The following is a 57,671-nucleotide window of genomic DNA, read 5'->3' on the forward strand; positions in this document are numbered from 1 at the left end:
CGAGAAACTGGCGCCGGGAAATTCCGGATCTATTGCTGGAGCTTGATGATGAGGGAATTGACGTGGAGTTGTTCTTTCAGCTTGAACGTACGGTAACGTTCAAGCTCACTACTTTGCTGAGCGACGCCAATGAACTTCACAAGGTCATCGTCGATCCCAATGTAGATGTGTCACCTTTTATTGCGCGACTGGGGCATGCGTTTTTGCCCGGCGCCGTTTATCAGCTAGAAGAGTACGGGCTACCAAGAATGATTTCGCGAAAAATTCATCGGAGCGGCGCCATGAATTTCAACGACCCCAGCCTTGATCTGCCCACCGCGATAAAAGCTTTTCAGTCGATAGGCTTGGAAACTATCAGCAAAATACCTAGCCTTTCCCGTTTTGACGTATATGTACTGAAGTTCTTTTATGAAGGGATCACTCAGGATCCAATCAAGAGTTAGCCTTCGACTATAATGATCAATTAGACAGCGTCGCTGACACGCATTTCAACATTCAACCCAGCAGCAGCAGCCATATTGATCAACGTGTCCAAGCCGAAAACGCCTACCTCGTGCCGGAGCAGATCTGACACACGAGGCTGAGTTACGCCAAGTAGCCGGGCAGCTTCCGCCTGCGTCCAACCCTTTGCTTTCACACGGCTCCCAATCGCCGTGATTAAAATCACACGCAATTTCATGTTTTGGGCACATGCGGAGTCTCCATCCGCTGGATTGGTCGCATTGGCTATGCTTTTTTCGCCCCCCGAAACCACACGCTTGGAGGTGGTCTCATGGTAGGGTCTAGGCGCCATATGGGGTGCGTTTTTTTTTGCTCTTTTGCTCTAGCTCGCTGTCGTTGACATCGAGAGTGAATTGCTTTTGCGATATGTCCGCAATTTTCGAGGATAGGCCGATCTTTTCCTCTGCTTTGGTACGAGCGTGGTCGGACATAAACGTAAGCAGGTAGTTCAACCCCTCTTCGTCAGCGACAGTGACGAAATCCTTATTTTTATTTACGAACACAACGGACTTTTTGTCTTCTTTTATTAGCTGAATGACATTGCTCAGTGTGCCTGTGCTCTTGCAATCCCAAACCATTAGGCCGTAATTGCTGGCGTGGGCCATCTCGATGTCTTTAGCAGTGTAAAAGGCTCGACTACCGGGCGGCGCTTTCGGGTGAATATGAGTGACCGGCCATTCAGCCAAGTTATTGCGCGGCCGATCACCGCTGCAAAAGACGGTCACTCTCTTAGCGCCATACTCAACAAGGCACTGTTGGATCGATGTATCCGCGCCGTCTGCGTCTCCGACGACAATATCGAGGTCGGACGCGACGATCTTCTCAATCCTACTTTTAACTTTCTCATGCAGGCGGCTGATTGATATGGAACCTGCGATAAAAACGGTGTTCATTGGCTCACTTCCAAGTCACGGCAACAGCGTAGACCCGTGCGATCTTCGGGTAGGTCTTAAGTGTTTTACACACCGCGTCCATCGTTGCGCCAGTATCATATAGGTCATCTAACAGTAAGGCGTTCCAACTACCATCGCCAGAAATCTGATCGTTAATCGAAAAACGCCCAGCGAGCGCGGCATCCTTTTCTGCCTTTGTGTTTAAATTCTTGAGCGGCGTGCCGCCCTCAGGAGCCGGAGCCTTTACGATGATGTTGTTGAACACGCTGGCGTCAATGACCTTGGCCAGTTCGTTGGCGATCTCATCGACAGGTTGTCTGGCACGCAGGGTGGACGCAGGCATGGGTACTATCAACCCTATCGTTTCAAATAGTGGTAGAATTGACGTCTTAATTTGGGCGGCTATCGGTCCAGCCTGCGACCAGTCATTGCGATATTTGAGCTGATAAAGTGCTTCTCCGGGCTCTGACCTGGTGGTGTCATAAGTAGGGTGGCCAAATTCATTGTGCCCGGTGAAGGTGCTGTGGAGAGAATGCTTGTGTAATGCGTATCCCAAATCCCAGGATCCTGTGATTTGCTTTATCTGAACTTGCATAAATTTGAACCCCCATGACGCCACCTCTGGTTGAGGACTATGTAATATATTGCTTAGAATGCAAGGCGAATGCGGGTTGCGGCATAATGTTAAAGTTGAACTTCTCTACGCCGGGGGGTAGCCGGAGAGCCGACAGGCAAGGGCTGGCTGCAAAGCTCGGAATTGCGGCGCCGCTCGGCCGAATCGCCTTAAGCGTGTATGTCTATATGGAGATTTGTAAGGGGAGTGCGTCGATCCATCTTGACCGGTCACTGTGCATCCGTATTGCGGCGCCCGCAGGAACGATGCTAGCCAGCCCAAGACGTTGCACAGGAGCGTTCAAGCAGCACCCCAAACCTCCAAATCTGAGCCAACCGCGTTCGCCGATAGTCTTGCTGCAAGGAGTAACGTGTTGAGTTGTTTCATCTTCAGGGTTCTTCTTTGGGAAGCTTGGCCATTCGCACATTCGTCATGTTCGGTCTCCGTTAATTGAGGCTGAAGAATCACTACTCGCTTTTTGTAGCCGATGGGAAGCGCCTGAACTCGGGCGATAAGTCCAGTTCTGTCTGGTTGTCGAATACCGTTGTGCCAAACGGCGCCCGCGATAAGATGATGGCGTCCAGCGTCTAGCGTGTCTGTCAAGGATTGTCGTTCCAGATGACGAAGGTTCTTGACGGCTTGACCCGTAACGACCTCGTACTTCGACGCGGAGACTTCCCTTGTGACAGCCGAAGAGCCAGCCCCTTTTGCGTGGATCAGAGTGACAAGGTTTGTGGCATCATCAATGTGAACGAAATCAGCAAGTTCCATCGAACCGTCATCGCTAGCCAACCAGCCGGTGTTAAAAATGTCGTGGCAATAGCCAAATAGCGAGTCGTCGTGCTGACCCGGCGCCTTCGGCGTCCCGATAGACAAACCGAGGGTCTGCCCTACCAGTATAACTGGCTTTTCCTGTGTCACATTGTAATTGGCTAAGTTCTTGAACTGCCAATTGGGAAACCACTGGTCAGTGTAAGCGCTTCTGAAACATTTTCCTCCGGAAATAGTATGGCCACTGCCATAGTAGATTTTGAGCCAATCATATTCCGCTATCAGGGCATCGAAAGCCGCCCGGCCGGCCGCTCCTGTCACGGGTCGAGTCGTCCAGTCAAAACCGAGTGTGATCTTGTCGCCAGCTAGAGTCGGAGTGATAGATAGGTCTCCTAGTAGCGTCGTTTCGAAGGTCACTGTTGCGACGAGATTCGGTCCTGCGCCAGGAACCACGGAGAATTCGGCCCCGTAGGCCCATTGTGCGGCGCGTTCCTTCAGGGTCTGATCGGTGTCCTCAGCCAAAAGTTCCGGTGGAACCACGGCGATCGCGTCGCCGTCGCTGACGGTTGCCAGATCGTTAACCGCCTGCGCAAGAGCAGGGAAGCGCACGGTTGGTGGAGTCGCCCCGACCGAAGCCGCCACGTCGAGCAAGATCTCCGTGTCCGCTAAGAAGTCAGCCCAAGTCTTGGGGCGGTTGAGCCAGAGGCGAGCGTCATCTGGGGAGGCACCGACCACTTGACTCACTGCGCCACTCGACAGGACCAGCGGCACTTTGCTGCGGACCGCCTTAAAGGCGTAGGTCTGATCGCCGAGAGGATCAATGGCGAACTCCAATGCACGTCCCATCAAGGTCTTCGCGTCAGGCTTGGCGTCAGAGCGGGCGTGAATACCGTCTAACCACAGCGCTTTGGTCTCACTGCCGACGAAGCCGGATTCGATCTCGGTTCGGGAGATGGGGCGTGCCGCTGTGAGTTTGCGATCAATCTGCGGACGAACGGCAGACTCGGATGCAGAGATTGCGGCTAAGCTTCCTTTCACTGAAATGGTCAGGAGGTGGTGGGCCAGATCAGTATATGTTCCCGATGGCGCCCAGGCCGGTTCCGACCGGTGTTGATATTCAATGGTTACCGTGCGCAACGCACCGCTTACGATGGGTGGGGATGTTCTGAGGAGGGTTCTCGGGCCAACAGCCACGCCTATCAAAGCTTCGAGCTCAGCTGTGAGAGCCCGGAGAAGGCGGGCGTTGGCGATTTTGCCTACACCCCGCAAGAGCATGGGTGCAAGATAGGGGCGGAGCGGTATCGTAGCGTGCGAGCGAGCCATGCCCACAACTAATCAGTTTGGGACGATGTGTCGAGATTGATGATTGCGGGGTTCATCCTCATTCTCTGTGATTCAGCGGCGGTAAATGTTCGTCTGCTTGTGCGGGACAGGTATTCTATGTAGCTGTTGTAAAATTGAAGTATTCGGCAGCGAGGCTTCACGACACGAAAGTGGCGAATCTGTCCGACTTTTAAGAACGTATCCGGAACTCAGGTTGGTTTGACCGTGGATGTCGTTGCTTTTTCGGCCTTGAGAGCTTCGTAGAGGGCGGTTTTCCCGATTTTCACGCGGGCCGCGGCTTCCCGGACGTTCAAACCGGCCGCCAGATGCTGGCGGGCTTTGGCAAGTTTGTCCGGGGTTACGACGACTTGTCGGCCACCGCGTCGGCCGCGTTCCTCTGCGGCTTGCAGACCGGCACGTGTTCGTTCCCGGATCAGATCGCGCTCGAACTGTGCCAGCGCGCCGAACAGGTGGAAGACCAGGCGACCGCCGGATGTCGTGGTGTCGATGTTTTCGGTGATGGATCGGAAGCCGACGCCTTTGGCCTCCAGTTCGGTGATGATCTCGATGAGGTGCTTCATCAACCGGCCGAGGCGGTCGAGCTTCCAGACTGTGAGCGTGTCGCCGTCGCGAACGTAGCGGATCGCCTCCGCCAATCCGAGTCGGTCAGTCTTCGTGCCGGATGCCTTATCCTCGAACAGCCTTTCACAACCTGCTTTGCGCAAAGCGTCGAGTTGCAGGGCGGTGTCCTGGTCGCCGGTGGAGACCCTTGCATAGCCGATAGCGGTCATGAGACGTGGTTTGTCCGATTTGCCGTTTCATGACAAGGTTTGCGGACAAGAACTGTGGATGCCGCGAAACGTTCGTTTGTCGGACACGCATTTTCCGTTTCGCTGCACTCTCCGCGGCGAAACGGGAAGATCAGAGAATGGTGCGAAGAGCATTACTGAGCGAGGCATGGTGGCAACAGGCGACGATCATCCCGGATAACGAAAGGGAGATCGCCAAACATTACACGCTGGATCGATCGGATCTCGACCTGATCATGCGACAGAACAAGGCCTCGAACAGACTGGGCCTCGCCTGTGTTCTGGCCACGCTACGATACCCTGGCCGACCGCTTGCGGATGGCGAGGTCCTGCCGGCTGGCGTCTTACGATTTCTGGCGCGGCAGATCGGCGTCGATCACCATGAGATCGAACGTTATTTCGAGCGCCCACAGACGCGGCGCGAGCATCTGGCCCTGCTTTTCGACAGAATGCAGATGCGTCCGTTTGTGCCTTCGGACGTGCGGGCACTCACAGGCTGGCTGACACCTGCCGCACAAACCCTGCGCCACGCCGATGTATTGGCGGATATGGTCGTGGAAGAACTGCGACGCAGGAGAATTCTCTTGCCAGCGCGGCCAGCGCTCGAAGCCATCATTCATGTGGCGATCAGGCGCGGCATTCGTATTGCTCATCGGGCCTTGGCCGGCGGGATCTCAGAAGGCCAAAAGCTCGATCTGGACAAGCTTCTCGATCCGCGTGAGGGGACAAGCGTGACTATTCTTGCCTGGGCGAGAACGCCAGCATTGTCGCCAGCCGCCGTCAACCTCGACAGAATTGCCGAGCGCATTCGCTTTCTCCGGTCTCTGAACCTGCCGACGACGTTGATGGATCGCATTCCGGCCAAGGTCTTTGACGAATTTGCTGCAGAGGGGACGCGAATGAGCGCGCAGCATCTGCGCGACCTTAACACCGAACGCCGACATGCTGTCCTGGCTGCAACAGTGCTCCACCTTTCCCGCCATCTCACCGATTGCGCGATCGACATGTTCAAGAAACTCATGGGCATCCTGACGCGGCGAGCCAATAACCAGGCGGCTGCTCGCGTCACCCGATCCGTTCGGGAAGTGCAGACGCCGTTGAAGGACGTTTCAAAAGTCTGCCATGCGATCATCAAGGCCAGAGAGAAGGGTGAGGACATGGCCAAAGCGCTTGATCTGGTCATCCAATGGCCAGCTTTTACAACCAGTGTCCAGGCGGTCGATACGCTGATCGCGCCGGATGTTATCGACGGTAAAATCGAAATGCTCCAGCGCTATCCGACGATCAGGAAACTGGCGCCACAGTTTCTCTCCACTCTCGTGTTCCGCGGTCACGCAGTGGCGGCGAACCTCTTGCGGGCGCTATCCGTGGTCGCGGGTCTATATCGTACGGGCAAAAGGACCATACCCGACAAGGCACCGATCTCCTTTGCGCCGAAGGGCTGGATGCCTCTCATACTCAAAGATGGAAAGATTGATCGCAGGGCTTATGAGCTTTGCCTGTTCAGCGAATTGAAGCGCCGGCTCGATGCGGGCGATGTCTGGGTGGAAGGAGCCAAACGCTTCCAGTCTTTCGAAAGCTTTCTCATTCCCACGCCGACATTCGAGCTGATGCGTGAGGAAGGACCGCTTCCAATCGCCGTTGATACCGATGTCGAGACGTATCTTCGCCAACAGCGCCAGCTGCTGAACGATGGACTGGCTGACCTCTCGCGTCTGGCCGCAGCCGGCGAGCTCGACGATGTAGAACTGACCGGGGCGGGGTTTAGCGTCACGCCGCACAAGGCTATGTTTCCGGACATCGCCAAGTCGCTGAAGCTAAAGGTGGAAAGCCGTCTGCCTGCGATCCGCATCACTGACCTTTTGCTCGAGGTTGACGCCCGAACGGAATTTTCGAACGCCTTTACCCATTTGCGCAGCGGTCGGACGGCCGACAACAAGCTTGCGCTCCTCACCGCCATCCTGGCGGACGGGATCAATCTCGGTCTCACGAGAATGGCGGACGTTTCCCCCGGCATTACGATGCGCCAACTCGCCTGGGCGCACGACTGGCATATTCGCGAGGAAGGTTACACGGCCGCGCACGCCATTCTCGTCAACGCCCAGAGGCAATTGCCTCTGGCAAGCTTGTGGGGCGATGGAACAACGTCATCCTCCGATGGCCAGTATTTTCCGGCGGGCGGACACGCCGAGGCGATCGGCGACCTCAACGGCCGCTATGGTCCCAACCCCGGCGCCAAATTCTACCGGTTCACCTCTGACCAGTACGGCGCTTTCTACATCATCGCCATGAATGCCAATGCGAGCGAAGCCATCTATGTCCTCGATGGACTGCTCTATCATGGCAGCGATCTCGCCATCGGAACCCACTATGTCGATACCGGCGGGGTAAGCGATATGAGCTTCGCCCTTTGCCATCTCGTTGGTTTCCAGATTGTGCCTCGGCTGCGCGGTCTCAAGGATCGCAAGCTCTATCTTTTCCCGCGCGACGCGCCTCCCGAAAACCTGGCGCCGCTCGTTGGCGAGCACATCAACGTCGAGCGGATCAAGGCAAACTGGAACGACATCCTGCGGCTGGTCACGACGATCCGTTCCGGGCAGGTTCGGCCTTCGACCCTGTTGGCAAAGCTGTCCGCATTCCCACGCCAGAACGGACTGGCGTTGGCGCTACGCGATCTCGGTCGCATCAATCGGTCCATCTTTCTGCCCCAGTGGTGGCAGAACCCCGAAATGCGCAGGAACGCGACGGCCGGCCTCAACAAGAGCGAATCCCAGAACACCTTGGCCCGCGCACTGTTCTTCAATCGCCTCGGAGAATTGCGCGACCGGACTTTCGAGAGCCAGTTCTACCGAGCATCTGGACTGAACCTGCTAATCAACGCCATCGTCTACTGGAACACACTCTATCTTGAACCGGCGTTCGCCGAGCTCAACCGAGATGGCATTCCCACGCCGCTTGACATCATCAAACACATTACCCCACTCGGCTGGCAGCACATCAGTCTCACCGGCGATTACATCTGGACCCCAACAGACGGCGTTGATCTCAGGCCATTGCGGCGCGAAACATCTATCCTCGCAGCGTGATCACCATACGTTCTCAAAAGTCGGACAGATCCAACACTTTCGTGTCGTGACGCCTGAAAGTCGGCGACCCCGGTTATCCAGGCAATCTTGAGGAGATTTTGCGGGCGGGCGAGATCGTCGAAGCTGGCAAGGTGCTTCTGCAAGGACGCTCGGTTGATCTTGCCGAGATCGAATTTTTGCCGCCGGTTTCGAATGCATCGAAAGTCATCTGCGTTGGTCTGAACTACGCGGACCATGCTGCCGAGGGTGGTTCGAAAGTGCCGGACTATCCGACTGTCTTCGCCCGCTTCAACTCCAGCCTGATTGGCCATGGTGCGCCTCTTGTGTGCCCGAAGGTGTCCGAACAGTTCGATTACGAAGCTGAGATGGTCGCCATCATCGGAAAGGGCGGCCGTGCGATATCGGAAGCCGAGGCCCTCTCGCACGTTGCCGGTTACTCCGTCTTCAACGACGGTTCGGTACGCGATTATCAGCTTCGCACACCGCAATGGACGATCGGTAAGAATTTCGACGGAACCGGAGCATTCGGACCGGCCTTCGTGACTGCTGACGAACTCGAGCCCGGCGCGACCGGTCTGCGCATCCAGACCAGGCTGAACGGCCGTGTCCTACAGGATGCCTCGACGAGCGACCTCGTTTTCAGCGTGGCGCGTCTTGTCTCCCTCATCAGCGCGGCCATGACCCTTGAACCGGGCGATGTCATCGTCACCGGCACTCCTGCGGGCGTCGGCCTTGGCCACAACCCCCCGATCTTCATGAAGGAAGGCGATGTCTGCGAGATCGAAATCGAAAAGATCGGTCTTCTGAGCAATCCGGTCGTCAAGGAAAAGTGAGGCGGACGGTTCGGGCATCGCAAGCGGAGGAATAAGATGACTTACATGATACGACAGATGGGCCACGTGGCCTTCTACTCACCCGATCCGGAGAATGCCGCCCAGGATCTCGTCGAAATCGTCGGGATGAGGATTACCGAGCGCGACGGCGACACGGTCTATCTGTCCAGCAATGACCGTCACCATGAGATCAGCTTCACCAAGGGTGGATCGGGCACCGCGATCGCGATCGGCCTCGAAGCCGTCTCAGTCGAGGCCGTCGATGAAGTGAAGCGACGTGCCCAATCCGACGGTCTGGAGATCATCGACGACAAGCCCCTCGGAAAACATTACGACAAGGCCGTCCGGCTGGTCGCTCCGGGTGGCGCTGTCCTGGAAATACATACTCCGATCGCTCGCAACCAGCCCCGGCGTTATAATGGTGTCGGCGCCAATCCCAAGCGTATCGAACATGCCAATGCATTCGCGCCCAACGTTGCGGCATTCGGAGACTTCGTCGAAAAGGTCCTGGGCATGAAGTTGTCGGATCGCACCGCCGATGACAAGTTGCGATGGTACCGCGCCGAGGACGGCTTCCATCATGCGATCGCGATGGGGACGGGAGACAGCGTCCTGCATCATTACGCGTTTGACCACTTTGCAGTGGAAGACCTCGTCAAGATCGCCGACACGCTCTCGCTCAAGGGCAGAGCTATGGCCTGGGGGCCAGGACGTCATGGGGCCGGCGAAAACATCTTCACTTACTACGCCGATCCGCACGGCTGCATCGTCGAGAATTCGGTGCAGATGGCACATATCGATAACGATGCTGTGTACCTGGCCGTTGTAAAAGCCTGCCTCGGCCACCGGAAGCTGACGATTTTCGGCGTCTGCGTTTTCCTCGGCCTCTCAGTTTCGGCCATCCCTCTTCTCAAATCAGGATTCCTGCCGGCGTCGGACGACGCACAGACGAAAGTCACGCTCACACTGCAGCCGGGAAGCACTATAGAGCAGACAGACGCCGTGACGCGCCAGGCCGCGGGCATCATCGCGAAGCTGTCGGACGTGACCCGTGTGTTCTCCTCGGTCGGCACCGCCTCCTCGGGAGGCGGCCTGGAGTCCTCAACAACAAATGACGTCACTTCAGCAACACTCGTCGTTGATCTGACACCGATCGGAGATCGTGATCGCAAGCAGTCAGAGATCGAAAACGCCATCCGGCAGGCGCTTGCCGTGCTGCCGGGCGTGAGGGTCGAAGTCGGTTCGGGAGGCAACGGAACCACGCTCGAGATCACGCTTGCCAGTGACGACTCCAATGTGCTCGATCAAGCCGGCAGCGCGCTTGAGGAGCAGTTGCGCACTCTCAAGGGCATTGGCGCCGTTACCTCCAGTGCCTCACTCCAGGCCCCGGAGATCCAGATCGTCCCCGATTTTACGCGCGCCGCAGCACTTGGCGTGACGTCGGAGTCGATTTCCGAGGCGGTGCGCGTCGCGACCAATGGCGACTACTCTTCTTCGATGGCAAAGCTCAATCTGCCGCAACGCCAGGTATCGATCCGCGTGCGGCTCGATCCCGGGAACCGCACGACCCTGGACGACATCGCCAATCTCCGCGTCAGCGGGACCAACGGCAGCGTCGATCTCGGTTCCATCGCCGAAATTGGCATCGGCGGCAGCCCGTCGGAAATCAACCGCATCGACCGCTCCCGCAACATCACCCTTTCCGTCGAGCTGAACGGCCGGATTCTTGGCGACGTTAACCGAGAAGCCCAGGAACTACTCGCACTGAAGAACCTTCCGCAGGGCGTCCACCTTGTCGAACAGGGAGAACTGCAGCGCAGCTCTGAATTGTTTGAAAGCTTCGGCATTGCCATGGCCATTGGCGTGTTCTGCATTTACGCCGTGCTGGTTCTTCTCTTCCACGATTTCCTGCAACCACTCACAATCCTCATGGCGTTGCCGCTGTCGCTCGGCGGAGCACTTCTGCCGCTCATTGTCACCGGTACAAGCTTCTCGATGCCAGCGGTGATTGGACTGCTCATGCTGATGGGCGTCGTAACGAAGAATTCCATCTTGCTTGTTGAGTATGCCATCATGTCGAGACGCGGTGGCATGTCGCGATTTGATGCTCTGGTGGATGCGTGCCACAAGCGAGCGCGGCCGATCATCATGACCACGATCGCCATGGGATGCGGCATGCTGCCCGTGGCACTGAGCCTCACCGGCGGCGATGGAAGTTTCAGGCAGCCTATGGCAATCGTCGTGATCGGCGGGCTACTAACCTCGACGTTCCTCAGCCTCCTCGTTATCCCGGTCATCTTCACCTTCATCGATGACTTTCTCGAGCTGCTCAAGCGGCCGTTTCGTGGGAGGCAGGCGAAAGAGACGCAGCCAATGCCGGCGGAGGCTGGCTGACGCCTCCGCGGTGGGAGCATGAAATGTGCGAGGACACGTCAACATGGACGATCATCGGATGCGAAGCCGGTTGGCGCAACATCTTGCAGCCCATCTGATGGCGCTGGTGCGGCTCATACTCGCACAGGCGATTCAGACGATCGCAGTTCTCCTGCTTCGGAGCCTGAGCGCCACTGTGCTCAATGGGAGCATTCTCGCCGGAAGTTCATGGGAGCGGATCATTGAGTGGGGTAGCAGGTTTCTCAGTAAGGATGCCGAATGGATCGACGTTTCGCCTTCGCGTGGTTTGCATTTAAGCGTTCGACGCCAGCAGCTTTGGCTGAACCGGCGCGCGTTGATAGCTCACTTTCACGCTCAGGTACGCGAAGGATGCGCAAGCCAGGGAACAGTGTGCTTTCATTCATCCTTGTCGTTGTGCTCTGCATCCCTGTGTACGGCTGCGTGACGACAACCCGGGCAGTCTATTCGGCCAGCGAAGCGGCAGTTGCCGAAGTCGATGGCTTCGACAACATCCGTGCTTATGCCGATGCCCCGGATAGCAGCATTAGAGACCAGACACAGTGGTTGCCCCGCACGACCGGCAGGAACCTCAACGTTCTCTGCGTCTCGGGGGGAGGTTCGGGAGGGGCATTTACGGTTGGCTCCTGTCCGCCTGGAGCGATCAACATACACGGCCAGTATTCGATGTTGTCACAGGTGTCAGCACAGGTGCGCTGATAGCACCTTACGCATTTCTCGGCTCCGCATACGACAAGTCGCTCGCCGGCCTTTACACCGGTGGTCAGGCGAGAGAGCTCGTGGACATGAGGTGGATGGGAACCGGTCTTTTTGGAACAAGCCTTCTCAAGGGGGAGCGCTTGCGGCAGATGGTTTCCAACTACATAACAAATGATATCCTGCAAAAGGTTGCAGCTGAGCACCGCCGCGGAAGACGGCTGTTCGTTCTGACGACCAATCTCGATTCCCAGCGGGGCGTGCTCTGGAACATGGGCGCTATTGCAAACAGCGGCCGGCCCGATGCGCTGGCGCTTTTTCGGGATGTCCTGATCGCCTCCGCCAGCATACCGGGCGTCTTTCCAGCGGTGACAATCAAGGCGAAATCCGGGGCCAGGCAGATCGAGGAGCTGCATTCCGATGGCGGCTCATCCATGCAATTCTTTGGATTGCCTGACGCGGTGCTCGCCTCGCCAGGCAAACCACCACCTCTCAACAATCGCCATCCCGAAATGTACGTGATCGTGAACAACGCCCTCATGCCGGAGTTCGCCGAGACGAAGAATTCGACGATCTCGGTGGCCGGACGGTCCTACGCAACGATGGTTAAATCTCAGACCAAACAGGCTTTGCTTGCCCTCTATAACCATAGTCAAAGAACCGGCAGTCGATTGAGGATCGCATGGATCGACAAACAGATTCCCTATTCGATGCTCGATCCCTTCAATACCGACTATATGCGAGCTGTCTATGCGGACGGATACAATCAGACCAAGGTCGGTATGATATGGAAGAACGCGCCAGTCTTTTGAGCCAGGCGTTGCAGCAAGCGGCGGGGGTCTGTTTCAGGAAGGCAGAAGAGAAATCAACTTCGCCAACGCCGCAACCAAATCGCGCCGTTCGGAGAATTCAAGAGCACGAATGCCCTGGAGCAGATGAGACGACTTCGCAACTTCTTCCCTCGTCCTGTTCAAAAGTTCCCGACCTGCCTCCGTAATTTCAACGTAGATCGTTCGCTTATCTGAAGGATGCGGTACCCGTTTAAGGCACTTTCGCTGCTCCAGTTTGGTTAGCCGCCCCGTGATGGCGCCAGTCGTCACCATGCAGAGTTCCGCAAGATCGCTCGGTCGAACAGGGCGGTCCTCCGGACGCTGAGCGAGATGGGTCAGAACATCGATATCACCCACTCCAAGACCAAAAGGCGTGAGAATTGCCTGGAGAGATTCCTGATCCAGCTGATAAAGGTGCCGTATCCTCATAGCAATCGCAATCGGAGAGCTGTCTTCGCCGGGGAAATCAATTTCCCACTGTCGAACAAGTTCCTCGAACACCTTTTGGGTTTGAGATACAACGCGATCGCTACTATCTAACATGTCTAAATCCGATTCATGCGGCCTAGCCTTTACTTACCAAAGCCGGGCATGATGCGCAAAGGGTCCACGCGTAGCCGCGTCCATCACTAATCGCATATGACGCTTGACAGACGATATCTTAGATCTAAGATACCTCTAAACGATATGGGAGGTATCGATGAAAATAAATGCTGCTGCTGCGCCGCCGCTTCCTTATTCGCCACAGGTACAAGCTTACCCCAGCCGGAACGAGTTGAAGGACGTCTTTGGTCGTCTCCCGTCCGGAGTGGTAATCGTCACAAGTATCGCCGAAGATCAACTCACGGGCGCGACTGTCAGCTCCTTCAGTTCGCTATCATTTGACCCACCTTTGGTCGTCTTCGGCCTCGCACAAAAGTCAAAGACGCTCCAGGCGATTTTGCACTCGAGGAAGTTTGCTGCTCACATCGTTTCCGAGCCCAACCGCGAGCTCGCCCTCCGGTTTTCATCGGACGGGCATGACAAATTCGAAGGGTTGGTCTGCACGCTATCTCGCTACGGAGTTCCGGTCCTTCCCGGGTTCGATGCGTCCATCGAGTGCTCCTTGGACGGTACGCATATCATCGGAGATCACCAACTCCTGATCGGCGGGGTTCTTGCCACCTCGACCAATGATGAAGTCAGCGCGCCGGTGGCGTGGTTTCGCAGAGACTTTCATTCATGTGTACCCTTTGCCGCCCCGTGAACACAGGGCACCATCAGCACCAAAAAACAAGGAATTATAGCGTGGACATGAACTTGAAGCTGTTTAAGGAGTCGGCCACGAACGTGCTTGAATCGCCTTACTCCAGTGAGATCGGACGCGGCGTTCGGGAAAAAGCCGCTAAACTCGTTCCCCTGTTGCGCAAGAATGCGTTGGAGGGCGAAAAGCTCGGCGCCTTGAGCCGCGAAAGCCTTCAAGCGCTTAACGATATCGGCGCGTTTCGGCTTACGCTTCCGACCGATTTCGGAGGTTATGCGCTCGGAGCGCGTGACGTGGTCGAGATTGTCAGCGAAATCGGTCGCGGCGACGGTGCCGCGGGGTGGATGGTGTTCGTCGCGGGGGGCTTGCGCAATATCATCTCCTTTCCGGACGACGCGGTCCGGGAAATCTTCGACGGGGGACAGAATTGGGTCGGACCGCTTGCCGCCGGAGCCTCAATCTTCGCGACCAAGGTTGGTTCTGCTCGCCGCGTCGAAGGGGGCTGGATGCTCAGTGGATCGTGGCACTTCGGCAGCGGCTGCAAGCATGCAAAATGGATCGCCGTTGGCGTCGATTACGAGCGTGCCCCGGGAGAGATGAGCCGTGCAATGGCCATCCTTCAAGCTGACCAGGTAGAGATCGTCGACAATTGGCACGTGATGGGATTGAAGGCGACATCATCGAACAGTCTCACAGTAAAGGAAGAGCAATTCGTTCCCGATCGACGCTTCATGGACATGCGTGATTTCCCGATAAGGATGGACGAAACGCGCCGGCGTTACAGCGGCCTCGCCAGCAAATTCGATGCGCGTGGCCTGATGCTTCTCACCAACCTTACTCACATGGCGATTGTCCTTGGGATGGCTCGAGGCGCATTCGAATGCTACGTCGAGATGGCCAAGAAGCAGCAACCCTTCAATCTGCCTTATGCAAAAGTTGCTGAAATGGCCTCGACGCAGGTCTGCGCGGCGAAGGCCTATGCCATGATCAAGATGGCGGAGGCGGTTGCCGATCGCAGCGCCGACATTCTCGATCGCCATGCACTCGAAGGCATCGAGATCACTCGCGACCAGGAACAGGCAATGATGATGGAGTCCGTCTACGCGACAAACTCCCTCGATGCCGTCCTCAGCATGCTTCAACTCAGTATCGGGTCGGCGACCGCGAGCGAAAACAATCCAGTGCAGCGCTTTGCCCGCGATGTACGCGTCGCTCTGCTGCATGGTGCGGTTCGTCTCGACCCGACGGCAGAAATTTTCGGGAGGCACCTTATGGGAATTGAACCATTCCCGATGTTCGCGGGTGGTCTTCCAGACCGGTCGCCACCCGCATCGGCCGCATGAATCAGGGGCTTGTGCGGTAGGAGGCCGCGCAAGAAGCAACTCGGGAGGAGAGAGTTTTGGAACAGGGAGTAAGAGCGCACGCGGTCGGCAGGCCAGTGGCGGTGCGTGGATTTGAATACAGCGCGGAGGCTTGGAGGGTTCTCGGGGCGCTTTGGCTGGTAGTGCTCCTGGTTGTGGCGGTGCCTAGCGCCGGCATCTCCGTAATCAACGCTCAGATGATAGAAGATCTCAATCTCGATCGTTCAGTCTTCGGTTTGGGCTTCGGCGTGTTCGTCTTGATGATGGGCCTCCAGGGTCCTGTCGTGGCGATACTGATGAGGAAATTCGGATATCAGCGCACAGTCACGTTTGGCTGTTTCGTTCTGCTTGTCGGATCTGTTTCCATGGCGTCCGTCGTGAACACCGGCTGGCAGTATGTCATCGCCTTCGGGTTAGTCGTCGGGACCGGTGTATGCGTCGCTGGCATGTTGCCTGCGCAAGCGGCTATTGCGCGGTGGTTTCACGTCCGCCGCGCCTTGGCAGTCTCGGTCGTGCTTTCGGCCATCGAGTTTGGTGGGTTCCTGTCGCCACCGGCCCTTGACCGCTTGCTGGCGGTTTCGGGCAACAACTGGCGCCTCGGCTGGTGGGTGATCGCAGGCCTCGCCTCCGTCGCCTTGCTTACCGTCCGGTTCGCCCTGAACGAACGCGATATTGAGCGGCTCGTAGTTGAAAACCCTACGATTTCTCAAGCGGAGGGGAGACTGCTGTTTTCAAGAGCCAGATCTACTGGACTCTGAAGGAGGCGGTAAAAAGCAGATCCTATTGGCTCATCCTCGCTTATATGAGCGTTGCTGGAGTGGCGTGGGTATTTCTGATGGCGCACGGGGTCGTCCACCTGCAGGACGTTGGCTACACGTCAGCGGACGCGGCTATGGCCATGGCGATCACGATCGTCGCCTCCTTCGTCGGCAATATGACGGCAGGATTTTTGGGTGATCGCATATCGCCGGCAATCATTGCCGCAGCCAGTATGGTGCTCGTCACCCTTGGCTTCTATCTGCTGAGGCAACCGCAGGGCTTTGCGGGGATACTGCTTTACGCCGTGCCTGCGAGGATCGGTTACGGTGCTTCGCAAGTCTGCATTATGGCGCTTTTGGGAAACTACTTCGGGCGAGAAGCCTTCCCGTCGATGTTCGGTTCGATGATGCCGGTATCCACGTTCTGCGCAGCATCGGGAGCGGCCGGCGCCGGAGCGATTTTCGACCAGACCGGATCTTACGCGCTGATGTTCAACATCATTATCGGCCTCTGCATCATTGGCGCACTCGCCGTGCTGCTCGCCTCGCCGCCCAGACTGAACAGAATTGAAGAATATCCTGCCGGGGGAGCAGGCCGATGAAAGCATCAACTTACATATGGGAGGGGAAAATGCGCGTCCGACTTGGCTATGCCGCCTCGATTGTTCTTGTGACTGCAGCTACTGCTTGTGCAGATGATAACGGCCTTGCCATCGCGGTGCCGCCAGTTAATCCGGTCGGCAGCGTCCAGGAACCCGTATTCGTTGGACCATTGTCGGAAACCGGCAAATGGCTTCACGACAACGGAGTCGATATTCAACTTGATTATGTGAACATCTATCAGAATGCACCGTCCTTTGGATTCGAAGGAGGCTCCTCCGCAAATTACGGAATGTTCGTCTTCGGAGCCACGGGCAACCTGACGCCTGACCTGAGGATCAAATGGGTCGAGACAATCAACTACCCATCGTACAACACTGACAATTATCTCTTCGATCTGTCGAACGCATTTTTTCCGGTGCCTGTTGTGGATTCACGGACTGATCTGACGCGCCTGACGATCGAAGCCGATTTCCTTGATGACAGGCTTCAGATCGAGGCGGGCAGAATGGGACTCGGAAAAGACTTCATGACGCGGGGCTTTTGCGGGGGGCTCGGATGTCTGAACTCGACGCTGGCGACAACTCTCAATATGCCGGGGGAATCGCTTTCAGTTTGGGGTGCGCGCGCAGGCTATCATTTCACGCCCAATACCGCGATCGGTTTCGGGGTCGTTGAGGACAATCCAGACAACTGGCAGGAGGGAAATGGCTGGGACTGGGGCAAGGGTGATGCCGAGGGCGTAATTGCGATCGCGAACCTCACGCACCAGGAGTCGTTTTTCGATAATCCGAATCCGTTGAAATTTGAGGTTGGCGCCTACTATCGCTCCACGCGTTATGAGGATGCTCTCTACAATTCCGGTTGGGGTAACCCGACCTTTGGGCCGGCACCCACGATCGTCGAGCACGAAGGCACGACCGGCGTTTACGGGCAGGTCCGCAAAGTCGTCTGGAGCGCGCCAGGTGCTGGGCCCGTTCCAGAGAACATCGCGCTCTATGGCGGATTGTTTCACACCTTCGGCGACGGTCAGGCCTATCCGTGGGAGGCCTATGCGGGGATCGAATATTCGGGCTTCTGGGCGGAAAATCCCGTCGCCACGATTGGCGCTTCGGTGCATTACATCGGGCTCAGCGAGAAGCGTGCGCAATACGAGAGAAACGCGCGACTATTCTTTTCCGGCATCGACGAGAAGCAGCCGCGGGATACGTTCATGTTCGACGTCCATGGAAGCGTTGGACTTTTCGAGCGCGGTGTTCTCGATCTCGGCGCCGCCTATATCGTCAACCCCAACACGTCTGTGCTCGCAGATTATTCCTCCGGCCGGCAGAAGGACGGCTTTGTCTTCTATGCCACCCTTGCCTTCGACATCAGCGGCGGCCTCGGACTCTCCCCGTTGCGCCGGCCGTGAGGACGTCGTTGCGGACCACAAAGGACAATGTCATGGAACATGAAAACAAAGAACAGCTGGAACGCAACAAGCATCTGGTTCGGGAATTCTATCGTCGGGTCTTCGATGGTCAGAACCCTGATGCCGCGAAGGACTTCGTGACTGAGGACTACCGCCAGCACTGCGACCATATACCCAGCGGTCTGTCTGGGCTCGAAGGTTTCGTGAGGACGATTTTCCCGAATGGGCCGGTGCCAGAACCCGCCGAGATGCTTATTCCTCCGGCATTCATCGTCGCCGAAGGAGACATGGTTGTTGTCGCTGCCTGTTTACCTCAACCTGAACCGGACGGCAGCGGCAAAACCTACGATTATTTCATTTTCGATGCCTTCCGCGTTCGTGGCGATAGGCTTTCCGAGCACTGGAGCAGTGTGAACAAGATCGCACCCCCCAAGCATTGATACCATGCACAACAGCCTCGATTGGGAGTAGCAACATATGAAGCTTTACCAAGTCCCCGGAACCTGCTCGACCGCATCACGGATCGTTCTGGAGGAGGTAGCCATTCCGGTCGATCTCGTGGACGTCGATCTGCAGACCAAGAACCTGCGGGACGGAACGAGCTATCTCGACGTCAATCCCATAGGACAGGTTCCGGCGCTCCTTCTCGACAGCGGCGAGGTCCTTACCGAAGGCGCGGTGATCATGCAGTATGTCGCCGACCAGGCACCGGCTTCCGGGCTTTTGCCGCCACCGGGCGATTTCAACCGCTATCGTGTGCTCGAATGGACGAACTACATCGCAACCGAGTTGCACAAGACCTTCTCGCCGCTCAATCGGCCCAACACGCCGGTGGAATATCGCGACTTGACCAAAACGACCTTCCTGCCCCGGGTTTTCGGTGTCATCGACACTCGTCTCGCCAGTAGCCCTTATCTGGCCGGGGAAGCGTTCACGATCGCCGACGCCTACGCGTTTGTGGTGCTGGGCTGGGCGAAGAGAGCCGAACTCGATCTCTCGGCCTGGCCGGCAATCGTCGCTTATTTGAAGCGCATCGGCGAGCGTCCCTCCGTCAGAAAGGTACTGAACGCGGCGACCTGAGGCCCGACAAAATTCCGGGCGGCGAGCCGCGTGGCTCGCGACCCGCCTACATGCAGACCGAACCTGCGTGTCCGAACATCTCCGGCAAGGTTGTGGTCTCCGCATAGCAGGGTGGGGGAGGGGTGTCTTGCGGACTCGAACGCGAAGAAGCACCACGGGAAAAAATTCATTCATTCAAGAGAAGGAACCGGAATGACATACCTAATTCGACAGATGGGACATGTGGTCATCTCTTCGCCCGATCCGGTCGGCGCTGCCAAGGACCTTTGTGACGTCGTCGGTCTTCGCATCACCGAGCAGGAAGATGACACGGTTTATCTCTCAAGCAACGACCGCCACCACGAAGTGACCTACGTCAAGGGGGACGGCAAGGCGGTGGCCTGCGGGCTGGAGGCCGCCAGCGCCGACGCGGTCGACGAAGTCAAGCGGAGAGCCCTGTCCGATGGCCTCACCGTGCTCGACGACACACCGCTCGGCAAGCACTACGATAAGGCCGTTCGCCTGATCGCGCCGGGAGGCAGTATCTTCGAGGTGCATACGCCGATCACTCGCAATCAGCCACGTCGTTATAACTATTCGACGCCCGGTGCACGGCCCCGCCGCATCGAACATATCAACTCATTTGCGCCGGATACCCAGGCCTTCGGCGAGTTTTGCGAGAAGGTGCTTGGCATGAAGCTGTCGGACCAGACCGGAGAAGATGGCCTGCGTTGGTACCGAGCCGAGGACGGATTTCACCACACCATCGCCATGGGGCCGGGGGAGAGCGGCCTTCACCATTACGCCTTCGATCTCCACTCGCTCGAGGATCTGGCGGCAATCGCCGACAATCTCACCCTTAAGGACAGGGCGCTGGTCTGGGGCCCGGGGCGGCACGGCGCCGGCGGCAACATCTTCACCTACTACGCCGACCCGCATGGCTGCCTGGTCGAAAATTCGATTGAGCTGGACCGTATCGATAATGACGCAACCTACGAGCCACGCACCTGGGACATTTCCGAAGGTCTGGCCGGTCGCTGGCTCAATCTGTGGGGCACACCTCCCACACCGGAGTTCCTACGTCCGGGCATCGCCTTCGACCCGGATTTCTGAGCGTCCGGCTTTCAGAAGCGGTCGCCGGTTGTTCATGCGCGGTTGAGGGAGGAAAGTCATGACAGAATACGATGTCATCATTATCGGCTATGGACCGACAGGCAAGGTACTTGCCCGGCAGCTTGTCGACGTCGGGCACACTGTGGCGGTCGTGGAGCGCTGGCCGCAGACCTATCCGTTGCCGCGTGCGATCGGCTACGACCACGAGATAAAGCGCATTTTCCACGCTCTTGGCATAGCCAGCGAAGTCGCCGCCATCTCCCGGGAGATGGGTCATTACGTCTGGTACAATGAAGACTGGAAAGCGCTGATCGATATCGACGAGACCCGGGAATCGATCTCCGGCGGCCCGACCGGATATACGTTCAACCAGCCCGACCTTGAACAGATCCTTCATGAGGATCTTCTGCACCGCGACGGGATCTCCTATCACCTCGGCATGGAGGCCGTCGCAGCACACGACGCAGAAGATCATATTGTGGTCGAGCTGGCCCGCTTCGACGCGCAGACCCTGACCATCGATCATTCAGAAACACTAACGCTGACCGGCAGCTATCTGGTTGGCTGCGACGGAGCCAACAGCTTCGTACGCAAGATGATGGATGTATCCGTCATCGACCATGGGTTCGACGAATCCTGGCTCGTCGTCGACGTTAGGCCACACGATCTGGATAAGCTTTCGATTCCCAATGCGGCCCAGTGGTGCAACCCGGCACGCCCCACCACGATCGTGCCAAGCGGGGTGCGCAACAGACGCTGGGAATTCATGCTTCGCTCCGACGAATCGCCCACGCAGATGTGCGAAGCCGACAAGGTTTGGGAACTTTTATCCCCGTGGCTTTCACAAGAAGACGGCGAGCTCATCCGCAGCGCGAGCTATCGATTCCGCTCGCTGGTTGCGGGTGGCTGGCGGAAGGGCCGGATGCTGATTGCCGGTGATGCCGCCCATCTCATGCCACCCTTCATGGGCCAAGGCATGTGCGCCGGGCTGCGCGACGTCTGGAATCTCGGTTGGAAGCTCAATCGGGTCCTCGACGGTTCCGCGCCAGAAAACCTGCTCGACACCTACGAAGCCGAGCGTTCTCCCCACGTGGACGCCGTCATCAGAATCTCGATGGCGATGGGACAGGTGATTTGCGTCCCCAATCCCGAAGCAGCTCGCCGCAGGGATGAGGCCTTTTTTGCCGGAAACCTGCCGCCACCGCCGGCTTTCCCGCCGTTGTCCGGTGGCATCATAGCGCGAGACGGTGATGGTAAGCCCATCGGCGGTGCCGGTGAACTTCTCCCGCATGATGATCTGGCGCGCGGCGGGATTCGGGTTCGTCTCGATGATCTGGTCGGCCGGGATTTGGTACTGGTCACACGCATTGCGGTCGATGACGGGCGACTGGAAAGACTTGGCATCCGCCAAGTCTTTCTCGGCGAAGCCGGCTGGCGGGATGTCAACGGGCGCCTCGCACGTTGGCTCGACAGCCGTGGTGCTGTCGCCTACCTCGCGCGACCTGATTTTTACGCTTTCGGCACTGCTGCCAATACCGATGAGGTCGACACCTTGCTTGAGACCTTTGAATGCATGGTGGGGGGAAGAGAGCATGTTCTCAATGAAATCGCATAGCGCCACCATCGCGCTGATATTTGGTCATATCGCCGGGATGATCGATCTTGCGGGCTTGCCGGTCTGGGTCGGGACGCTCTCGGCCGGCTTCGGGTTCGGGAACACGCATGCCGGCGGACTGGTTACCGCATTCCTGCTCGGCGTCGTGCTGGCAAGCCTCTGGGTAGCGCGCATGTTCCACAAACTCCCCGGCCATTTGCTGGCGCCGGGTGGCTACGGCGCAAGTGCAGTCTGCTTCGTTTTGATGTCGCAGCTTCCGCCGGAGTTTGGAACCTTCCTCGCCCTGCATACACTCGCCGGTATGGCCACGGGAGCGGCGCTTTCGTCAACGCATGGAACAATGGGACGGACGGCAAATCCTTTGCGGATCTTTGCGCTCTGCTCGGCCGGATTCGGCGTCTTCGCGCTCGTATTCCTCGGGACCGCGCCAGCGGTGATCGCCCAAAGCGGGCCTCCAACCTTTTTTATGATCCTTGCCGCGATCATGGGAACGGCGGCGCTTGTGACGTCGATGTTCTTCCCCAAGCAGCAGGCGGGGACGGACGTCCAGCACTATACGGCCGCTCGCATCCCTGCCACCGCTTGGCTTGTAACCATTGGAGTGATGCTGATGAACTTCGTCCAGGCCCTGACCTTTTCCTATGTGGAAAGGATCGGCATGGCGAGGGGCTACGGCGAGGGAGAGGTTCAGACAGTCCTCCTGTCGATCGGGATCGTCAATATGTTCCCGGGATTGATCGCCGCTGCTCTCCAGAAGCGGTTACCGCCGCTTGTAGTTGGCATTGCCGGCGCCGCCGTTCAGGCTCTTCTTTCCGTTCTCATCACCGGGTCGAACGATTTCCTGCTGTATGCGGTGCCATCGCTCTTCTTCGCTGCGGTTATGATCTTCACCCACACCTTTCTGTTTGGCTTCCTCGCCAAGGTCGATCCCTCCGCTCGGGCTGCGGCCGCGACGCCTGCGATGACGATGGCGGGCTCTGCGATCGCGCCTCTCCTCGGTGGCGTCCTGTCGGATGTGATCGGCTACCATGCCATTGGCCTAACGGCCGCCGTGGTCGCCTGCGTGACCGTGGCGCTGTTCGCCCGGGCCCATCTGTCCACGCGCGTGATCCAGCAGGCCGGGACAACGTGACATTTACTGACTAGACGCTTTCAAGGAGATCAAAACATGGGCTTCACACCAAACCCCGATCATCGCTACCGAATGCCTGCGGTTTTCGGGCCGGCGGTAGGTCCCCGCCAAAGGCCAGGCGGCGGCATGTGGTCACCGGAAGAAACCGGCACGATGAATGCGGAGTGGATGGCGATCACATATCGCACCGACCCCGAGAAGCTGGCGGCTCTTCTTCCACCCGGCATGAGCTTGCGGGGCGAACCACTGCTCAGCGTTTCCTGCGCCTGGTTCAAAAACCTCTACTGGCTCGCCGGCCGAGGTTACGGCATTCTGTCGCTTGATTTTCCGGTTGCTTATCAGGGCAAAACCGAGACCCTTGATGGCTCTTTCTGCCCGGTGATCTGGGAGGGCCAACCTGAGGCGATCCTGACCGGCCGCGACGAGATGGGCTTCCCGAAACTCTTTTGCGACATGCCCGAAATTGCCTGGGATCGCAAAAAGGGTACGGCTTCTTGCGAGACGTCCTGGTTCGGCTTCAAGTTCTTCGATATCGCGCTCACGGATATGGTCGAAGATGATGCACCACCGAGCCTGCCCGGTTCGGGCGGTGGCGCGGCCATGTACTATAAATATGTGCCCCGCACGAACCCGCGGAAGGGGGGTGGCGCCGACGTCGCCTATGTCACCACACCGGCGCCGCGGCCAGGCGAAGGCCGTCCCGACGCCATCAGTTTCGAGGGCTACGACTTCAAGCGGTGGAGGGCCAACGGCAGCTTCAATTGGCACCGCGCCACGTTCGAGCAGCTCCCGACGACCTTTCACATCGTCAACACCATTGCAGACCTCCCATGTCTCGAAATCGTCAGAACCGAGATGGTCGCCTTTTCGGGCCCTGGCATCGGTGTATCCGTAAACAGCATCCGGCCGGTCGAACCGGCGACTGAGTAAACAGGAAAAAGATATGAAACTTGCCAGATTTGCGGTCGAAGGAAAAATCAGGCTCGGGAGGGTCGAAGGCGACTATGTCTTCGATCTCACGAATGTCGCGCCAGACCTGAATGGCTCCATGAAGCTCTTGATCGAAAGGTTGCACGAACTGCGATCTGCCATTCAGTCCGTGAATGCGCCCTGTTTCCAGCTATCCGAAGTACGTTTGCTTGCGCCGATCGATGATCCCCGCAAGTTTCTGGCCATCGGGATGAACTACAAGGCTCATGCGGAGGAGGCTGCCGCCGCGGGGATTCCGACACCGAAGTCGCAACTCTGGTTCAACAAGCAGGTCACCTGCATCAATGGACCCTTCGACGACGTCGTGATCCCGAACGTCTCCGGAAAAGTCGACTACGAGGCAGAACTGGGTTTCGTCATCGGAAGACGGTGCCGGCATGTCAGCCGCGAGGACGCCCGATCCGTTATTGCTGGCTATTTCGTCGCAAACGACGTCACGGCACGTGACTGGCAGTTCCGCTCGCCCACCTATACACTCGGCAAGAGCTTTGACACGCATGGTCCGATCGGTCCATGGATCACCACCGACGATGAGATCGCTGATCCTCACGGTTTGACCCTTACCCTCTCCCTCAATGGTGAAGAGCGCCAGCGGACGTCGACCGGCGACATGATCTACAACATCTGGGATCAAATCGCCTACCTCTCAACCGTTATGACCCTCGAACCGGGCGATATCATCGCAACCGGAACGCCGTCGAACGTAGGAATTGCGACAGAAACGTTCATGAAGCCGGGGGACGTCGTGCGGGTGGAGGTCAGCGGCCTCGGTGCAATCGAAAACCACTTTGTCGCCGAATGAGGAGAAACGACATGAACGTAGATCTTTTGATTTCCGGAAGCAGCGTGCTCGCGTCACAAAACAAGACGTTCCAGCGGTTTAACCCCTATAATAACGAGGTCGCTTCAGTTGTAGCCGCCGGCTCACCGGAAGACGCGATCGCCGCGGTGCGCGCTGCACACCGGGCCTTTCCCGCTTGGTCTGCAAAAGGTCCGCATGAGCGACGAAAGCTCCTTCTCAAGGCGGCGGACCTTATGGAGCAGCGCTCCGGTGATTTCATCGCGGCTACGACTGAGGAAACAGGTGCGACTGGACCTTGGGGCTCCTTCAACGTTGGAGTTGCTGCGAAGATGCTGCGAGAGGCGGCATCAATGACGACCCAGGTTACCGGGGAAATCATCCCCAGCGAGAAGCCCGGCAGCATGGCAATGGCTGTCCGCCAGGCCGTTGGTGTGTGTGTTGGCATCGCTCCCTGGAATGCCCCGGTCATTCTCGGTACGCGCGCAATCGCCACGCCTTTGGCCTGCGGCAATACGGTGGTGCTCAAGGCATCCGAGATGTGCCCCCGAACCCATCGGATGATTGGCGAGGTGCTGAATGACGCAGGAATTCCTGCAGGTGTTGTGAATGTCATAACGAATGCTCCCGAGGATGCCGCCCGCGTCGTCGAAGCGCTTGTTCGGGCGCCGGAGGTGAAGAGGGTGAATTTCACCGGTTCGACGCGCGTCGGCCGGATCATCGCAAAGCTGTGCGCGGAGGAGCTCAAGCCTTGCTTGCTGGAACTTGGTGGCAAAGCACCATTCATTGTCCTCGACGATGCTGATGTCGAGAGCGCGGTCAACGGTGCGGCATTCGGGGCTTTCATGAACATGGGCCAGATATGCATGTCGACGGAGCGCATCATCGTCGTCGAAAGCATAGCTGACCAGTTTACGAAGGCGCTTGCTGAGAAGGCCGGTAAACTGCCTGCGGGTGACCCCAGCGGCCCGAATGTTCTCGGGGCATTGGTGAGTCTCGAGGCTGCGTTGAAGATGGACGCAATCATTGCGGACGCCTTGGACAAGGGCGCTCAGATCGTTGCCGGCGGCAGACGGAATGGCGCCGTGGTCGAAGCAACAGTCCTCGATCATGTCACCCCGGCGATGCGGATATATAGCGAGGAGTCCTTTGGACCCGTCAAACCGATCATCCGTGTGAAGGATGCGGAGGAAGCTGTCGCAATCGCAAACGACACTGAATATGGTCTTGCCGCTTCGCTTTATACGAACGATGTCACGGCCGGCTTGAGACTCGCGGCGCGGATAAAATCCGGCATTTGCCATATCAACGGACCGACAGTTGCCGATGAGCCGCAGATGCCTTTCGGGGGCGTCAAGGAATCAGGCTGGGGACGGTTCGGTGGCAAAGCCGCGATCTCGGAGTTCACCGACCTTCGGTGGATCACCATCGAAGATCCGAAGCAAGGCTATCCATTCTGATTGAACCAGACTGCATTCCACCTGTTTGCTCGGGCCGGCGCCTGGCCCGCATCGCGCAGGCTGTCGGACTATTTGCCGGCCGACCGGGACGGCTTGGCGGCCGAGACCTCGCTGAGCCGGACCCAAGCCACCCGCTATTGACGTTGTTTCGGTCGCAAAGGTGCCGCCGAGAACCGGAGAGGGAGATGAAAAAAGTCGTTGCAAATCCACAGGAAGCTCTGACCGAGATATTGTTCGATGGAATGACAATTATGGCCTGCGGCTTCGGTGTCTGCGGTATTCCCACCGTCCTTATCGAGGCAATCCGTCAATCGGGCGTGAAGGACCTCACAGTTATCTCGAACAATGCCGGCATCGACAATTTCGGACTGGGCATCCTGCTGGAAAGCCGTCAAATCCGAAAGATGATCTCCTCCTATGTCGGGGAGAACAAGCTGTTTGCCGCACAGTTCCTGTCTGGCGCACTCGAACTGGAATTTAACCCGCACGGAACATTAGCCGAACGGATTCGAGCAGGCGGTGCCGGAATTCCTGGGTTCTACACGAAGACAGGCGTTCGGACGGTCGTTGCTGAGGGCAAGGAAACGCGAATGTTCGGCGACGGCGAGTATATTTTTTGGGGACCAGCCTGACCGCGGACCTCGCTATCTTCCATGCGTTTAAAGGGGACACTGAGGGTAACCTCGTCTATCGAAAAACCGTGAGAAATTTCAATCCGGTGATGGCGATCGCGGCTAAAATGACCATTGCCCAGGTTGAGCACCTTGTGCCCGCGGGGATCATTGATCCTGACGGCGTCCATACATCCGGCATCTACGTACGGAGGATACTGCAGGTGCCGAATCCTGAAAAGCGGATCGAGCAACGGACGGTTCGGCCCAAACCACACCAGGCGCTTGCCTGAGATAGCGTGGTCCAGCGAACAGATGGCTGCGCGAGCCGCGCGTGAGCTAAAAAGGCGGCTTCTACGTGAATTTGATAATCTGTATACCCACTCGTGGCAAACTTCATACCCCAAGGCATGCAGGTGACGCTCCAGAGCGAGAACCGAATGCTTGGGATGGGGCCATTTCCCATCGACGGAGAAGAAGATGCCGATTTGATCAATGCCGGCAAGCAAACCATCACAGAGGCGCCGAACACCAGTTACTTTTCGTCAGCGGAGAGCTTTGCAATGATCCGGGGCGGTTATATCGACCCGTCCATTCTTGGCGCGATGCAAGTTTCCGAACAGGGCGATCTGGCCGATTGGATGATTCCGGGAAAGATGGTGAAAGGCATGGGTGGCGCCATGGATCTCGTTGCCGGCGTTGAGCGCGTGATCGTATCAATGGAACACCAGGCTGGTGGCGAGCCCAAGCTACTCGGTGAGTGCACGCTACCACTCACAGGGCGTCGGGTTGCCGATCTGGTTATCACTGATCTCGGCGTGTTCGAAATCGATCGAAAGGGTAAAACGGGGATGTGCCTGATCGAATTGGCACAAGATGTGTCCTTGGCCGAAATCCGATCGAAGACGCCCGCGTCGTTCGGCGTCCGCCTTACTCCAGAAAGTCCGTTTAGTCTGTTCGGTCGGAACTCGTGAAAAGCTCTACTCGGCACTACCGCAACACGCACCCAGGTCATGTTTTGGCCAAAGAGTTGAACGGTGCCGACTGTGAACGAGCCGACCGGCACGGAGATCCTTCGCTGCCTCGTCCGCGACAAATACAGGTCGCAAGTCGGAGGAGCGATCACGACAACTCACTTAAGCGCGACACGAGCCTCGTCACCGGCCTCAGACTTGGCTAGGGCCGATTGACGTTCATGACCGAGCGCTCCGCGTCTTGAGGTAGAGCCATGCGGACATTCGTCGCTGTGCGCATGGCTTCGGCCGGCTGTGTTAGCACAGTTTTATCTTTTCGATGCGAAGCTGTACCACGGACGAATGGGGGTATTCATGCTGTCGATCAGGAACGTTCTCACAACGGTGTTTTTGCTGTTCAGCCTGGCGCTGTGTATTCTTTGCGGCGGCGCGCTGAACGCTTCCTATTCCAGTTTCCGCACCTACAGCACCGTATCTGCCTACACGGCCGTCAACCGCGCCGTTTTCGATGTCCTTCTTGGTTACCGGCTGGAGCGTGGCCACAGCGTGACGGTTCTCGAAGCGACAATCGAGCAGGGACGCGCTCGGCTTCAGGATGTCCCTGTCGACCGGGCGATGGTCGATCAAGGCATGGCGGATCTTAGAAAGGTCGAAGCGGGCATACAATCCGCCGAACTGGCCGGTTCCTTGAAGAGGATCAATGATTTCTATAAGGAGAACGAGACGCTCCGCAAACGGGCCGACGCACAGTTTTCCACCGAACTCGCCCTGCGGGATCAGGCTGTAGGCAAGGCCTATACGAGCTTCGGCCAAGAATTCCTGAAGGAACTTGAAGCTGCCTCTGCCATCACGGAGAGTAATATCCGCTCGCTCGACAACATGCTTGTCGATCTGTTGCAGATCCGCGCCGGCGCATGGGCCACCCGCGCAGCCGTCGGTGCGGCTTCCATCGTTCTGAACAAGGCGGCTACCACTCAACAGCCTCTCGCTTCAGACGATCTTGTAACGTTGATGACGCAGAATGGCCGGTCCTTCGCGAATTGGGATCAAGTTCGCAATCTTGTCGATCATCCCACAACCGACCGATCGCTGAAGGACAGCTTCAACACGGCGGACAACACCTACTTCAAGGGCCCTCTATGGGACCTTCGCAACTCGATGCATGCGGATCTCTTCAACGGCCGCGGTGCAAAAGTCGCCCTGAAGGACTGGCTGCCTGCGAGCAGCAAGGGTCAGGCCAGCGTGGCGGACGTCGCCCTGGTTGCGATGAAACTCCTCGATGAGAAGGCCCAGGGTCTGGCTCAATCCGCTCTCATGGGTGTCGCACTATACTTGGCCATCCTTCTGGGCGCGATCGGCATGACGATCGTGGGAATGTTCATCGTCATCCGGCGCGTGGCCATCCCTATCACGCGCCTGACCGAATGCATGAATAGCCTTGCGCAGGGAAATCGCGACGTGATCGTTCCCGGCGGAAAAAGGACCGACGAGATCGGCGGCATGGCGCGATCGGTCGAGGTGTTCCGGCGAGCCGCCATCAGAAACTCGGAACTGGAAGCGGAAGCCATCGAGAACAACCGCAAAGCGGAGGCCGAACGTCTGGCAATCGAGGAACGCGCCGCGGCCGAAGCGGAAATCCGCCTCAACAAGGCCACCGGTGCGCTGGCCGCGGGGCTCAGAAAATTAGCCTCGGGCGATATGCTGTGCGAAATCAACGAGGAATTTGCGCCCCAGTTCGAAGCGCTGAGACAGGATTTCAACTCGTCCGTTGCTCAACTGAGGGAGGTGTTGCTGGCTGTTGCCGATTCGTCCGGCAACGTCCATGGAGGTTCCGGCGAAATCTCTAACGCATCAAGCGATCTTGCGAAGCGAACGGAAAGCCAGGCGGCTTCGCTGGAGGAAACGGCGGCCGCGCTGGAAGAGATTACAGTGAACGTCCAGACGACGTCCGTTCGCACTGCCGAGGCTCGCGATCTTGTCCAGGGCGCGCGGAAAAAGGCCGATCATTCGGGCGAAGTGGTTGGAAACGCCGTCGATGCCATGGGGCGGATCGAGCAGTCTTCGAGGCAGATCATCCAAATCATCAGCGTCATCGACGAGATCGCCTTTCAGACCAATCTCCTTGCCTTGAATGCCGGGGTAGAAGCTGCCCGGGCCGGGGAGGCGGGAAAGGGCTTCGCCGTCGTTGCGCAGGAGGTTCGTGAACTCGCTCAGCGTTCGGCGCGTGCAGCCAAGGAAATTAAGACGCTCATCACGAATTCCGAAATAGCCGTTTCGGAAGGCGTGAAACTTGTCGGCGACACGGGCAGAGGGCTTGCCGATATCGTTGATCTCATCCAAGCGATAAACCAGCATATGGACGCCATAAGCACTGCCGCGAGGGAACAGGCCTCAGGATTGAAGGAGGTCAACTCCGCCGTGAATCACATGGATCAGGCAACGCAGCAGAACGCAGCCATGGTCGAAGAGATGAACGCCGCAAGCCTCGGCCTTGCGCAAGAATCAGAGAAACTCACGCAGTTGCTTTCAACATTCCGCACCTCCGGGGGCTCTGCCGAAAGAACACGTCGGGCGGCGTAAGTTCTCGGCTACGATTGCGGGACCCCATACCGAGAACGCGAGCGTGATTTTGGTTCCGAAGCGCCGGGCCTTGTGGTTCCCGCTCCAAACCTATTGGACCGGTAGGAGTTCTGTGGGCCCTTAAATCGGGTAATCTCTTTTGATGGCCGAGCTCGCAAATCTAACACATTGCAGCTGAGCTAGTTTTGTTGTTCAGGTTTCAGGAATTTCGACCAGGCAGCGATCTCTCTATTTACCAGGTCCTGCATGTAATCGCCAGACCGGTGATCGTCGGGCGGCAGGCTTGCTCCGATCGTACCCAGCTTTTCACGGACATTGTTTTGCGCCAGAGAATTCTGCAGAGCCGCGTTTAAGGTTTTCACGACTGCCTCTGGGGTGCCGACTGGAACAAAAAGGCCCGTCCAAGTTTCCGTCAGAAACTCGGGCAGTCCTGCTTCGGCACTGGTGGGAGCATCCGGAAGGACGGGGGAACGCTTTTGTGCGGCAATCGCCAATATGCGAATGCTTCCTGCCTTTGCTATAGGTGCCGCCGAGGCCAACAGGTCGCATCCTCCGGCTATTCTTCCTCCAAGCACATCGGTGATCGTCTGCCCGAACCCCTTATACGCGATGAGGTTGGGCTCTACGCCAATGAGCTTGAACAACATCACACACGCGACGTGGGAAGCAGCTCCGATACCGCCATGTCCCATGGCCGGCGCGCCTTTCGCGCTTTTCGCGTGATCGATGAATTCCTCCAGGTTCTTTGCCGGGAAATCCTTGCCGACGTAGATGACGTTCGGGCTGGTAGAGACCAGCCCAAGATATTTGAGATCCTTGCGTGGATCGTACTGCAGCGATCGATTGATCGTCACCGCCGCCGCCAGCGTCCCCATGTGCCCGAGCCCAATCGTGTAGCCGTCCGGTTCGGCCTTTGCAACCCGCGCCGTCCCGATCGCTCCGCCCGCACCGCCAACGTTCTCGACGAGAACATTCTGGCCGAGATGCCTTGACATTGCTTCTGCGATCACGCGTCCCGTCGCGTCTGCCGCGCCCCCGGCATTGAAGGGTACCACCATAGTGATCGGCTTCTCCGGGAAGTTTTGAGCACTGACGGCGGTGCTGTTCGCAATGCAGCCCAGCATCGAGAACGCGGTAAAACACAACATCTTGGGCAATATTTTGCTATTCAGCGTGTTGAGCATAGTTTTCTCCTCTCCAAAACGTCACTTTCGCGTGCTCGGGTCATCAACGAATACGTGTGGGAAACCCGTAGAGATTGGCGGGATTTCTCCACATGATATCTTCGATCGTATGCGGCGAGCCGACGGCTTCAACAAATCGCTCCACAAGACCCGAACAAGATAACGGGCGCCACGGGAGGGGACATCCGGCCCGAAGTGGCTTTCATGCGGAGGGGGGTGTGGCCAGTCACTACCCCATACGCATCGGCTGGGACAGCGATCAATCAAGGCTGAAAGCCAGTCCGGATCTGGTTCGATATTCAACGGCCGATCCGGCCTTCTATAAGGCGACGACAGTTTCACCCAGATGTGTTCTGCTTCAAGAAGGCGCAGCAATGCCCTTCCCTTTTCATCTGATGGACGGGCCTGCCCGTAAAGACCATAATGATCGATGACTGTCGGAATGCAAATTCCGAGACAATCCGCCCCCTGATTCCGAAATGATCTCGCCCCTCCATTCCGAGAAATAGTCGCCCCCTTGTTCCGAGATGATGCCGCCCCCTTTGGCAGGGATGTGGTGTGGGAGTTCTGCCGGTGTGAAGTTCCTTCCGTCGATGTTGACGAGGAAGGAACGGGATGCCTGCGGAGAGACTGGAGATGCGGCGTGTCCGCGAGATACTGAGATATCGTTTCGAACAAGGACTGGGCCACAAATCGATTGCGGTTCGGGTCGGGGCAGCACCGTCGACGGTGCGCGAGACGCTGCGGCGGGCAACGGTTGCGGGTCTTTCGTGGCCGTTGGATGATGACGTGAGCGATGCCGTCCTGGAGGCGGCGCTTTACAAGGCGGCCGGGACGAAGACGGGTCATCGTCGCGCGCCGGAGCCGGACTGGGCGCAGGTCCATCGCGAGCTGAAGCGCAAGCACGTGACGCTGCAAATTCTCTGGGACGAATACATGAGCCGTTATCCCGACGGCTACCGCTACAGCCGGTATTGTGACCTCTATCGCGGCTGGGCGCTGAAGCTGCCGGTGACGATGCGGCAAGATCATGCTGCCGGCGACAAGCTGTTCGTCGATTATGCCGGCGACACGGTCACGGTCGTCGTTGATCGACTGTCGGGCAAGACGCGGCAGGCGCATTTGTTCGTGGCGGTCCTGGGAGCGTCCAGCCTTTCGTTTGCGCAGGCGCGCTGGACAGAGACACTACCCGATTGGATTGAATGCCATGTCCAGGCGCTGGAGTTTTTTGGTGGTGCGCCAGCCTTACTGGTTCCCGACAATGCCAAAGTGGCGATCATCAAGGCATGCCACTTTGATCCCCAGGTCAACAGGACCTATAGCGCAATGGCGGCGCACTATGGGAGCGCCGTCCTTCCGACGCGGCCGAGACGCCCTCGCGACAAGGCGAAAGTGGAGGCTGCGGTTCGTATTGTCGAGCGGTGGCTGCTGGGTCGCCTGCGCCATCGGACCTTCTACAGTCTGGCCGAGGTCAATGCGGCGATCGCCGACTTGCTTTGCGACCTCAACGATAAACGTGTCCTGCGCCGGGTTGGCGTTACCCGTCGTCAACTGTTCGAAGAGCTTGATCGTCCGGCTTTGCGGCCCTTGCCTGTCGAGCGCTATGTCTTTGCCGAATGGCGCGTCCGGCGTGCCGGGCTGGATTATCACGTCGAGATCGAACGGCATTATTATTCGGTTCCCTATCGCTTTGCCCGCGAGCAAGTAGAGGCGCGCATCACCGCCAATACGATCGAGATATTCCACAAGGGCGCGCGGATTGCCGCTCACCGCCGCTCGAGCGGTAACGGCAAGCACACGACCATCCCCGATCATATGCCCTCGGCGCATCGTCGGTTCGCCGACTGGACGATCGAACGCATTCGACGCGAAGCCTCAGCCATGGGGCCGGATGTCGACCTGTTGTGCGAGCGCATCCTTGCCGACCGGCCGCATCCCGAGCAGGGCTTTCGCGCCTGCCTTGGGATTATCCGCCTTAACAAGAGCTTCGGCCGCGACAGGGTCAATGCCGCTTGCGCCCGAGCGCTGGAGATCGGGGCCCGGACCTATGGTTCGGTGCGCTCCATCCTCGACAACGACCTCGACCGGACGGCGAGCTCGAATAGATCCGCCTCGCACGAACCGATCCACCACGAGAACATCCGCGGACCTCGCTATTACCACTAAGGAGAACGAAGAATGCTTGCTCATCCAACACTTGATCGACTGAACGCCATGGGCTTGGCCGGCATGGCCAAAGCCTTCGGCGAACTCGTCGCCAACGGCGAGGCCGAACATCTCTCGCATGCCGAATGGCTCGGATTGCTGCTCGAGCGGGAATGGAGTTCCCGTTACGACCGCAAACTTGCGGCGCGTCTCAGGTTCGCCAAGCTTCGTCATCAGGCGACCCCGGAAGATGTCGATTATCGCGCCGACCGCGGCCTCGACCGTGCGCTCTTCATGAAGCTGCTCGGGGGCGACTGGATCGGTGCTCACGACAATCTGGCCATATGCGGACCCTCGGGCGTCGGAAAGAGCTGGCTGGCTTGCGCTCTCGGTCACAAGGCTTGCCGTGACGATCGTTCCGTTCTCTATCAGCGGGTCCCACGACTCTTTGCCCAGCTCGCGCTCGCCCGCGGCGACGGCCGATACGCTCGTCTGCAACGCACCCTGGGTCATGTCCAGCTCCTGATATTGGACGACTGGGGCCTCGAGCCGCTCAACGAGCAAGCCCGTCACGATCTGCTGGAAATCCTCGAGGACCGCTACGGCCGTCGTTCGACGATCATCACCAGCCAACTCCCCATATCCGCCTGGCACGGTGTCATCGGTGAGCCAAGCATCGCAGACTGCCGCTATTATCGACGGGGTGGTGCATTATGTAACCATCATTGACCCGCGCCACGGCCTTGCGGGTCAGCGTCTTGAGCTGGTGTCAGTCCAATCCGGACGCGGGCTGGCATTTGTTGTTGTGCGATTACCTGACGGACGCCGCCGTTCCATTCGCCGGTCGGTCACCGACCTTGTAACCGCTTCGCCTGACGCGCGGAGCGAGTTGGAGTCGGCGCCTCGCATCAGCGTTCGAACCCTGCTCACATTGATGCGCCATTTAGACAGCATGGTAACCTCCCGTTCCAAGGAGGTGATTCGCGATGACCGTGCAATCGAATCCGTACCGGTATCGTGTAGCGTCTCAGTCCCTCGTAAAGCTTCTGACCCCCAATACGACACTCCCGCATCCGTGGCCCGATCTGCCGCCAGAAACGCAGAAACAAATCGCTCAAAAGTTTGCACCCCTGTTGATGCGGATGCGGTCGATCCGCTCGTCGGCAAAGGTGGATCGACATGCTGAGAGCGACGAATAGCCCGGACGAGCGTATCACTGCCGAGCATCGCGGCAAGCTCGCCTACATTTATGTCCGCCAGTCTTCTGTAAATCAGGTGCGGCATCATCAGGAAAGCACGCAGCTTCAGTATCGTCTCGTCGAGCGTGCCGTCGGCCTTGGCTGGCCACATGAACGCGTGCACGTCATAGATGACGATCTGGGCAAATCCGGTTCGGGCAGCGTTGAGCGAGAGGGCTTCAAGAAGTTGATCGCGGAGATCGGGCTGGGCAATGCTGGGCTTGTCATCAGCCTCGACGCCTCCCGGCTCGCCCGCAACAATCGTGATTGGCATCAACTCCTTGATCTGTGCGCATTGTTCGGCGTTATTATCGCCGACGGAGAACGGCTCTACGACCCTTGCGCTTACCACGACCGCCTGTTGCTCGGCCTATCTGGCATCATGAGCGAAGCGGAGCTGCACCAGATCAGGCAGCGCCTTCATCAGGGTGAGCGCCAGAAAGCGGCACGCGGCGAATTGCGGCTTTGCCTTCCTGCTGGATTGGCTCATGACCGCTCGGGCCAGATCACTCTCAATCCCGACGAGGAAGTGCAGGCAAGGCTCGACCTCGTCTTCGGCAAGTTCCGCGAATTAGGAAGCGCGCGGGCTGTGATGCGCTATCTGCGAAAGGAGAATTTGCCGCTACCAATACGCCCGCTGCGTGGTCCGGCGCCGCACGAAGTCGTGTGGCAAGAGGCCACCAACCCACGCGTGCTCAGCATTCTCCATAATCCCGGCTATGCTGGAGCCTATGTCTATGGTCGGCGGCGGCAAACTGGCGGGCGCATTCGTCAGGACGTGTATCGGCCGCGGACGGCCAAGGTGCCCATCGAAGACTGGGAGGTCTGTTTGCAAGCTGCCCATCCTGGTTACATCGGCTGGGAGGAGTTCATGGACAACCAACGACGACTGGAGAACAACATCAACCACTACGAAGCCGGCCATACGGGAGCGCCACGCAAGGGCGCCGCACTGCTGCAGGGCATCGCTGTTTGCGGGCGGTGCGGTCGGCGGATGAGTTTGCGCTATAGCGGCCCTGCAGGGAACTATCCCGTTTACACATGCCGTGCCGATCGCGGTCACGACGGAGGGCCGTTATGTCAGGAGGTACGCGCTCTGCCCGTCGACGCACGCATCGAAGGCATTCTACTCGAGGCTCTGGCCCCGGACAGGATCGCTATTGCCATCGCCGCACTGGGTCAGATCGAAGAGGAAGCACACCAGCTTGAGCGTCAATGGGCATTGCGGCGTGAACGGGCGCGCTACGAGGCGGAAAGAGCCCGACGCCAATACGACGCAGTCGAACCCGAGAACCGCCTGGTGGCCCGGTCGCTGGAGCGAGCATGGGAAGAGAAGCTACGTGCAGCCGAGGCCATCGAGCAGGACTATGAACGGTGGCGCTCCGACGAGCCCCTCGTCCTGAGCGAGGCAGATCGCGACGGGTTACTGGCGCTCGGGGAGAACCTGCCTGGCATTTGGCGTGCCCCATCGACCACGGCGGCCGAGCGAAAGAGCATCCTGCGCCTCATCATCTGCGAGGTCGTTCTCGACCAGAAACGGCTGCAAGGACAGGTCTGGATCAAGATCCTGTGGCAAACGGGAGCGACAAGCGAGCACTCTGTCCAAAGGCACGTTCATACCTATGGCGACTATATCGATGTCGATAAATTACGAGCGCGCGTGGCGGAGCTGAACGCTGCTGGCAAAATGGATAAGGAAATCGCCTCATCGCTAAACTCGGAAGGCTTTCTTGCGGCACGGAATTGCGCCTTCAAGGGTGAGAATGTCTGGCTCTTGCGCAGGCGTTGGGGCATTCCAACCGTCAAAATCAACGGCACGAGCTCCAATCCCGTCAGGTGGCCGGACGGAACCTACTCCGTTCAAGGGGCAGCCGCGGCCTTGGGCATCACACCACAGGTCATCTTCGATTATCTCGCCCGCGGATGGCTCAAGGGACACCAACACGCCAAGGGCCAGCCATGGCAGATCGAATTGACGCAGGACCAGATCGACATCCTGCGCGCTCGCGCTCAACGCAATAGACGATCGAGGAAACAGGCATCATGAAATCATTGGTGACGCCAAGATGACGACCGCTCTACTCGATCGTTTGACCCATCGTTGCCATATCCTGGAAACCGGGAACGACAGCTTCCGCTTCAAAGCCAGCTCGGCCGCAGCAGCACACAAGAGAGGAGAAAAAGCCAATCCCTTGACCAAAGCCTGATCAGAAAACCATATTCAGAGGTGGCTCACTTCTCGGTGGAAAAACCGGCTCAGTTCCGCGTGGAAACCAACAATAGGCGGTTTCAACGATATGACGGCGTTTTTCGGCAGCGTCGGCGCGCAGTGGCATGGCAAAACCTAAGTGATACAGATCAGTATCACTTGCGCAGAACCTGAGCATTGGTCAATGTGCGATCGCGAGGATTTCGCTCCTACCCACTTCCGCATGGGGAAAAACCGCGTATTCTGAAAGCCCGTAAGCAATCAAGACTTTCGGGGGTTCCATGGATATTTCGACCTTATTCGCGTTCGCAGCGGCCTTCTTCGTGTTTGCCGCCAGTCCCGGCCCGGACAATATGACGATCGTCGCTCGTACGATTTCACAAGGCGCGGCCTCTGGCATTGCCTACGGGGCAGGAACTGTCGTCGGCATCCTGCTTTTCCTGGCGCTGGCCGCGTTCGGCCTCTCGATCATTGCCGCCGAAATGGGGATCGTCATGGCAATCCTGCGCTATGTCGGCGCGGCCTGTCTGATCTGGATGGGCATCAAGCTTTGGACGGTCGAACCTACCGTGCCAGAGCTGCAACCTGTTTCCGAGCGGCGTGGACTACTGGCGGTCTTCGCGACCGGTATTGCCCTCAACCTCGGCAATCCGAAAATGCCGCTGTTCTACGTGGCGCTGCTACCGAACGTGGTCGGCTCGTCCCTGGCCCCCGGCGACATCGGGGCTCTGGCGGCTGTCATCCTCGCTGTCGAGATAGTTGTAATCGGAGGGCATGTTACCCTCGCCGGCAGAGCTCGCAAGCTTCTCCGGACGCCAACCGTAGTCCGCCGCGTGAACCGGACAGCCGGGGGAGTCATGGTAGGTGTTGGCGTTGCGGTTGTAGCGTCGAGGTAGACCGACAAATTGTCGCAAAAGTTGGTCGCAAAACTCAGACTTCTACGTCTGAGTTTTGCGACAGAAATTTCCCTTAAAATTCAGGGGCCGTCGATCTGTCGCAAATGTTCGGCAGACCGTCCCAAAACTCTGCGGATAGCTAATTATCTGTACCTGTTGGCGCGGGGCGCTATGGAACGCAAAATCTCATAATCTCGATCCCGAGAGAGGAATGCGAAGCGTTTCCCCGGTATGTCGGACTTTCTGAGTTCAAAATTGACGAATATCGGCCCCTCACGCCGGAACAGCGGCGATGAGGCCGGGAACGCCGACGAGAGTGATGGCTCTTCTAATATTATAGGCATCATAAAAGCACCGTGGCACATCCATTGCTTTATCGTTGGGAATGGATGCTCGACGCTTTCACGTCGCCGGTCGAGAACGTTAGGTCTCGCCGTCAAGCGTGCCGCCATGCGATCAAGGACGGCCTCGTTCTCAAGTCGGGAGACGCGGCGATAGGGGTTGTTCGTGCAGCGTGGCTTTAGGGCGCAGCCCTTGCAAGCGTCCCTGTTGCAATAGTCGAACTTCACGTTCTCGCGTGACTTGCTCTCGTAGCGTGGGTAGAGAACCTGCTCGGCCGGGCAGATATAGACATCCTTGTGCGGGTCGTAGCGGAACGCCTCCTTGGTGAAGAAGCCCTCGCGTGCGGCCGGTCCGCGGATCGGCTTGGGAATATAGGCACTGATGCCGGCCTTCTCACAAGCCTCGATGTCCTCGATCTTGAAGTAGCCGCGATCGGCCACCGCCTCTATTTTGTCAACGCCGAGCGTTTCCATGGCAGCTTCGACCGTCGTCGCCAACAAACCTATGTCGAGGACCTGGTTGCACACTTCCTGTTCGACGATCAGCTTGTGCTTCACATCCACGGCAAGCTGGATATTGTAGCCGACGCCGACCTTCGTCATGCGGGCCATGGCGCGAGCTTCCGGATCTGTCACCGAGATCTGGTCCTCGCCGGTTTTGTCTAGTTCATCCAGTAGCGCCTTATGGCGATCGCGCTTGCCTTTGATGGCCGCGATCTTCTCCGCAAGTTTGCCATCGCCGCGACCAGATCCATTGCCCAGCTTCTTTTCGTCGATGTCACTTTCATCGAGCCACTTCATGTAATCGAAAAGCTTCTCGTCGGCCTCGGTGATGAACTTGGTCACTGCGCCACGGGTGAAGTTGCGATCCTTGTTGTTGACCGCTTTGATCCTCGTGCCATCGACCGCCAGAAGTTCTTTTCCGAACAAGTCGAGCTGCGGCATAGGATGACGAATTCCCGGAAGACCTGCCGGAATGCGGACCAGTTGATCCTGCGGAAGGCGGCGATGCTGCGAAAATCCGGCTTCAGGTGGCGCAGAAGCCAAATCACCTCGATGTTGCGATGAGCCTCGGCCTCCAGCCTCCGGCTCGACCGCACCCTATTGAGATAGCCGTAGATGTATATTTTAAGCAAATCCGACGGATCGTATCCAGGACGGCCGGTGTCTTTCGCCGCCACCCGCACAAACCCGGCGGCAACAAGATCCAGCCCTTCAACGAACGCCTCGATGAAGCGAACCGGGTTATCGGGACCAATATAATCCTCAACTGCTTCCGGTAGAAGCAGCATCTGCGAGCGATCAACTCCTGATAAATGTGCCATGGCAAATTCTATCATGGCCCGCTACTCTGAGGAATCCCCGATGGCGGCCTTGGAGACAATTGCGTGTTTGAAGACCAGTCATTTAGCATCAAGGTTGATCAGATCGAATGCCACGTATTCGGTATCTTTCAGCTTTCCGAGACTGTCGAGGAAACAAGGAAGGCAAGTTGGGAAGCTCTTCTCATAAAGAACCCCGCCGCCTTCGACGGAGCTTTGCTACGTATGGCGGATCATCGAATTGATGACGGCAGGTTAATTGTCGCTGCAAATAGCACGTCGTTTTCTGCCTGTGTGGCAACACGTCATCCCGGATTTGGTGACAAGTATCCGCACGCGGCCCGAGCTGATCCGCTCGGAATGACTGCTGTTGTCTTGACAGCAGACGATTGTATCATCGTCACCAAGAGAAGCCTCATGGCGGATCAAAATCCTGGGGGGCTCTATTTTATCGGAGGATATGCCGAACCCTGTAAAGGCTCCGACACGGTCGATCTTTTCGAGGAAGCTGCTCGCGAGATCGCAGAGGAAATTGCTGTACTTGATCTTACCCGATCTGCATCGTTCGCAATTGGCCTCGCTTATGATCCCGTATTCTGCCACCCAGAACTATTCCTGTTGATGGTGAGCAAATCGACAGCCGCTGATGTTTTAGAAGGCGCTCAAAGTGCGCCAGATCGAAATGAGGCCGCTCAACTCCTTGCGTATCCAATGATCGACGTTCTTGATGAGGACGGGCCATTGGCAATGGCGCCTAAAACATGGAGCTTCATCAAAGCCAGAAATTTTCTTGCACAGCATTTACTGGCAAGTGATGCTATTTAGAGTTTTCGGACAGTCTGTAGGAGTTGTGTAAAACCATTCTTGCTGAAGCCGACACCTTCGCATCCAGCATTTTTTCAGGCGCTTGAGATCACGACCGACAATTAGCTGGACACCTCTAAAAACCTCCCCTTTTTTCGGGATTCGTGATTCACTTCGGCTGTGTGATTTGCAGGGAGCGGATGATGCGGGGACAGCCAGGGTTCTGGGATTTGGACGAACGTTACGAGCGGCTGAGTGCCGTTGGTGATCCTCTGGAAAAGCTCAACGCGATCATTCCCTGGCCTGTGTTCGAGAAGCCGCTCGCCAAGTCGCTGAAGCGATCTGATGGGTCGAAGGGCGGTCGCCCTGCTTTCCCGTCAGTGCTGATGTTCAAGATCCTGGTGTTGCAGGCGCTTTACAATCTCTCCGATGATCAGGCCGAGTTCGTTATCCAGGACCGATTGTCTGTCGGAGAAGGTGCCGGACGCCAAGACGATCTGGCTGTTCCGCGAAAGCCTGGTGCGCGCCGGTGCCATCGATAACCTGTTCGCACGCTTCGACAAGCACCTTTCACGTTCGGGCTATCTGGCCAAGGGCGGGCAGATCGTTGACGCGACGATCATCCAGGCTCCCAAGCAGCACAATAGCCAGGATGAGAAGGCCGCGATCAAGGCTGGTGAGGTCCCGGACGAGTGGAAGGACAAACCCGCCAAGCTCGCGCAGAAGGACCGCGACGCGCGCTGGACGGTGAAGTATTCCAAGGCCAAGCAACCGACGGAAACACCGACAACGGCCGCGACCAAGCAGCATGACATTGCCATCTCGATGTTCGGCTACAAAAATCATGCGGGGATTGATCGGGTGCACGGCTTCATCCGGGGGTGGACGGTAACGAGTGCGAGCGCCCATGACGGGGCCCAACTCCGCTATGTCGTGACAAAGGACAACACAGCCTCGACCGTCTGGGCCGATAGCGCCTATCGGTCGAAGACCAACGAGGAGTGGCTGGAAAAGAACGGACTGAAGTCGGACATTCACCAGAGGAAACCGAAGGGCCGCCCCATGCCCGAGGCTATGTCGCGGGCCAATGGCCACCGCTCGAAAGTTCGCTCCGCCGTCGAGCATGTCTTTGCCAGGCAGAAGGACAAGATGAAGCTCTTCATCCGCACCATTGGTATCAGCACGGCAAAGGTGAAGATCGGCGTGGCCAATATCGCCTACAACATGCTCCGCTATGTCTGCCTGACCGGAAAACCGCAGATGGCGTGATGCTCGTTGGCCGAAAGGCCGGAATGCAAGCCGCCAAGGCGGCAATTATCACCCAAAACTAACAGGTCGCTTGCCGAATTCACCGCCGAAATGGCTTTGTCAGCTCTTGCAACCGTCCCATGCCGGTAAATAGAGGTGTCCAGCTTATGAACAGGTCCGACCGGCAACATGTAAATGCGGCCAAAGGTATTATGCGTGACGACAGACGATGTGATTGTAAGCACCCAATCTACGATCGAAAGGCAGAGCGTCACGTCCAAGTGCCGATTGACCTCTGCACGCGTCGGAATGTCAGCGATACCAGCTTGACAGAGCGTTCTCCGACAAGCAGCCGAGGCCATTGGGAAGACTCCCGTCCACTGTCAGTCCTGTAAACTATCCAAGTCTCATAAGCCCATGCAATCCTAACCTAAAACCCTAATTGCGGGATCCTTCCGGTACTGATAGATCAGTACCTGTTGCTCAATAATCAGAGGAACTGTTTCCACTCAAATTCTTGGCTCAGATGACGATGTCGCCCAAAGCCTCAAACAACTTTCTGCCGCTCGGCAATCCGTGCGCGGACGCGATTGCTCGCTTCGAGTGGAGCGACACGCCCTTGGGCGACCTTGGCCAGTGGTCAAGCCTGCTTCGGAACATGACGTCCTACGTCCTTGGATCCGGTGTTCCCATGGTTTTGCTGTGGGGTGCCCAGGGCACAGTCATCTATAACGATGCCTATGCGAGTTTTGCGGGCTCCCGCCACCCGGGATCGCTCGGACAGACCTTAAGGAGGGCCTGGCCTGAACTGTTGGAGCTTGATCAGAACTTTCTGACAACCGTCCTCTCCGGCAAAACCCTTTCCTATCGCGATCAGCATCTCGTGGTCGAACGCAACAGCGCTCCTCACGATGTCTGGCTGAACATCGATGCCAGCTGCGTCCGGAATGACGACGGCGTACCCTGTGGTGCTGTGATCATCCTCAAGGACACGACTGCCCGGGTTCGTGTCGAGCAGAGACTTCAGATGGCCCAGAAAGCCGGGGGCATCGGCACATTCGAATGGTATCCCGATACGGGCCTGCTCGAGGTTTCCGACGAGTATCGGCGCATCTGGGGACTGTCACCCGACATCGAAGTGACCGATACGCTTTTGGTGAGCCTGCTTCATCCCGACGATCGTTCGAACACAGGACCGGCAAAGCTCGGCAGCGACAATCCGCTCGACTATGTCGAATACCGCAGGCTTTTCGAGACGTCCGGCGAGGTGAGATGGATCGCCCGCCAGGGGGAGGTGGTTTCAGGCTCCGGTGGGGCCAAGCGGTTTGTCGGCGCTGCGATGGACATTACGCCCCGAAAGGCGATCGAAGCATCTGTTCGCGACAGCGAGGCGAAGTGGCGAGAGCTGTTCGAGCAGATGCAGGAAGGGTTCTTCGTCGGTCGCGCTGTGCGTGATGCCGCCGGCCACATGCATGATTTCATATTTGAAGAGCTGAATCCAGCCTTTACCAAGCAGACGGGGATCCCCGCAGAGGACGCCATCGGTCATCAACTGGGCCACATCGTTCCGGACGTTCCCCGCGATCTGATCGATGGCTATGCCAGGGTGGTGGATACAGGTGTCGCGGAGATGCTGGAGGCCCACGTGCCATCGCTCGACCGGTGGTTCGAGGCGCGGGCGCGCGCGCTCGGCGGCGACCGATTTGCGGTGTTGTTCCTCGAAGTGTCCGAGCGCAAGCGCGCCGAACGTCTGGTGGCGGAAAGCGAAGCGCGGTTTCGGTCCCTGGCGCAATCGATGCCCAACCACGTCTGGACGTCGCCACCGGATGGGGCGCTCGATTGGTTCAACGATCGGGTCTATGCCTATAGTGGATCCGCTCAGGGTAGCCTTAACGGTGATGGCTGGGCAGCTATGGTTCATCCGAACGATATCCCTGCGGCCGCCGAAGCTTGGTCCAATGCCCGTGCGATGGAACAGCCTTACGAGGTCGAGTTCAGGCTGCGGCGCCATGACGGGGTCTATCGCTGGCATATCGCCCGCGCGGTTCCCATCAAAGCGAGCGATGGAAAGATCGATCGATGGATCGGCACCAATACCGACATCGACGATCAGAAGGCGGCGGAAACCGCCCTTGCTGAATTCGCGCTGACCCTGGAGCACCGTGTCGAAGCTGGAACTGCGGAGTTGGTGAAGGCGCAGGACGCTTTGCGCCAGGCCCAGAAGATGGAGACAATCGGCAATCTGACAGGTGGCGTCGCCCACGATTTCAACAACCTCCTACAAGTCATTGGCGGGAACTTGCAATTGCTGGCGAAGGATATCGCGGGAAATCACCGTGCTGAAACGCGCGTCGAGAACGCAATGGAGGGTGTGTCTCGCGGCTCGAAGCTTGCGTCGCAACTCCTGGCATTCGGCCGCCGGCAGCCATTGGCACCGAAGGTCGTAAGCCCCGCGCGTCTGATCCGAAACATGGACGAGATGCTGCGCCGCGCGCTTGGCGAATCCATCGAGATCGAGACTGTTATCGCCGGTGGTTTGTGGAACACGCTTATCGACAGCGCCAATCTCGAGAACGCCCTGCTGAACCTGGCGATCAACGCGCGCGATGCCATGGATGGGCAAGGCAAGCTGACGATCGAGGCGGGCAACGCCTTCCTTGACGATGGATATACGCGTTCTCATGTTGATGTGTCCGCCGGTCAATACGTGATGCTGGCCGTGACGGATACCGGCTCCGGCATGTCGGCGGAAGTCTTGGAAAAAGCGTTCGATCCGTTCTTCAGCACCAAGCCCGAAGGCAAGGGGACAGGTCTCGGCCTCTCGATGGTCTACGGATTTGTCAAACAATCCGGGGGACATATCAAGATTTATAGCGAGCTCGGCCAGGGTACCACCATCAAGCTCTATCTGCCCCGCTCTAGCCAGTCCGAGGACGTTCTTGTCAACATCGATATGGGTCCCATCGTAGGTGGGACGGAAACGATCCTGGTGGCGGAAGACGATAATGCCGTGCGCGAGACTGTCATGGCGACGCTGAGCGATCTCGGTTACCGCGTCCTTCAGGCGCCTGACGCGCAAAGTGCTCTTGCGATTATCGAAAGCGGTATGGCGATCGACCTCCTATTCACCGATGTGGTGATGCCAGGAAATCTCAAAAGCACGGAACTGGCGCGCAAAGCTGTCGAGAGGCTGCCGCAGCTCGGCGTTCTCTTTACGTCGGGCTATACCGAGAATTCTATCGTTCATGCCGGACGGCTGGATCCGGGCGTCGAACTGTTGAGCAAACCCTACACACGTGAGGCTTTGGCGCGAAAGTTGCGTGCCGTATTTGCGAACACGAAGCAACGTATGCTTACCGCCACGACGACACAACAATCCATTCCATCTGTCCCCGGTGATCCGCCGGTGCGATCCCTTGTGGTGCTGATTTGCGAGGATGATGCCCTGATCCGAATGAGCACGCGGGATATGCTGGAAGAGCTGGGTCATTCGGTTCTCGAAGCCGGCGACGCGAGAGAGGCTCTCGGCATTATCAATTCAAATCAGATTGATCTTTTGATGACCGATGTCGGCTTGCCAGATATGTCAGGGGTTGCACTGGTCGAGCGCGTGAGAACAATCGCACCCGATCTGCCTGTACTTTTTGCGACGGGACACGATCGGGTGGAAGGCACGGCGATGGGACCCATGACCAGGCTCGTTCGCAAGCCATTTGGATCAGACGATCTGTCCAAGGCTATCTTGGCGGTAGTCGGGGGAGTGAGCGAAGGATAGTCCAGGAAGCCGTATTTGTGCGACAATAATCCCTAGAGTCTGTCAGGTTTAATATGAACCATATCCTGCATGTCTGAGATAATTTGAGCATTCCTGTGGTGTGAAGAGCTTGAGCAGTTCGCCAATGCGCCTCCACGTTGTTTCGACGGTTCGCTCTTCGGCCTTTCTGACGAGCGTCTTGAGCTTTGCAAACATCATTTCGATGGGGTTGAGATCGGGGCTGTAGGGCGGCAGGAAAAAGAGATGGGCACCGACATCCCGGATCGCGTCACGGGCAGGCTTGCCTTTGTGGCTGCCCAGATTGTCCAGAATGATGACGTCGCCTGCCTTCAATGTGGGAACCAGGCATTGACGGATCCATGCGGTGAAGGCAAGGCCATTGATGGGGCCGTCGAGCACGAAGGGGGCAACGATGCCGTCGCGGCGCAGGCCAGCCAGAAAGGTCAGCGTCTTCCAATGACCATGAGGGACTTTTGCGATGAGAGGCTCTCCGCGCTGACACCAGCCGCAAGTGCGCGTCATGTTGGTCTTGACCCAGGTTTCGTCAATGAAGACAAGCCTGTCCGGGTCAAGCCGATGCTGATGGGTCTTCCACCGCGCTCGGAACCGGGCCACCTTCGGCCTGTCCTGCTCGCTTGCCACCAGTGTTTATGGAATGGCCCGCCCCTTTCCCCAGCGTCTGTTATGATGCTGGCGTGTGAAAGGAAGAAAGGAACGGACCAATGAACATAATGATTCTCGGAATTGATCTGGGCAAGAACTCCTGCAGCGCAGTTGGTGTCGACGCAACTGGTGCGGTGGTTACTCGCCGGACGATGCGTCGCGAGACGCTGATTGATTACGTAGCGAAGCTCCCGATTTGCGTGGTCGCAATGGAAGCATGCTGCGGTGCCCATCATCTGGGTCGCCTGTTTGCTAGACAAGGCCACGAGGTCCGGTTGATGTCGCCGGAGTACGTTCGCCCGTATATCAAAGCCCAGAAGAACGACGACCGGGATGCTGAGGGTATTGCCGAAGCTGCATCTCGACCAACCATGCGTTTTGTCGACCTTAAGAGCGAGGAGCAACTGGACATCCAGACGCTTCATCGGGCGCGTTCTCGCCTTGTGACTGAACGAACGAACCTCATCAATCAGCTTCGCGCGATCCTGTTGGAGCGTGGGGTAATCTTTCCGGTTGGGAGGCGAAAACTCGAGCTTGGCGTGGACAGCATGCTTGCAGGGAGCAATGAGGTCTTGTCGTCGCGACTGTGCCAGCTGGTTGGCGAGTTGCGTGCAGAATGGAAGGAACTCGACACAAAAATCGCAGCTCTGAATACCGAATTTATCCAGTTGGCTCGCGGTGATGCCGCTATGTGCAGGCTGACATCTATCCCTGGAATCGGTGTACTCAATGCGACGGCCCTGGTCGCTGCGGTGGGTGATGCGAGCAGCTTCGCCAAGGCTCGCGATCTGGGCGCTTGGCTCGGATTGGTCCCCAGACAGTACAGTACTGGCGGTAAACCCCGACTGCTTGGGATATCAAAACTAGGCAACACCTATCTGCGCACTCTACTTATTCATGGTGCTCGCGCGGCGTTACCGTCGCTTTCAACGAGTAACACGCCTCTCGGGCGATGGCTGAAGGCCATGATAGAGCGACGCGTACACCGTAACGCTGTGGTTGTAGCGCTGGCGAACAAGCTGGCACGAATGGCGTGGGCCGCCTTGCGCAAGGAAACAGCTTTTGACCGCAGTTACCCGGTAGCTGCGTAATCGGATTGGCTACGCACTATGAAACGCGCAGCCCAACGAAGTTTGCAGGAAGGATCGTGAAGATGGCCTGACAGTCGAACGGCGTTTGGAAAGCCCGGTTAAAAAAATGGCACTGGGTGCCGAAGTGTTTATTGGGGCTCTGAACGTGCGGATGTCCATCTTGGCCATGAGCTTACTCATGAGACCGTATACGTTGACGCAGACTGATCAGCAAATCGTAGAATGCTCTTGCAAGCGGGGCGGGCCATACGTTTTGAAGGTCTTGCCTTCTGCGCGCAGGAACCGCCAGACCGTGTCGTGGGACACGTTGATCCCTGAAGCCTTCAGGTCCGCCGACAGGGCACGCACCGTCCAGTCTGACTTGACCTGCAGCCGCTGACGCACTGCATCGGCCGCAGCCCCCCTCAGGGTTGGCTTGACATAGCCGCCGATCTTCGCTTGCAGCAAGCCTTTGCCCGAACGATTCAACTGTCCGATCCGCACAGCAGATGCCGCCGATATGCCAAACCGCTCCGCTGCGCGGACCGTCATGCCACCGTTCAACGCCCCCGCAATACGCGTTCGTAAATCCAAAGAAAGAGGTCTTGCCATCATCACCGGCCTCCACACCAGCAATGATCTTGAATCACAAAATCAACCACAGGGAATCTGGAGGGTTATTTGAGGTCGCATCGGACGGCGCGGCGAATTCGGGCGGCCTCATGTAAGCCGCATTGAACGAAGGCGCGGGTTGTTTGGCGCTATGGGGATTTAGCCGCGGCGGTGGATGGTGGTTGGCAGGATCGAGCCTTGCCGGAACGCGTCGACAGGTCTGGAAGGAGAGTCGTGCCGGTATTTGCGGTGTCTTTGATGCCCCTATCGGTTGGCTTGCATCGACCGAACTCTTGGTGCTGTTGCGTTTTACCTCGCGCAGGCACGATTGGCCAAAGCACTCGCCTCGCGGCCTGCGTGCCGTACGGTGATGTTCCCAGGCTTCAGAAACGGGCTCCAATGACGCGCCCAGCATAGATCGGCAGTCAGCGGTTAAAATTCCTCCCAGTTTGATTCTTTCGTGGCCAATGCCGCGTTACCGCGTGCGGCCGAGGACGAAACAGGTCTGCGGCTGGCTGGGGGTGAAGACCGGGGCAGGGGTCGCAGCGGACCACCGGTCGATGATGGCATCGATCTCGGTACATCATCGAACCTGAATTGCTCCAGCAGTTCGAACAGCGCGGCTGCCTCACGGGCCAGACTGTGGCTTGCGGCAGTTTGCTCTTCGACCATGGCCGCATTCTGCTGGGTCCCCTGATCGACGGTATTGACCGCCTGATTGATCTCTCCAAGGGCGGTAGATTGCTCGCGAGAGGCTTCGACGATCGCAACGACATTCGTGTTGATGTCGTGCACCTGAGTGGCTATCTCCTGCAAGGCGGAGCCCGCCTTCGTCACGAGAGAAACACCGTTTTGAACCTGCCCGCCCGAAGCAGTGATCAGCATCTTGATTTCCTTTGCCGCCGTCGCAGATCGCTGTGCTAATTCACGAACTTCCTGGGCGACGACTGCGAAACCCTTGCCGGCTTCACCGGCGCGGGCGGCCTCGACGCCGGCATTCAATGCCAGAAGATTGGTCTGGAAAGCGATCTCATCGATGACGCCGATGATGTTGGAGATTTCCCGCGACGAGTTTTCGATCTGATCCATGGCACCGATTGCGTCTCGAACGACCTGACCAGAGTGCTCCGCATGTTCGCGGGCGCGACTGACGAGCTGTCCGGCCTCTTCGGCGCGGCGGCTGGAGTCCTTCACAGTCGTCGTAATCTCTTCAAGTGCCGCAGCTGTTTCCTCGACAGAGGCTGCCTGCTGTTCCGTCCGTTTCGCCAGTTCATCGGCTGCGGTGCGAATCTCGCTCGAACCGGCCGCGATCGCACGTGCATTGTCAGCGACCGTCGCCATCGCTCGCTTCAGCTTTTCGGAGGCGGCATTGAAATCGGTTCGCAGGCGTTCCAGGGACGGGATGAATGGCTTTTCGATATTCTGTGACAAGTCGCCGTTGGCAAGATTGTCCAGGCAACCTGCAAGCTGGTCAACATTTTCGACGCGCCCGGTCACATCGGTCGCAAACTTCACCACCTTGAAGACATTGCCATTCATGTCGAAGATCGGATTATAGGAGGCCTGGATATAGACCTTGCGCCCGCCCTTGCCGATCCGCATGAACTCGTCCGCCACCAGTTCGCCTCCGGCAACCTTCATCCAGAAGTCCCGGTAGGCGGCCGAATTGACGTAGGAACTTTCGCAGAACATCGAATGGCGCTTGCCCTGGATCTCGGACAGGGCATAACCGAGGGTCGACAGGAAGTTTTCATTGGCTGTCAGCACGTCGCCGGCCGGAGTGAATTCGATGATCGCCTGTGCCCGGGACAGAGCCTCTAGCTTGCCGGCATCTTCGGCAGTCTTGAGCTTCTGAGCAGTGATGTCGGTGGCGATCTTGATCACCTTCACTGGCCTGCCACGGCGAATGACCGGATTATAGGAGGCCTCGATCCAGACTTCCTTGCCGCCTTTGCCGATGCGCTTATATTGCTGCTGATCATATTGACCGGCTGAGAGTTTGGCCCAGAATGCCTTGTAATCCGATGACCGCGCATAGCCCTGTTCAACAAACATGCTATGCTGCTTGCCGACGATTTCCGATAGCTCATAGCCGAGCGCGCGGCAGAAATTTTCATTGGCTGTCAATATCTTGCCTGAAAGATCGAACTCGATCATGGCTTGAGATTTTGATAGCGCAGAAAGAATTGCGACAGCATTGGCACCACGATTGAGAATATTCACGGGCGATCCTCCATGGAGACGTTCGTGGCTATACGTCGAGCCACAGTACGAATACTCGCACACTGATATTAATTCGGAATTAATTATAATCGTAACGGTTGCAGTCCAAATACGCGTAGAGATTCGCGAGTGACGGAGAGAAAATACCACAACCAGACCTTGATGAACGAGGGCGCATGGTCGCGCCCCCGCTTCGGGAATTCAATCGCTACATCAAACAGGGAATGTCCTGCATCGTAAACCTCAAGATCGACAAACCGGGCGGAGATACGCAATCGGTGCAATTTTCGATGACACCGGAACAGTGCAGAGAAATCGCCAACAATCTGATGATCTGCGCGCAGGTCATCGAGTTGGAAAGGCCGACTGCCCCGCAATGACGCCTCTCAGTGGATCGTGCCGCTGATAACCATTCTGGAAACGAAGGCCTTCAGCAGATCCGGGTCGAAATGCCCGGTTGAATGTATCATCGTGTCAATTGCCTCCGCCTGCGTCCAGGCCCGCTTGTATGGCCGCACAGTCGTCAATGCCTCATAGACATCGCAGATAGCGGCGATCCGGGCGACAAGCGGAATATCGTTTCCCGCCAATCCATGTGGATAGCCAGAACCGTCGAATTTCTCGTGGTGGGAAAGACATATCTCAAGGACGGCGTTTGAAACGTAGGGCTCTTTCTTCAACATTTCGTAGCCGCGTTGCGGATGAGTGCGGACTAGCGCCAGTTCATCGGCCGTGAGTTTGCCGGGCTTGCGCAACAGTTCCACCGGTAACACCATCTTTCCGAGATCGTGAACAAGCCCTCCAAGGCCGAGTAGGCGGATCTTCTCCTCGTTCAGTCCAAGGTTTCGGCCGAATGTGATCATCAACGCGCTGACGGCCAGCGAATGAAGAAAAGTCCCTTCATCCTTGTCCTTCAGCTTGGCAACGCCGATCAATGCACTTGTCGTCGACATGGCGTCGGACATGACCTTTTCGACGGCTAGACAGGCGGAATCGAATTGAAAGGCGTGATGAAGCTGCGCCTGGACGAGGACGTTTCGAACATAGGGTCGCGTCTCCTCAATAGCCCTTTGCGCCAAGGCAATTTGCTCGCCTGAGAAAAAGCTATGCAGATGGGCTTGAAAGGCGGCGGGGTTCAGCCCCTCGGGAGGGAACGCGGTATCGGTGTCGATGCCCTTCTGTGTGTCAATGACGACGCTGATAGCATGGCTTGCCATCATGCGATCGAGATCCAGCGAGGATTTAATCAGAAACCGCCCATGCGGTTTCGCAGGGTCGAGAGCTGTCCCTTCCAGCTCCTCGACAAACATTCCCACGCGGACCTGATGCAGCCTGATCCTCTTTCGCAACTAGCTCTCCCCAGAAGTCTCCCTTTACTGCCACGCGATAATGAGCATTCTTCCTACGATATGACTAATAGTCCATGGTGTGGAGTGGGGCAATCACCTGAGGCACCAACCCGGGCAGCGCTCGCAATCTACATGTGCGCCGAACCGGAACGCGGATTTCGATAGCCTGTGCAGGAGGCTGTTCAATCTGAATGAGCCACCGGAGCGCCCTGCCGGACCTGGAATTCCGATCGACGGTTCTGGATAGAGAGGCCTGACATAACTCGAACAGGAGGTGGCAATGCCCGAAATCCCTGCAAAGGGCTCTGCCGTGGCCAGAACGATGTCCATGCCATTGGTTTGGAGTGGGCAACTGAGACCCGAACCTCCTCCAGATACTCTTCCTATTGTCGGAGGAAGAGCTGGATGTCGGCGAACTGGCTATGCGGGTGGGCCTTGAGCGATCGGAGGTGTCGCGGCATCTATTAAAGCTCGCGCCATCGGCTGCGTTCGAGCGTGCCGATGTTTCCACGGTGTTCTCTATGTCTGTCATACGAGAAGGTGAAGTCCTGGGCATCTGCGCCCTTTTCGCCGGTGCTGTCGATCATCAGCCATTCCAGGTCAGCTTCGCGCGCCAGAACCCGAAAGCATCTGGTCAAGTACGCCCATCTCGATCCAGCGGTAATAGCGCCGTTTCACCGAGCGATAGTCCCCCAGCCGCGCCGGCAGGTCGCGCCAGCGTCCGCCCGAACGGCCATCCATAATAACGCATCAAGGAAATCCCGGTCGTCGGTGCGCGGACCACGACGACCTTTGGTCCCACTAGGCACAAAAGCCTTGATGCTCCTGATGTTATTAGCGACTTGCAACCAGCACGCCAGCGCCAATCATGAGCGCCCCAGCGCCACGGTTCAACACGCCGAGCTTCTTCGGATCGGTAAGAGCGGATTTTGCCCTCTGTCCCAGATACACGTGCCCACCTACGACCACGACCTCGATGAGCGCGATGATCGCCAGCAATTCCAGTGTGTCAGACACTGTTAGTGGCCGAATGCCGAGAACTCCCGGTAGGAGCGCGAGGTAGAAGATTGGCATCTTGGGGTTGGATATGTTCAAAAGAAACCCGGTTAAGAAGAGCCATACCAAGCCGCCGCGCATCACCCGGGGCTTAATGTCCGGTTTCGATCTCCACATCATAACGCCTGTGTAGATCAGATACATGGCACCCACATACTGAATGAATCGCAGCTTCTCGTTCATGTATTGGGCAATTGCATTGAAGCCAATTGCCGCGAAGATGACGAACAGAAAGATGCTGCAAACGACCCCAACACCATACGCAATTCCGTGCGCCGGGCCGTTGGAGACAGTTTTGGAAAAAATCGTAAGGTTGTCCGGGCCTGGGCTCGCGGCGAATACGAAGAAAGCCAAGCAAAACGTAAGAATTGTCTGAGTGTCCATTCGCTGCTCCTCTGTTCGCTAAATTCATCGAAATTAAAGTTGCCGCCATCGAAATAGTCAGTGCCGACTTTCTTGTGTCGTTCGGTAGGCGCATTGTACCCGAATTAGAGAAACATCGCCAACGCGTTGCGAATTTGAGGACCGTCGATATTGTCTGGGAGCAGTATATCAGAAGGGCGAGTGGCATCGGTGAGCGCACGAAATATTTGGTCGTGGATCCCAATCCCTTCCGGTATTCTAATCTTAGGACGGTCAATCATATAGTCCGGAATATCACCCCGGAATGCTTCGCGGAGTACGAACTTCTCAACGCCGGTCCTGACCTTCAAATCGAAGGGGAAAGCCATGGCGAACTCGATAAGCCATCGATCTAGGAATGGGAACCGGCACTGGATCGAGCTTGCCATACTGCTGCGATCGGTACGCTGAAGATCCGTACGGAAGAGATTATTCAGCCTGTAGGTCGAGAGAGCGTAGGGATCTTTGGCCGTTTTGAATAGACCATATCGCGCAAAAATCTCATCGCTTCCATCTCCCGACAGCGCAATCTTAAAGCCATTCGCCCGGACCCCGGCATAAACGGATGCCATTTGTTAGCATATCCGAGATGTCGACGGGCTCGAAGAACTCTCCGCTGAAGATTGAATTGCGAATGTTGCGTTTGTTCTGTCCACTTTGAAATTCCGTCACGATATGCGGAATGCCGCGCTCGGCGCAAAAACGCCGCGCATATTCCAGATCTGTGGAATTTTGAGTGCTGATCGGAAACGCTGTGACGTCCCGATGATATTTTGCGGCCAGATGGAGCACGATTGTGCCGTCGAGGCCGCCCGAGAAGATCAGTCAGTCTGGAATGTGATTTGGACACCTTTGGGAAGATCAAAACCTTAAATCGTCACTACGCCCTAAGGACAAATGCCGTTTTCGCGTGTCTCGCCGCCCACCGTTAATCAGTCTTCAAGCGATCTGATCCACCATAGTAAATCGTGCAAGTTGCTTTTGCCGGTCTTCCATAGTCCTGCGTTTTGATGATGGAGCTGATAGATATTGATGACCAGGGATTCCGCGCATGCAATACCGGTTGCTGTGTTATCCCCGTTGCGCAATCGGCCGCGCATCCAGAAATTGTCGCTTGTTGTTCGCCAGTGGCGGCGGTCGCTTGGGGCGAAAATCACCCTCGTGCTTCTGGTTGGTGTAATCTTTGCCTATGGCGTCGGAGCGATGCTTGGTCTGACAATGTTCGTGTCCGCCGCCCGTGAACAACGCGAGACCCAAGCGAAAATCAACATACAGATCGCCAGCGCCGCACTCCGTAGCGTCTATACTTACGTTTCAGCCACTGTCGATGCCAATGGCCGGATCGCCCGCATCGTCTCCTCCCAACCTGTCGGTGACGATGCGTCCGTTCTGTTGACAGGCTTCAGCCCCGTTGACGTACTGGCATCCATTTCAGCGCAGACCACGAACAATGCGTGGCTGTTCAGCTATGACAGCCAGACAAAGACGTTCCTTCCCATTGCCTCGTCATTCACCGGCACCGAAAACCCTGAAAACATTACCGTTACGGGAGACATTTTCTCGAAGCTGGCCGATGACCAACAGCTGACAACAGGCTTTGCCTCGATTGGCGGGACGATGCACTACGTCGGCTTGCTGCCTATATCCGACGGCGCCGGCCGACTGATGGGAGCGGTTGCCACGAGCATCGGCAGGGCAGACGAGCTTCGTCGCGCTCAGGAAGCTCTCATTCGTAATTCCCTTATCGTGTTTTTCGGCATTCTCTGCCTGACAGGCTTTACCGTGACCTCCATTGCGCGTCGCCTTTTTAAACCGTTCCCCCAGCTCGTCCACGCGACTTTGCGGGTAGCCCGCGAAGACACCGATATCGTGACGCCCTTTCAAAATCGCGCAGATGAGATCGGCGACCTTGCGGTTGCGATTGAAACCTTGCGGGAGGCGGTTGTGGAGCGCGCACGCCTGCGCGAGATCCGAGACATGGCGATACAAATGGAGCATATGGCTCACCACGACGCCCTAACCGGCCTGCCGAACCGCGCTTTGCTGATGAAACGTCTCGACGATGCTGTAGCAAGGTGTTCTGCCATGCAAGGCGGATCTAATATTCTTCTTCTCGATCTGGACCGGTTCAAAGCCGTCAACGACACGCTTGGCCATGGCGCTGGCGATGCGCTTTTGATTGAGACTGCAGACCGTATCCGGTCCTTGATCGAGGTCGATGACGTCGCGGCTCGTCTTGGCGGCGACGAGTTTGCGATAATTCAGCGGGTAAGGGCTAACTATCGCCCGGAAGCAGAAGCTCTTGCCAAGCAGTTGATCGAAAGTCTCTCGCAGCCGCTTGCGATCGGCAACCAACAGGTAAAAATCGGGACCAGCATCGGCATCGCCTCCATGCCTGTCCACGGGGTGTCCGCAGACCAGGTTCTGCAAAATGCCGACCTCGGGCTTTACCGCGCCAAGTCCAAAGGGCGCGGCACATTTGCCTTCTTCGAGGAGGGCATGGACATGGCTGTTCAAGGGCAGCATGCCTTAGCAATCGAACTTCGAACCGCGATACAAAAGCAGGAGTTCGAGCTGCACTTTCAGCCCATCGTCGACTTCAGCAGTGGGGCCACCTGTGCATTCGAGGCATTGATCCGCTGGCGCCATCCCAAGTTAGGGCTGGTTGCGCCGGACCGATTTATCTCCTTGGCGGAGGAGACGGGTTCCATAACCGAACTGGGAAATTGGGTTCTGCAAACTGCTTGTGCCGAGGCGATGAGGTGGGAGAAGCATATTAAGGTGGCAGTCAATATTTCCGCCCTCCAGTTGCGCGAGCCGGATTTCGCACCAGACGTCCTCAGGATGCTGAGCGTGTCCGGGTTGGAACCAGAGCGCTTGGAACTTGAAGTGACTGAAAGCCTCGTCCTGGAAGATGAAGTCAGTATAGCCGCATTGACTGCCTTGGCTAAGGCCGGAGTTTCCATCGTCCTCGACGATTTCGGGACAGGTTATGCATCGCTCATCTCGCTTCTGCGCGTGCCGTTCAAGAAATTAAAGATCGACCGCGCCTTCGTCTCCGGGTTGCCACACGACGCTCCGTCGGCGACAGTCGTCGCAGCGGTCATTGCCTTGACGCGGCAATTAGACATCACAGTGACTGCCGAAGGGGTGGAAAACGAGGCCCAGGCTGAAATCCTCAGGCTCTCCGGCTGCACGCAAGGGCAGGGATACCACTTCGGCCGACCGTCTCCTTCTGTCGTTCCCGGCATCCATAGCAGCGAAACACGTCCGGATTCGCGGTCAAAAATTTCATAGGAAAAAGCGAGGATTTTGCATGCGCAGCATTGGTACCGCACTGACCGCCCTGACACTTGCTTGCGTGGCAACTGCTAACGCGCTGGCTGGCGAAGCCACGCTCGACAAGATCGCAAGGAGCGGTGTCATTACTTTAGGCTATCGCCAGACCGAACCTCCGTTTTCGTACAAGACGCCGTCCGGAGACATCATCGGGTTCTCGATGGACCTTTGCCAGCATGTTGCGGCGGATATTGGCAAGCACCTCAAACGAGAAGATCTCAAATTAGAATATGTTCTTGCAACGCCGGCGACACGTTTCATCCTCGTCAAGAACGGGACGATCGATATCGAGTGCGCGGCAACCACCAACAATGCCGAACGGCGCAAAACAGTTGAATTTTCCTATCCTGACTTTCTGACCGCTACCCAGTTTGTGACGCGCCGAAGCGACAGCATCACGTCAATCGAGGATCTTACCGGTCGAACAGTGACGTCGGCGTCGGGTACGGTGAATATCGATCAACTCAATACTATCAACCGTGAGAAGAAGCTCAGCATAGCGGTGATAGCGACCAAGACCAATGAGGAGGCCTTCAATCTGGTCGTGTCCGAGCGGGCGCATGCTTTCGTGATGGACGGTATCCTACTTGCTGCCATGATCGCCCAGTCGGATGATCCGTCAAAATATTTGCTGTCCGAGGATATGCTGAGCAAGCCAGAGCCTTACGGCCTGATGCTTCGGAAAGACGACGAGGCGTTCAAAACGGTCGTCAACGACAGTCTGCGTAAACTGTTCATGAGCCCTGAGATGGATGCTATCTACGCGAAATGGTTCACATCACCGATCCCGCCGTCGGGCATGAACCTCAATCTTCCGATGTCTGGGGTCCTGAAGAAGGCTTATGCTGATCCAGTGGAGTATAAGGATTGACGTCTTTTCTACTTTGAGGGGGACATTGAATATGTTGAAGACGAGACGCCTGAGACTTCTGTTGGTATTCGTTCTGGTTGCTTTTACCGGAAAGGGGGCTTTTGCAGAAAATTCTCCGATACTCGATAGAATTCTGCAAACCGGGATCATCCGGATAGGATATTCGACAGATGACGCACCTTTCTCGTTTCTGGACGCGTCTGGTAAGCCGATCGGTTACTCGATCGATTTATGTTTGCGAATTGTCGACAGCTTGAGGCAAAAGTATACTCGGCCAGACCTGAAGATCGAATACGAGCCACGCTCAGCGGCGAACCGGTTTGCAAAGGTCATGGACGGGACGATTGATATCGAGTGTGTTTCGACCACGAACACCGCCGAACGTCGAAAGAGCGTGGCATTTTCCTATGCTCATTTTTTGACGGCGACCCAGTTCGTTTCTCTCAAGGCG

General features: G+C 57.4%; 47 protein-coding genes and 10 pseudogenes (1 of these 57 running past the window's edge). 37 read left to right on the top strand and 20 right to left on the bottom strand.

Features of this window, described 5'->3' with window-relative positions; all coding sequences use genetic code 11:
• Positions 1-443: pseudogene (locus ASB66_RS26320) on the top strand (DEAD/DEAH box helicase); the annotation flags it as partial.
• Positions 444-463: 20 nt separating this feature from the next.
• Here ASB66_RS26320 and ASB66_RS20995 read toward each other — a convergent pair.
• The 5 genes from ASB66_RS20995 to ASB66_RS21015 form a co-directional block, all read right to left on the bottom strand.
• Entirely contained in the window at positions 464-793 is a 330-nt protein-coding gene (locus tag ASB66_RS20995) for a helix-turn-helix domain-containing protein (RefSeq protein ID WP_081088938.1), read from the bottom strand.
• A complete protein-coding gene (locus tag ASB66_RS21000; RefSeq protein ID WP_060716701.1) occupies positions 783-1,394 on the bottom strand; it encodes a hypothetical protein in 612 nt (203 codons plus the stop codon). The genes ASB66_RS20995 and ASB66_RS21000 overlap by 11 nt, the downstream gene beginning before the upstream one ends.
• A gap of 4 nt (positions 1,395-1,398) precedes the next feature.
• Positions 1,399-1,989, bottom strand: a complete 591-nt coding sequence (locus tag ASB66_RS21005; protein ID WP_060716700.1) for a ComF family protein — start codon at positions 1,987-1,989, stop codon at positions 1,399-1,401.
• Between the two features lie 318 nt (positions 1,990-2,307).
• On the bottom strand, positions 2,308-3,915 hold the full coding sequence (locus ASB66_RS21010; RefSeq protein ID WP_141747315.1) for a hypothetical protein: 1,608 nt from the start codon (positions 3,913-3,915) through the stop codon (positions 2,308-2,310).
• A 395-nt stretch (positions 3,916-4,310) separates the two neighbouring features.
• The gene (locus ASB66_RS21015) at positions 4,311-4,892 is read right to left on the bottom strand and encodes a recombinase family protein (RefSeq protein WP_060716698.1); all 582 of its coding nucleotides are present in this window, start codon (positions 4,890-4,892) and stop codon (positions 4,311-4,313) included.
• Between the two features lie 137 nt (positions 4,893-5,029).
• Between ASB66_RS21015 and ASB66_RS21020 the strand changes: the two genes are divergently transcribed.
• From ASB66_RS21020 to ASB66_RS21035, 6 genes and pseudogenes are all read left to right on the top strand, one after another.
• Positions 5,030-7,996, top strand: coding sequence for a Tn3 family transposase (locus tag ASB66_RS21020; protein ID WP_070167330.1), 2,967 nt, complete (start codon positions 5,030-5,032; stop codon positions 7,994-7,996).
• A gap of 98 nt (positions 7,997-8,094) precedes the next feature.
• Positions 8,095-8,829, top strand: a complete 735-nt coding sequence (locus tag ASB66_RS21025; RefSeq protein WP_060716696.1) for a fumarylacetoacetate hydrolase family protein — start codon at positions 8,095-8,097, stop codon at positions 8,827-8,829.
• Positions 8,830-8,886: 57 nt separating this feature from the next.
• Positions 8,887-9,591: pseudogene (locus ASB66_RS26820) on the top strand (VOC family protein); the annotation flags it as partial.
• 51 nt (positions 9,592-9,642) lie between these two features.
• Positions 9,643-11,223, top strand: a pseudogene (locus ASB66_RS21030) (efflux RND transporter permease subunit); the annotation flags it as partial.
• Between the two features lie 258 nt (positions 11,224-11,481).
• A complete protein-coding gene (locus ASB66_RS26825; protein WP_234823945.1) occupies positions 11,482-11,940 on the top strand; it encodes a hypothetical protein in 459 nt (152 codons plus the stop codon).
• Positions 11,868-12,749 (top strand): patatin-like phospholipase family protein, encoded by an 882-nt coding sequence (locus ASB66_RS21035; protein WP_234823943.1) that lies wholly within the window; start codon positions 11,868-11,870, stop codon positions 12,747-12,749. Before ASB66_RS26825 ends, ASB66_RS21035 begins: the two co-directional genes overlap by 73 nt.
• A gap of 33 nt (positions 12,750-12,782) precedes the next feature.
• On the opposite strand, the gene ASB66_RS21040 is transcribed toward ASB66_RS21035, so the two are convergent.
• Complete coding sequence (locus tag ASB66_RS21040) at positions 12,783-13,310, bottom strand: MarR family winged helix-turn-helix transcriptional regulator (protein WP_060716695.1); 528 nt, start codon at positions 13,308-13,310, stop codon at positions 12,783-12,785.
• A 157-nt stretch (positions 13,311-13,467) separates the two neighbouring features.
• Between ASB66_RS21040 and ASB66_RS21045 the strand changes: the two genes are divergently transcribed.
• From ASB66_RS21045 to ASB66_RS21115, 16 genes and pseudogenes are all read left to right on the top strand, one after another.
• Positions 13,468-14,013, top strand: coding sequence for a flavin reductase family protein (locus tag ASB66_RS21045; RefSeq protein ID WP_060716694.1), 546 nt, complete (start codon positions 13,468-13,470; stop codon positions 14,011-14,013).
• 47 nt (positions 14,014-14,060) lie between these two features.
• Positions 14,061-15,353: an acyl-CoA dehydrogenase family protein gene (locus ASB66_RS21050; RefSeq protein ID WP_060716693.1), complete on the top strand. Its 1,293-nt coding sequence runs from the start codon at positions 14,061-14,063 to the stop codon at positions 15,351-15,353.
• A 56-nt stretch (positions 15,354-15,409) separates the two neighbouring features.
• Positions 15,410-16,129, top strand: a complete 720-nt coding sequence (locus ASB66_RS26830; protein WP_234823938.1) for an MFS transporter — start codon at positions 15,410-15,412, stop codon at positions 16,127-16,129.
• 44 nt (positions 16,130-16,173) lie between these two features.
• On the top strand, positions 16,174-16,731 hold the full coding sequence (locus ASB66_RS26835) for an MFS transporter (RefSeq protein WP_234823939.1): 558 nt from the start codon (positions 16,174-16,176) through the stop codon (positions 16,729-16,731).
• On the top strand, positions 16,728-18,140 hold the full coding sequence (locus tag ASB66_RS21060; protein WP_234823940.1) for a carbohydrate porin: 1,413 nt from the start codon (positions 16,728-16,730) through the stop codon (positions 18,138-18,140). The genes ASB66_RS26835 and ASB66_RS21060 overlap by 4 nt, the downstream gene beginning before the upstream one ends.
• Before the next feature lie 32 nt (positions 18,141-18,172).
• The gene (locus tag ASB66_RS21065; RefSeq protein WP_060716711.1) at positions 18,173-18,580 is read left to right on the top strand and encodes a nuclear transport factor 2 family protein; all 408 of its coding nucleotides are present in this window, start codon (positions 18,173-18,175) and stop codon (positions 18,578-18,580) included.
• Between the two features lie 37 nt (positions 18,581-18,617).
• Positions 18,618-19,220, top strand: coding sequence for a glutathione transferase GstA (gene gstA, locus ASB66_RS21070; RefSeq protein WP_060716691.1), 603 nt, complete (start codon positions 18,618-18,620; stop codon positions 19,218-19,220).
• 192 nt (positions 19,221-19,412) lie between these two features.
• Complete coding sequence (locus ASB66_RS21075; protein WP_060716690.1) at positions 19,413-20,312, top strand: VOC family protein; 900 nt, start codon at positions 19,413-19,415, stop codon at positions 20,310-20,312.
• A 58-nt stretch (positions 20,313-20,370) separates the two neighbouring features.
• Positions 20,371-21,927: a bifunctional 3-(3-hydroxy-phenyl)propionate/3-hydroxycinnamic acid hydroxylase MhpA gene (gene mhpA / locus ASB66_RS21080; protein WP_071207463.1), complete on the top strand. Its 1,557-nt coding sequence runs from the start codon at positions 20,371-20,373 to the stop codon at positions 21,925-21,927.
• A complete protein-coding gene (locus tag ASB66_RS21085) occupies positions 21,905-23,059 on the top strand; it encodes an MFS transporter (RefSeq protein ID WP_158544230.1) in 1,155 nt (384 codons plus the stop codon). The genes mhpA and ASB66_RS21085 overlap by 23 nt, the downstream gene beginning before the upstream one ends.
• A 36-nt stretch (positions 23,060-23,095) precedes the next feature.
• Entirely contained in the window at positions 23,096-23,989 is an 894-nt protein-coding gene (locus ASB66_RS21090) for an acetoacetate decarboxylase family protein (RefSeq protein WP_060716687.1), read from the top strand.
• 13 nt (positions 23,990-24,002) lie between these two features.
• Positions 24,003-24,851 (top strand): fumarylacetoacetate hydrolase family protein, encoded by an 849-nt coding sequence (locus ASB66_RS21095; protein WP_060716686.1) that lies wholly within the window; start codon positions 24,003-24,005, stop codon positions 24,849-24,851.
• Between the two features lie 11 nt (positions 24,852-24,862).
• On the top strand, positions 24,863-26,308 hold the full coding sequence (locus ASB66_RS21100; protein ID WP_060716685.1) for an aldehyde dehydrogenase: 1,446 nt from the start codon (positions 24,863-24,865) through the stop codon (positions 26,306-26,308).
• A gap of 185 nt (positions 26,309-26,493) precedes the next feature.
• Positions 26,494-27,212: pseudogene (locus tag ASB66_RS21105) on the top strand (CoA transferase subunit A).
• A gap of 1 nt (position 27,213) precedes the next feature.
• A pseudogene (locus tag ASB66_RS21110) lies at positions 27,214-27,893 on the top strand (3-oxoacid CoA-transferase subunit B).
• Between the two features lie 354 nt (positions 27,894-28,247).
• On the top strand, positions 28,248-30,473 hold the full coding sequence (locus ASB66_RS21115; RefSeq protein ID WP_060716684.1) for a methyl-accepting chemotaxis protein: 2,226 nt from the start codon (positions 28,248-28,250) through the stop codon (positions 30,471-30,473).
• Between the two features lie 179 nt (positions 30,474-30,652).
• Here the strand turns inward: ASB66_RS21115 and ASB66_RS21120 are convergent, their stop codons facing one another.
• The gene (locus tag ASB66_RS21120) at positions 30,653-31,657 is read right to left on the bottom strand and encodes a Bug family tripartite tricarboxylate transporter substrate binding protein (protein WP_060716683.1); all 1,005 of its coding nucleotides are present in this window, start codon (positions 31,655-31,657) and stop codon (positions 30,653-30,655) included.
• Between the two features lie 21 nt (positions 31,658-31,678).
• A complete protein-coding gene (locus ASB66_RS27175; RefSeq protein ID WP_114386924.1) occupies positions 31,679-32,347 on the bottom strand; it encodes an amidohydrolase family protein in 669 nt (222 codons plus the stop codon).
• On the opposite strand from ASB66_RS27175, the gene istA reads away from it, so the two are divergent.
• The 6 genes and pseudogenes from istA to ASB66_RS21150 all read left to right on the top strand — a co-directional run bounded on the left by istA (position 32,294) and on the right by ASB66_RS21150 (position 38,145).
• On the top strand, positions 32,294-33,823 hold the full coding sequence (gene istA, locus ASB66_RS21130; RefSeq protein WP_081088932.1) for an IS21 family transposase: 1,530 nt from the start codon (positions 32,294-32,296) through the stop codon (positions 33,821-33,823). The two genes, ASB66_RS27175 and istA, sit on opposite strands and share 54 nt — an antisense overlap.
• A 12-nt stretch (positions 33,824-33,835) precedes the next feature.
• Positions 33,836-34,486, top strand: a pseudogene (gene istB / locus ASB66_RS21135) (IS21-like element helper ATPase IstB); the annotation flags it as partial.
• A gap of 22 nt (positions 34,487-34,508) precedes the next feature.
• Positions 34,509-34,988 carry a DUF5372 family protein gene (locus tag ASB66_RS27180; RefSeq protein ID WP_420094380.1) on the top strand — a complete coding sequence of 160 codons (480 nt, stop codon included), beginning with the start codon at positions 34,509-34,511 and terminating at the stop codon, positions 34,986-34,988.
• Positions 34,982-37,087: a recombinase family protein gene (locus ASB66_RS21140; protein WP_060716681.1), complete on the top strand. Its 2,106-nt coding sequence runs from the start codon at positions 34,982-34,984 to the stop codon at positions 37,085-37,087. Before ASB66_RS27180 ends, ASB66_RS21140 begins: the two co-directional genes overlap by 7 nt.
• A gap of 1 nt (position 37,088) precedes the next feature.
• Positions 37,089-37,247, top strand: a pseudogene (locus ASB66_RS21145) (ATP-binding protein); the annotation flags it as partial.
• A gap of 283 nt (positions 37,248-37,530) precedes the next feature.
• Entirely contained in the window at positions 37,531-38,145 is a 615-nt protein-coding gene (locus ASB66_RS21150; protein WP_060716680.1) for a LysE family translocator, read from the top strand.
• 143 nt (positions 38,146-38,288) lie between these two features.
• Here the strand turns inward: ASB66_RS21150 and ASB66_RS26840 are convergent, their stop codons facing one another.
• Both ASB66_RS26840 and ASB66_RS26845 read right to left on the bottom strand, forming a co-directional pair.
• On the bottom strand, positions 38,289-39,431 hold the full coding sequence (locus tag ASB66_RS26840) for a transposase (RefSeq protein WP_234625143.1): 1,143 nt from the start codon (positions 39,429-39,431) through the stop codon (positions 38,289-38,291).
• Entirely contained in the window at positions 39,329-39,811 is a 483-nt protein-coding gene (locus ASB66_RS26845) for a transposase (protein ID WP_234625144.1), read from the bottom strand. Before ASB66_RS26845 ends, ASB66_RS26840 begins: the two co-directional genes overlap by 103 nt.
• Before the next feature lie 63 nt (positions 39,812-39,874).
• Between ASB66_RS26845 and ASB66_RS21160 the strand changes: the two genes are divergently transcribed.
• Both ASB66_RS21160 and ASB66_RS21165 read left to right on the top strand, forming a co-directional pair.
• A complete protein-coding gene (locus tag ASB66_RS21160) occupies positions 39,875-40,633 on the top strand; it encodes a hypothetical protein (RefSeq protein ID WP_060716679.1) in 759 nt (252 codons plus the stop codon).
• Between the two features lie 182 nt (positions 40,634-40,815).
• Positions 40,816-41,881: pseudogene (locus ASB66_RS21165) on the top strand (IS5 family transposase).
• Here the strand turns inward: ASB66_RS21165 and ASB66_RS21170 are convergent.
• Positions 41,845-42,222 (bottom strand): DUF2867 domain-containing protein, encoded by a 378-nt coding sequence (locus ASB66_RS21170; RefSeq protein WP_081088931.1) that lies wholly within the window; start codon positions 42,220-42,222, stop codon positions 41,845-41,847. The pseudogene ASB66_RS21165 and the gene ASB66_RS21170 overlap by 37 nt on opposite strands.
• A 170-nt stretch (positions 42,223-42,392) precedes the next feature.
• Here ASB66_RS21170 and ASB66_RS21175 point away from each other — a divergent pair, with 170 nt between their 5' ends.
• Positions 42,393-45,635: a response regulator gene (locus tag ASB66_RS21175; RefSeq protein ID WP_071207468.1), complete on the top strand. Its 3,243-nt coding sequence runs from the start codon at positions 42,393-42,395 to the stop codon at positions 45,633-45,635.
• Between the two features lie 48 nt (positions 45,636-45,683).
• Here ASB66_RS21175 and ASB66_RS21180 read toward each other — a convergent pair.
• A pseudogene (locus ASB66_RS21180) lies at positions 45,684-46,283 on the bottom strand (IS630 family transposase); the annotation flags it as partial.
• 74 nt (positions 46,284-46,357) lie between these two features.
• On the opposite strand from ASB66_RS21180, the gene ASB66_RS21185 reads away from it, so the two are divergent.
• Positions 46,358-47,389, top strand: coding sequence for an IS110 family RNA-guided transposase (locus ASB66_RS21185; RefSeq protein WP_060716676.1), 1,032 nt, complete (start codon positions 46,358-46,360; stop codon positions 47,387-47,389).
• Positions 47,390-47,596: 207 nt separating this feature from the next.
• Here the strand turns inward: ASB66_RS21185 and ASB66_RS21190 are convergent, their stop codons facing one another.
• Positions 47,597-47,983, bottom strand: a complete 387-nt coding sequence (locus tag ASB66_RS21190; protein ID WP_060716675.1) for a helix-turn-helix domain-containing protein — start codon at positions 47,981-47,983, stop codon at positions 47,597-47,599.
• Positions 47,984-48,412: 429 nt separating this feature from the next.
• Complete coding sequence (locus tag ASB66_RS21200) at positions 48,413-50,203, bottom strand: methyl-accepting chemotaxis protein (RefSeq protein ID WP_060716674.1); 1,791 nt, start codon at positions 50,201-50,203, stop codon at positions 48,413-48,415.
• Between the two features lie 176 nt (positions 50,204-50,379).
• Here ASB66_RS21200 and ASB66_RS21205 point away from each other — a divergent pair, with 176 nt between their 5' ends.
• Positions 50,380-50,583: a COMM domain-containing protein gene (locus ASB66_RS21205; protein ID WP_060716673.1), complete on the top strand. Its 204-nt coding sequence runs from the start codon at positions 50,380-50,382 to the stop codon at positions 50,581-50,583.
• A 6-nt stretch (positions 50,584-50,589) separates the two neighbouring features.
• On the opposite strand, the gene ASB66_RS21210 is transcribed toward ASB66_RS21205, so the two are convergent.
• The 6 genes and pseudogenes from ASB66_RS21210 to ASB66_RS27185 all read right to left on the bottom strand — a co-directional run bounded on the left by ASB66_RS21210 (position 50,590) and on the right by ASB66_RS27185 (position 53,835).
• Complete coding sequence (locus ASB66_RS21210) at positions 50,590-51,552, bottom strand: HD-GYP domain-containing protein (RefSeq protein ID WP_060716672.1); 963 nt, start codon at positions 51,550-51,552, stop codon at positions 50,590-50,592.
• 464 nt (positions 51,553-52,016) lie between these two features.
• Positions 52,017-52,139 (bottom strand): hypothetical protein, encoded by a 123-nt coding sequence (locus tag ASB66_RS27030; RefSeq protein ID WP_267967346.1) that lies wholly within the window; start codon positions 52,137-52,139, stop codon positions 52,017-52,019.
• A pseudogene (locus ASB66_RS21220) lies at positions 52,125-52,412 on the bottom strand (transposase); the annotation flags it as partial. The pseudogene ASB66_RS21220 and the gene ASB66_RS27030, both read right to left, overlap by 15 nt.
• Complete coding sequence (locus ASB66_RS21225) at positions 52,387-52,992, bottom strand: LysE family translocator (protein WP_060716671.1); 606 nt, start codon at positions 52,990-52,992, stop codon at positions 52,387-52,389. The pseudogene ASB66_RS21220 and the gene ASB66_RS21225, both read right to left, overlap by 26 nt.
• Before the next feature lie 104 nt (positions 52,993-53,096).
• Entirely contained in the window at positions 53,097-53,582 is a 486-nt protein-coding gene (locus ASB66_RS27035; protein WP_060716670.1) for an asparagine synthase C-terminal domain-containing protein, read from the bottom strand.
• Positions 53,542-53,835 (bottom strand): asparagine synthase-related protein, encoded by a 294-nt coding sequence (locus tag ASB66_RS27185; RefSeq protein WP_114386918.1) that lies wholly within the window; start codon positions 53,833-53,835, stop codon positions 53,542-53,544. The genes ASB66_RS27035 and ASB66_RS27185 overlap by 41 nt, the downstream gene beginning before the upstream one ends.
• 207 nt (positions 53,836-54,042) lie before the next feature.
• Here ASB66_RS27185 and ASB66_RS21240 point away from each other — a divergent pair, with 207 nt between their 5' ends.
• The 3 genes from ASB66_RS21240 to ASB66_RS21250 form a co-directional block, all read left to right on the top strand.
• Positions 54,043-56,307 (top strand): putative bifunctional diguanylate cyclase/phosphodiesterase, encoded by a 2,265-nt coding sequence (locus ASB66_RS21240; protein WP_060716668.1) that lies wholly within the window; start codon positions 54,043-54,045, stop codon positions 56,305-56,307.
• Between the two features lie 28 nt (positions 56,308-56,335).
• Complete coding sequence (locus tag ASB66_RS21245) at positions 56,336-57,220, top strand: amino acid ABC transporter substrate-binding protein (RefSeq protein WP_234625150.1); 885 nt, start codon at positions 56,336-56,338, stop codon at positions 57,218-57,220.
• A 61-nt stretch (positions 57,221-57,281) separates the two neighbouring features.
• Positions 57,282-57,671 carry the 5' portion of an amino acid ABC transporter substrate-binding protein gene (locus ASB66_RS21250; RefSeq protein ID WP_234823941.1) on the top strand. It continues 480 nt past the right edge of the window, so 390 of the gene's 870 nt are visible here — the first part of the coding sequence; the start codon lies at positions 57,282-57,284; its stop codon lies beyond the right edge, outside the window.

This window comes from Gillisella vitis, from assembly GCF_001541345.2.
Classification (GTDB): domain Bacteria; phylum Pseudomonadota; class Alphaproteobacteria; order Rhizobiales; family Rhizobiaceae; genus Allorhizobium; species Allorhizobium vitis.

Excerpts from the sequence above, each read along its gene's own strand:
- ASB66_RS20995 (WP_081088938.1), bottom strand. The coding sequence starts at position 793 with ATGGCGCCTAGACCCTACCATGAGACCACCTCCAAGCGTGTGGTTTCG.
- ASB66_RS21000 (WP_060716701.1), bottom strand. The coding sequence starts at position 1,394 with ATGAACACCGTTTTTATCGCAGGTTCCATATCAATCAGCCGCCTGCAT.
- ASB66_RS21005 (WP_060716700.1), bottom strand. The coding sequence starts at position 1,989 with ATGCAAGTTCAGATAAAGCAAATCACAGGATCCTGGGATTTGGGATAC.
- ASB66_RS21015 (WP_060716698.1), bottom strand. The coding sequence starts at position 4,892 with ATGACCGCTATCGGCTATGCAAGGGTCTCCACCGGCGACCAGGACACC.
- ASB66_RS21020 (WP_070167330.1), top strand. The coding sequence starts at position 5,030 with ATGGTGCGAAGAGCATTACTGAGCGAGGCATGGTGGCAACAGGCGACG.
- ASB66_RS26825 (WP_234823945.1), top strand. The coding sequence starts at position 11,482 with ATGGATCGACGTTTCGCCTTCGCGTGGTTTGCATTTAAGCGTTCGACG.
- ASB66_RS21040 (WP_060716695.1), bottom strand. The coding sequence starts at position 13,310 with ATGTTAGATAGTAGCGATCGCGTTGTATCTCAAACCCAAAAGGTGTTC.
- ASB66_RS21045 (WP_060716694.1), top strand. The coding sequence starts at position 13,468 with ATGAAAATAAATGCTGCTGCTGCGCCGCCGCTTCCTTATTCGCCACAG.
- ASB66_RS21050 (WP_060716693.1), top strand. The coding sequence starts at position 14,061 with ATGAACTTGAAGCTGTTTAAGGAGTCGGCCACGAACGTGCTTGAATCG.
- ASB66_RS26835 (WP_234823939.1), top strand. The coding sequence starts at position 16,174 with ATGAGCGTTGCTGGAGTGGCGTGGGTATTTCTGATGGCGCACGGGGTC.
- ASB66_RS21060 (WP_234823940.1), top strand. The coding sequence starts at position 16,728 with ATGAAAGCATCAACTTACATATGGGAGGGGAAAATGCGCGTCCGACTT.
- ASB66_RS21065 (WP_060716711.1), top strand. The coding sequence starts at position 18,173 with ATGGAACATGAAAACAAAGAACAGCTGGAACGCAACAAGCATCTGGTT.
- gstA (WP_060716691.1), top strand. The coding sequence starts at position 18,618 with ATGAAGCTTTACCAAGTCCCCGGAACCTGCTCGACCGCATCACGGATC.
- ASB66_RS21075 (WP_060716690.1), top strand. The coding sequence starts at position 19,413 with ATGACATACCTAATTCGACAGATGGGACATGTGGTCATCTCTTCGCCC.
- mhpA (WP_071207463.1), top strand. The coding sequence starts at position 20,371 with ATGACAGAATACGATGTCATCATTATCGGCTATGGACCGACAGGCAAG.
- ASB66_RS21085 (WP_158544230.1), top strand. The coding sequence starts at position 21,905 with ATGTTCTCAATGAAATCGCATAGCGCCACCATCGCGCTGATATTTGGT.
- ASB66_RS21090 (WP_060716687.1), top strand. The coding sequence starts at position 23,096 with ATGGGCTTCACACCAAACCCCGATCATCGCTACCGAATGCCTGCGGTT.
- ASB66_RS21095 (WP_060716686.1), top strand. The coding sequence starts at position 24,003 with ATGAAACTTGCCAGATTTGCGGTCGAAGGAAAAATCAGGCTCGGGAGG.
- ASB66_RS21100 (WP_060716685.1), top strand. The coding sequence starts at position 24,863 with ATGAACGTAGATCTTTTGATTTCCGGAAGCAGCGTGCTCGCGTCACAA.
- ASB66_RS21115 (WP_060716684.1), top strand. The coding sequence starts at position 28,248 with ATGCTGTCGATCAGGAACGTTCTCACAACGGTGTTTTTGCTGTTCAGC.
- ASB66_RS21120 (WP_060716683.1), bottom strand. The coding sequence starts at position 31,657 with ATGCTCAACACGCTGAATAGCAAAATATTGCCCAAGATGTTGTGTTTT.
- istA (WP_081088932.1), top strand. The coding sequence starts at position 32,294 with ATGCGGCGTGTCCGCGAGATACTGAGATATCGTTTCGAACAAGGACTG.
- ASB66_RS21140 (WP_060716681.1), top strand. The coding sequence starts at position 34,982 with ATGCTGAGAGCGACGAATAGCCCGGACGAGCGTATCACTGCCGAGCAT.
- ASB66_RS21150 (WP_060716680.1), top strand. The coding sequence starts at position 37,531 with ATGGATATTTCGACCTTATTCGCGTTCGCAGCGGCCTTCTTCGTGTTT.
- ASB66_RS26840 (WP_234625143.1), bottom strand. The coding sequence starts at position 39,431 with ATGCCGCAGCTCGACTTGTTCGGAAAAGAACTTCTGGCGGTCGATGGC.
- ASB66_RS26845 (WP_234625144.1), bottom strand. The coding sequence starts at position 39,811 with ATGGCACATTTATCAGGAGTTGATCGCTCGCAGATGCTGCTTCTACCG.
- ASB66_RS21170 (WP_081088931.1), bottom strand. The coding sequence starts at position 42,222 with ATGGCCTCGGCTGCTTGTCGGAGAACGCTCTGTCAAGCTGGTATCGCT.
- ASB66_RS21175 (WP_071207468.1), top strand. The coding sequence starts at position 42,393 with ATGTCGCCCAAAGCCTCAAACAACTTTCTGCCGCTCGGCAATCCGTGC.
- ASB66_RS21185 (WP_060716676.1), top strand. The coding sequence starts at position 46,358 with ATGAACATAATGATTCTCGGAATTGATCTGGGCAAGAACTCCTGCAGC.
- ASB66_RS21190 (WP_060716675.1), bottom strand. The coding sequence starts at position 47,983 with ATGATGGCAAGACCTCTTTCTTTGGATTTACGAACGCGTATTGCGGGG.
- ASB66_RS21205 (WP_060716673.1), top strand. The coding sequence starts at position 50,380 with ATGGTCGCGCCCCCGCTTCGGGAATTCAATCGCTACATCAAACAGGGA.
- ASB66_RS27030 (WP_267967346.1), bottom strand. The coding sequence starts at position 52,139 with ATGATCGACAGCACCGGCGAAAAGGGCGCAGATGCCCAGGACTTCACC.
- ASB66_RS21225 (WP_060716671.1), bottom strand. The coding sequence starts at position 52,992 with ATGGACACTCAGACAATTCTTACGTTTTGCTTGGCTTTCTTCGTATTC.
- ASB66_RS27035 (WP_060716670.1), bottom strand. The coding sequence starts at position 53,582 with ATGGCATCCGTTTATGCCGGGGTCCGGGCGAATGGCTTTAAGATTGCG.
- ASB66_RS21240 (WP_060716668.1), top strand. The coding sequence starts at position 54,043 with ATGACCAGGGATTCCGCGCATGCAATACCGGTTGCTGTGTTATCCCCG.